A 57,671-nucleotide genomic window follows, 5' to 3' on the forward strand; every position below is an offset into this window, starting at 1 on the left:
CGGCTTTGAGCAATTGCCCTGAGCTCCGAAACCCAGTTTATCTATTGCCTTGCCCGTCAGAACTACCAACTTACTCAAAACTTAAAATTCGCTCTTGCTATTGTAAAGATTTCCCTTTATAATCATCATCAGCGGTAAAGAAACGTAAATTATACTCACAATCCACTCATTTTATGCTACAGCAGAGCTATGAGGTGGGAAGTTGTGACTAGAACAACGTCCGTTGTAATTATATCCATTTGGAGATTTCCGTAAATGACAATCGCAGTCGGACGCGCCCAGACCGAAAGAGGCATATTTGATGTACTCGACGACTGGCTCAAACGCGATCGCTTCGTCTTCGTAGGCTGGTCTGGCATCCTGCTATTCCCCTGCGCCTACCTAGCCATCGGTGGCTGGTTAACAGGCACCACCTTCGTCACATCCTGGTACACCCACGGTTTGGCAAGCTCCTACCTCGAAGGAGCCAACTTCCTTACCGTAGCAGTCTCCACCCCAGCCAACAGCCTCGGACACTCCCTGCTGTTCCTGTGGGGCCCCGAAGCACAGTGGGACTTCACCCGCTGGTTCCAACTCGGTGGGCTGTGGACATTCGTCGCCCTCCACGGCGCCTTCGCACTGATCGGCTTTTGCCTGCGTCAGATTGAAATCGCCCGTTTGGTCGGCATCCGTCCCTACAACGCCCTAGCATTCACCGGCCCCATCGCCGTGTTTGTTTCGGTGTTCCTGCTTTACCCATTGGGTCAATCAGGCTGGTTCTTCGCCCCCAGTTTCGGCGTCGCAGCAATTTTCCGCTTTTTGTTATTCCTGCAAGGCTTCCACAACTGGACGCTCAACCCCTTCCACATGATGGGCGTTGCAGGCATCTTGGGCGGTGCGCTGTTGTGCGCTATCCACGGTGCAACCGTAGAAAACACCTTGTTTGAAGACGGCGAAGGCTCAAACACCTTCCGCGCCTTCAACCCAACTCAGTCAGAAGAAACCTACTCGATGGTTACAGCTAACCGCTTTTGGTCGCAAATCTTCGGAATTGCCTTCTCCAACAAGCGCTGGTTGCACTTCTTCATGCTGTTCGTACCTGTCACAGGCTTGTGGATGAGTTCCATTGGCATTGTCGGTTTAGCATTAAACCTGCGCGCCTATGACTTCGTATCACAAGAATTACGCGCTGCTGAAGATCCTGAGTTTGAAACGTTCTACACTAAGAACATTCTGCTTAACGAAGGCATTCGTGCTTGGATGGCTCCGACAGACCAACCTCACGAAAACTTCATCTTCCCTGAAGAAGTTCTGCCTCGCGGTAACGCTCTGTAATCTGGGCGAAATATCAAAAATTCCAACATTTTAAAAGGGTAAGATAAAGCAGTTTAGGCTTTACCCTTAATGCTTAAAAAGCTCCTGCCTGGTGGCGGGAGCTTTTTGTTTCCAGGATTCGATCGAATTAGCGCCCTAAAAAAAGTTGATTTTGTACAAAAACAAACTCTGCCTGCAGCTAGAACAACTCGTGTCTCTATATCTGGTGAACTCTCCATCTGGCTAGAAATCGATCGGCCTTTCCCCGCAGCCTCAGTTGCCATGCACCTGATAGCCGCACAGCGCGGATTCTGAAGAACATATCCGCAAATGGCTGAAACAGCGATCGCCCGCTTGCTGTAGAGATCGATCAAAGAGCTTGCAGCAGCAGTAATTTCCGCCGATCTTGCAAAATTCTCAATTTGCCTCCCCCACTTCTAATTTCTTGTGTTATTCTGATAATTGTGACTACTGGAATGATACTCAGAACGCAAGTTCTTTCGGTAACGCTGGCAATGGCTAGCGCACAAATCATCACCTTAAATCTTGTATTTAGGTGATGTGCGTTCCAATATTAAGCCATTTAGCTAAACCTGGAGGTGATGCCCATGATAGAAAGTAGTAAACGCATGGGTCATCAGATTGGAAACTACCGGCTGTGCGCCGGGGCCGCTCACTAGCAGTCAGCCGTCGTCTCCAACGGGAAACGACTTCCACGGGGAACCAGGCTGAGCTAGGGATTCTCCCGGCAGTCAGGTTCTAATCTGAAGACCCGCTAGACCGCTCTCACCTCAAATAGTGTTAAATCTTGAGTAGGAAAACTTGAGACTAAACGCTATTGGTGAGAGCGGATAGTTTTTGGTCCGGGTTTCTACAGGTGGGCAGTTAATCTGCCATTGCTAATCCCAAAGAAAAAAATTATGGCTGAGCTACTTAACAATACTGAAATTCAAGAGCGCGCCAGTCAATTGTCAGGCTGGACGGTTGAAGGCAAACAACTGCGCTCTACCCGTGTATTTAAAGATTTTATAGAAGCGATCGCCTTTGTAAATAAGTTGGTCGCCCCCTCAGAAGCCGCAGCACATCACCCCGATATAGAAATTTCCTATAATAAAGTTACACTTAACTTGACAACTCACGATGCCGGAGGCTTAACTGAGAAAGACTTTGCGCTAGCCCAAGAGATTTCTACGCTAGATTAAAAGAGTGTCCGTTGGCGCAACAACAGGCCCCGCTCGCGGAAAGCTGGCCAATAAAAAATCGACTGGGGGTGAGAATCGGGTGCTAAAAAGTCGAGAGGCCAAACGTTCAATGTATAAAAGGCTATTCCCCATCATCCGACCATGATCGTATTTGAAAAGCCAGAGTTCAAGAACGAGTCTGCTGCGGCAGAAAAAACCCATCTGATAGAAAAGCTTTTAGATATTGGCGCGGCTCTGTCGAGCGCCCAAGATTTGGGCGACTTGTTAAACTTAATTTTATCCAAAAGTAGAGAAATCACCTACAGCGATGCTGGCAGTGTTTACTTAGTAGATCACAGCGACGAAACACCTAAGCTGCTGTTCAAGGTAGCGCAAAACGGTTCTAAACCAAGCCTGTCGTTTAAGGAGTTTGCTCTGCCACTGACAGACAAAAGCTTGGCGGGATACGTGGCAATTACAGGTCAAAGTTTGAACCTGTCTGATGCCTACGACTTACCCCCCGGCGTACCCTACCGGCTAGATACCAGTTTTGACAGGGATATTAATTACCGCACTTGCTCGGTAATGGTACTGCCGATGCAAAACCGACAGGGGGAGACAATAGGTGTACTGCAACTGATCAACCGCAAAACAAAGGCAGATACGGTGCTGACAGCAGACAATGCCTGGGAAGCGACGCAGCAGTATTCGGAGTGGGAAGAAAGGATAGTTCGATCGCTCGCTTCTCAAGCAGCCATCTCGATCGAGCGCAATCAACTTCAAGACAGCATAGAACATTTGTTCGAGGGCTTCGTCAAAGCCTCGGTGCAAGTCATAGAAGCCAGAGACCCCTGTACCTACGGCCATTCAGAACGAGTAGCAGCCCTGACAGTACGCCTTTCAGAAGAAGTAAACACCGTCAGCAGCGGAGGACTGCGCTCTATTTACTTTAACAACCGCCAAATTCAAGAACTTCGCTACGCCGCCCTGCTGCACGATTTTGGCAAAATTGGAGTGCCCGAAGCAGTTTTGACCAAACAGAAAAAGCTCTACCCCGCACAGCTAGAAATCATTCGCCACCGCTTTGGCTTAGCTCAACGGACGATGGAAATGGAATGCGTCCAGTCTAAATATAAATACTTGCTGGAGCATTCAGCCTACCGAAAACACCCAAGCCAGGAGCCAGAGTGCGCTCAATGCCAGGAAATCGAACAGCTAGACACTAAGCTAGCAGAGGCGAAAACCCGATTAGCAGAATACTGGGAAGTGCTGCTAGAGGCAAACGAGCCTCACATTTTGGCAGCAGAACCCCTAGCTCAACTGCGAGAGATTGCTCGACAAACTTACAGAGATATAGATGGGGCAAGGAAACCCCTGCTGAACCCAGACGAGATATTGCAATTGATGGTGTCAAGGGGCAACCTGACGCCGGAAGAACGATCGTCAATAGAATTTCACGTAACTCACACTTACGAGTTTCTGAAACAAATTCCTTGGACAAAGGATTTAAAAAATATTCCAGACATTGCCTACGGACATCACGAAAAACTCGATGGCACAGGCTATCCGCGAGGTTTAAACAAGTCAGAAATTCCAATTCAAGCGCAATTGATGACGATCGCCGATATTTACGATGCCCTGACAGCAGGCGATCGCCCCTACAAGCGAGCTCTGCGAACAGAGGCAGCGATGAAAATTTTGCGGCAAGAAGCAGCTCACAATAAAATCAACGCCGATTTGTTGGAACTATTCGATCACCGCCAAGTCTTTAGCGTTCTAGGACACAGCTTGGATGTTAAAGTCGAATCAGCCTAGACGAGTCGGGCGTGCTGTGCTAAAAAGTAAAGAGGCGATCGGGCGCTATCTAGTGTCAGCAGTCAAATCAATCCACAGCCCAAGCCTGGTATGGTTTTGACGCCGTTGAGTACAGGTAAAAAAACAGGCTCTGTGCAGCCGTCAGTCACATCTATATACTCGGTCAGCCCGAAAGAATCAAAAGAAAAAGTGAATTTTAGGTCTCTTTTTAGAGTATGCTAGTTGAGCAACGACTGACCACATAGAAGACTAAAAAAGTTTCTCTGTAATCGGTGTGAGGATGAGAGTGAATATGTCGAAATTTTTGTGGAGTTACTTACTAATCAGCCCAGCAGTCTTAGGAGCTACCCTAGTAGTTTCTTCGAGCGCGATGGCAGCAGACGCTCAGCAGGCTGCTGATGCGCTCAATCCCGCTGCCGCCAAAGCTGAAACCGCTGAAACCTCCGAAGCGAAACTAAATGCTTTAGCTGCTGTTTCCGAAACAACTGCAGCCTCCGAGCCAGTAGAAGAAATTTCCCAAGTCGCTGGCAGCGAAACCCAGGCAGCGATGGCAGATGTGGCCACGCCTGCAACTGAAAGTGCGCTCGTCGGATCCAACACAGCCCCTGCTGAGGAAGATCCCCAAGCGGCATCACAACCTACAAGTGAATCTTTAGCCGCAGTTGAGCCAGCAGTCGCTCAACCAGTAGAAAATTCGGCCCCGGCAGCCCAACTAGAAATTCCAGCCCCAGCAGCTACCGCTCTCCCAGAGCAAATCGGTGCAGTTCAATTAGAAACTCCAGCCCCGGCAGTGGCAGAGTCGGCAGAACCAAGTTTGCCAAAACCGGCTGAATCTTTAGCCCAAACTGCAGCACCACAAGAGCAAAACCCAGCCGCCACATTAGAACAGCTCAACCAGTACACCACCGAAGGTGCTGCCGGCAGCGAAACTGAAGGTCAAGTTACCTCAGTATCTCAACTTTCCGACGTGCGGCCCACAGACTGGGCTTTCCAAGCACTCCAATCCCTAGTCGAGCGCTACGGCTGTATTGCCGGTTATCCCGACGGCACATTCCGCGGCAACCGGGCAATGACCCGCTACGAATTCGCAGCCGGTTTAAATGCTTGCTTAGACAAGGTGAGCGAGCTCATTAGAGCAGGCAGTGGCAACTTCGCTACGAGAGATGACTTGGCAGCCCTCCAACGGCTCCAAGAAGAATTTGCAGCGGAACTGGCAACCCTGCGCGGCCGCGTCGATGCTTTGGAAGCTCGGACAGCCGAACTCGAAGCCAACCAATTCTCAACTACTACCAAGCTGACCGGGGAAGCAATTTTTGCCCTCACCGACGACTTTAGGGACTTTAGTGCCTTGACTGGCGGTGTTAACGTTCTGGGCTCAAAGCGCAGAAGAGGCAGCAACAACAACGAAGCTGTCTTCCAACAGCGGGTACGTCTGAATTTAAACACTAGCTTCACCGGCAGAGACTTGCTGCTGACGAGGCTTCAGGTAGGCAACGGTCAACCCTTGAACTTAGGGTTGACCAGCGAAGGCACTCAAACTTGGAATGTCGTCGGCAGAACCGACAACGTTGTTGCCCTCGACACCTTGCTATACAAGTTCCCCGTCGGTCAGCGACTGAACGTTAGCCTGATAGCCAACGCTGGCGTTTGGGACGACATTATGCCGACTGTCAACCCTTACTTTGAAGACTTTGACGGCGGTAACGGGTCATTGAGCGCCTTTGGACAGCGGAACCCGATTTATCGCTTGGGCGGTGGCTCAGGTATCGGCTTTGACTACGCCTTCGGCGGCAGGGGCTTGCTGGGTGGCGTGTTCGGCCCGACTTCTCTGTCCTTCGGTTATTTGGCGTCAAATGCAGCCAATCCTAGCAAGGGTGCAGGCTTGACGAATGGCGACTACGCGGCGATGGGTCAGTTGACTTTTACCCCCGGACGCAACTTGCAAGTTGCTTTCAACTACAACCACGGTTACTTTGGCAGGGGTAACTTTGGGTTTGACAACGGTTCCGGGGCCAGCGTCCCCGGCGGTTTCACCGGTACCAACGAGGCTAATTCTCTCGGCTTTTTGAGTGACGGCTTTACCTACGAGGATGGCACCTCCTTCCGCGCTCGCAAAGTGGTCAGCAACTCCTACGGTGCTCAGGCTTCGTTGCGGCTGAGCCCGAGGTTTATCATTGGCGGCTGGGCTGGTTTAACCCATGCTCGCATTCTCGGCATCGGCGATGCGAAAATTTGGAATTACGCTGTCACCTTGGCTTTGCCAGATTTCGGGAAAGAAGGCAACTTGCTAGGGTTCGTGGTAGGTCGCGAGCCTTACTTGGATAAACTTAAGGTTCCGAGCGATTTGCGGGGCTTCACAAATGACCAGTCGTGGCACTTTGAAGGGTTCTACAAATTCAAGCTCTCGGACAACATTTCTGTTACTCCGGGCGTGATTTGGGTGACGAATCCCGATCAAAATCGCCGTAATGATGACACCATCATTGGTACCCTGAGAACTACTTTCACGTTCTAAGAGCGGGTTAGAGGAGGCAGGGGGGTCATATCCTCTCTGTCTGCTAATAACTCTAAACTTTGAAATTAGCCCTGCCAAAGGCAGGGCTTTTCTGTGTGGCGGACAAATGCAGCTCATCTTATTTAAAATCCCTTTTCCCCACCTTCCTCTTCCACCAGCACCCCAAGCCAAAAGCTAAACCAACACCTGCGATCGTAGTAGGTTCCGGCACAGTTTCCGACTCAGACTCGTACTCATAGGCGAGAGTAAGTGTTGAATCAGCCGCGACTGTACCCGCATAAGTTCCAGTTGCAGGCGTTCCTAAAACTTTAACAGTACCCATTGCCGCAATGCTAGCAGCAATTAAATCCCCCGCACACCCACTAAACATATTTAGAGACTGCGGCGAACTGTAACTCCTTGAAACTCGTACCATCGCACTCCCACCTCTAGCCCCTGCAGCCCCCGATTCAATACTCATTTCCGGCGGATTTGCAAACAAACTCAGAACCAAATTGGGGTCAGCTTTTAAACTCGGTAAATTCACAGCAATCTGAGCACTCGTTACCGCCGTACCAGTAAAATTGCTAGCAGGAACAATACTGATATCGCTGTTAACCGTTGACTGAACTGTAACATAAGCCTTTAACAGCGTCCCCAACAGCGAATTAAACTTAGGAAACACCCCATTCAGCGTACTATTAACTGGCTGCTGCTTCAAATTTACCGTATAAGTTTGCGTGAGAACAGCAGCTTGTACAGGAATTGCCAACTCATTGAAAGCCAAGCTAAGAACCCCATAAACAACCGCTATTCCTAACTTTTGATATCCATTCATTGCGACACACTCCTAAATAATCACTCTTCTTTCCAATCGGGAAAAGTGTCTGCCGCTTTCCGCTTTTTTTAAAGGCCAGACTGCAGGTAAAACTTAGAAAAATCGATAAACCTCGGCATATTTTCCACCACCAAATGAACAACAGCAGAGAACAGATAACCTAAAACCCAGACCGTATAAGCTATGCTAAAAGGAGCATAAGCAGCCAAAGTCCAGCAGTCTGAAGGTTCTTCCCAAATGTGTTCTCGCCGCAGCCAACGAGCGTAAAATTGAAAAGACCTCGATCGCAAATTGTTAAGCCCAGTCAAAGCAACCAGCAAATAATAGCCATCAAACTTATTCAAAGGGTTGAGATTAAAAACTACAGTCACCAGCGTTGCTACCATCAGCAAATAGCTAGCAAAATGCCATCCAGAGTTAGACTTAGAAAAAACCCAAACCCAAACCGAAAAAGCCCAGATAGCCACCTGCACCAACACGCCTGCTGCTACTACAAAAACGCGCTGCTTCCGCCTCACTAAACTGTACTGATCTGTAGTATCTGTATAGCATCCCGGTATCAAGCACAAAAACAACAGCCCCATTTCTGGGACAACACCGCCGTAGTGCTTCAAAGTAAAAGCGTGACCTAATTCGTGCAGACCAACTACTACCATAATCAGTAGCACAAATGTTACCAGAGTTGTAATTTCCCCAGTTGCCCAAACCTGTTGATTGGAAGCAGAAACCTCGTCAGCCAAAGCCAGCCATATAGCCAGAGAAGCACCGATCAAAACACACAGAAAAAAGCTCAATTGCCACGTCCAAATCCAGCGGAGTTTACCTGTGTGTTTGGTTAGCCAAGCATCGGGATTGAACAGGGGAATTTGGAAAGACAATAATTGCTGAATGTTGAATTTGTTTGGGGGTGGTTTTTGAGGTTGGGTTCCCTCTAACATTCCCGTTTCTGCTAGCATCCGCAGCAAGTATTGCAAATCCTCCAAAGTAATGTCATATTCCGATGCGATATCGCTGATTGGCTTCAAGCCCAACTTTTCCATTACCTCTTTGTCAGAATTGTCAACTTGCAAGCAAGTAACGCCTTCTGAATTGCGGAGTATCCAATAGCCGTCTGGGTGCGGTATCCACTGTACCGTTGATTTGAGTTTTGGGCCATAAAGAATCGTTGGAGAATCTTCACTCGGATTTTGAGATATAGATTTCTCCTCTTCCTTAGTTAAGTCGGGGCACAATTTTTCTTGACCTTCGATGCGTGCAAATTTTTCACGACTTTGCATGATGTTGGGAGTTATAAATTGTAGGCTGCACAGAAAAACATTGGCAATGTCAGCAATTTGTATCTTGCTATACAGAAAGGTTGCAATTTCAGTCCTGGACGCATGGGGGTCGAGAAACCGGGTTTTTTACCGAATCTGCCGTCTACAATGCGTCTTTTCGTAAAAAACCCGGTTTCTCAACACTCGCGCAATTCCTGTATTAATTAATACAATAAATTCCCTAATGTTTACAAGTTGCGATCGCTGCATGATTTACATGGTAGTGTTTAATTAGCTAATTTGCAAATCTACGTAGTTAATTAATATACTCAATTAACTGCCTGGGTTTTCCAGGTCACTACTAAACGGGGGCTTAAGTGTATGGGTTGGCATTCAAAAGGCTTTCAAGTCCGCAAGAATAAAGGGGTTGAGAATTCTCCCCCAAAAACTCGCCGCCCGCGAAAGACATTCATCCTGGAACGAATTATCACCCCCAGCGCCCTAGTTCCCGGTGGTGTGGATGACCCTGACGCGCAGCACCAACTCCTCAACTCTCTATCGCTGCTCAGTTTTGACTTTTCCGACTGGGCCCAAAAATTTAATCACGCGACCAATTTACATTTATTTGCAGATAGCGGTGCGGGTACTTGCCCAACTTCCCCCACCCCCGATGGCGACTTGCCGCCGATTATTGACTTTGACCCATTGGGCTTGTACTCTCCACCAACACCGACACCAGGGCCTAACATTCAAGGGGCTTTTAATACGCTGCCACCCCCAATTATATTGCCCATAGATCCGCCTGGAAGCAATAATAAAGTACCTACTGATTTAGGTGGCGCTTACACATTTACAGCCAAAACAGCATCAGGTAATAACAATGCAGGTTCAGCGAACCAATACACCTTTAGCATTACTAATTCCGAACTCAATTCCACAGATTCAGACACCGTACTTGTGGGAGTTTCAGTAGCCTCAAAAGATAATCAAGGGTCACCTGAACTACCAGAAGTAGATAAACTCACACCAATTCTCACATCAACCGATACAAATAGTACCTATTCCCTATTTTCCATCAATCGTTCTGGCTTAAACCTGCTTAATATCAACAGCGCATCGAGTGGCGCGTACACTCTAAAACTGAACGTAGCAGGCGATATCAACAGCGACGGCCGAGTTGATACAACAGACAGACAACTCCTAAATAACGCTCTAGGCAGCACAGCAACAGACCCCAATTATACAATTAACCTAGACCTCAACCGCGATGGAATCATCAACTCAGTAGACCAAACTCTCCTCAACAACAACTTCGGCTTCATCACCAACAAACCACCAGTCACCTCCCCATTCTCAACCAACACCCATGCAGAATTGGAAACAATTATACCCTTAATTCGGTAAAGCAACAGACCCCGAAAACGACCCCATCTCCTACAACACGCTCAACCCAATTAACGGTACTGTAAAATTCGATCCCATTACCAAAACAGCCACCTTCAAACCCACACCCGGATTCTCAGGCATCGCCAGCTTTGACTTCATAGCCAGCGACAGCTATAACAGTGGAATACCAGCAAAAGTAACAGTCAACGTCAGCGGATCCCCCCTACTTTCCTTAGACTTCGCCAATCGCAACCCTCAACTATATCCAGGAGACAACACAGAATTAGTTGTGCTCGGAGACTTCGCCGACCAAAAAGGCGTAGTGCTGCCAGATTCTTACTTAACATACACATCATTAAATCCCGGAGTAGCACCCATTGACCCCTTCGGAAAAGTCACAGGATTAGCCAACGGAACCTCAATTTTTACAGCCTCTCACAACAACATTCAAGCCGTGACTGCGGCACGAGTAGGCGAAATGCCAATTCCTGCCAACGATGACGAGTGGAATGCGCTACTAGCAGAGATTTACGGTTTGGATGTTTACCCGCAAGCGGTGACTTTAACAACAGGAGTAAAGCGCTCATTACTGGTAGGAATTTCCGGCCTTACTGACTCTCCAGACCTAAAATTTGGCTCTGTCGGCACTCGCTACTTCGTCAGCAACCCCAATGTATTGCAGGTGAATTCAGACGGCGTAATTACTGCTGTAGGTGAAGGAATTGCCAGCGTCACCGTCATTGACGGAGCAGCAGAAAAGGTGGTTCCAGTGCGGGTAAAAACGCCTTTGATGGACCCGGCGGTTTTGGGAGTTGATGGCGGAGTCGTGCAAGGCAGCGACGGCTCAGTAGTAATGGTAGCTCCTAGTGCCTTAACTCATGATACAACGGTTAACCTGACACCACTTAGCAGCGAGGGCTTGCCACTGCCATTCCCCGACAGCATGGAGTTTGCTGGGGGGTTCAATTTGGACTTGGGGAACACCCCCTTGAATATACCCGTCCAGTTGGCAATTCCCGCCCCAGTTGGCGTACCAGTCGGCACCGAAGTTTTATTTATGCGGAAGGGGTCGCTGCCAGGTGAAGCTGATAGCTGGAACCAAACTTGGCTGATACAGGAATCAGGGGTAGTGGGTGCAGACGGAATGATCCGCACCACTTCGCCACCTTTTCCAGGCGTGACACAAAGCGGTACTTATACTATTGGGTTATTGCCCGCAGGAATGCCATCAGTTAGTTCAATTGTGAACGCGAGTACAGAGGAAAATGCTGGACTCATCAACCTTTCGACTAACCTCTACTTTGAGAATAGCTATTTAGGAGCGCAAACGGGTGGAATTGGTGCAGTCTCTGCCACAGAGAATCAATTCGAGGCGACAACCTCACTATTAGCTTACTTGGCGCAATCTTCAAACAAGCCGCTGGAAATGATCGGAATTCCCAAAGTTGGGGAACCCGTTATTACAACAGCTCAGGTAGAACTGAATACAGAAGGAGTTCCTACAGTCTCGGCAGTTCTCTCTGGACCTGACACTGGGTTAGCAGTTCCCCTTGAACCGCCGTCGCTGGAGTCAGCCGAACTAGAGTTCTCGAACAGCGAACCTGTGGTGTTCTTGACAGGTAGCAATTTCCTAAATGGTCTCAACGGCAATCTGGGCGATAGTTTCGGGGATTTGAAGGTTGACTTCTCAGTGGGAGGTAAGAGTTACTCTGGCACTGTCATGCCAGAACTCAGCAGCTCACTCGGAGACAACCGCTATAAGGTGGCGGTCAAAGCTCCTATCAGCGTACCTCTGGGCGAGTCGGAAATTACACTGTCGCGGCCGCAGAATGAGCGTTTTGGCCCTGGGCAGCTTGATTCTGATGTGGTCAAGCGTTCGAGTTTTGAAGACCTCCAGTTAGAACCTGTATTTTCTGATTTGGTGTTGGTGGCACAGCGGTCTAGTGACAAAATTAGGGTAATTGACGCTCTCAGTTCAGTTTCGACTCCGCCGAGCCCGCAACAGCAGCCTCCCAAGGATTTGTCGGTGGGAATGCCAAGCGTGACAGACCGTCCCGGACAGCTAGCTGTCACCAGTAATGCGACTCGCGCCTATGTACCTTTGGAGAGGTCGGGGCGGGTGGCAATGGTTGATTTGCTGGCGCGGCGGGAGGTGGATGCTGATGCTTCTACGACGGCTGTCGATGATATTAATTTGCCAAATGGTGCATCCCCTGGGGCGATATCTATTGACCCTTGGGATAATTATGCCTACATCGCGGACTCGGGGCGGGGCAGCATCTATGTTCTGGATGTCAATCCAGACTCGGCAAGCTATAACCAGGTTGTCCAGACTCTCTCAGTTAATGCGAAGTCAGGACTGCGCCAGATTGCGATTAGCAGTGACGGGCGCAAGCTGTTTGCTACTGCGGCAGATGGTTATATTTACGCTGTGAATATCGACCCAGAAGACAAACCTAGCGAACCGAATTCTAACCCTCGTAAGTGGCGCGAACAGATTGGAAAAGTATTGACTCCTACAGGGGCTTGGGGGTTGGCTGCAACTCCTGACCCGCTCAAAATGGTTTTTACCAATGGTAACCCGAACACAGACGGAAGCGGTTTTGGGGTGCTGACGGTGAGTGATGACCCGATCAATTTGGCTCCTACAACTCGCTACACGAATTTAACGCTTTCGGCACAAACCAATGAGGGCAATGTCTTTGAGGTGAATGAGGGAGTGGCTGTAACGGTGACGAAGGACGGGCGGTATGCGTTTGTGGCGGGTCGTAACTTCAGGGGAAATACGGGAAGTTATCCGCTGGCGGGGGGGAATATTGGCATTATTAAAGATCCCCTGGGGCCTAATCCCAAATTAGTTGCCGCGACTCAACCGGTGCCGGGGAGTTTAACTAATAATGTGGCTCTTTCTAGTGATGGGAAGTATCTAATTGGTTCTTATCCTACTCTGGGTGGTGGTGGAAATGCTTACGTCTTTGATGTGGAGGAAATTATTAAGACTGTTGAAAATCCTGCTTATGCTTTGACAACGCAGGGTGTTGAGAAGTTTAATCCGAATATAATACCAAAAGGTGCTATTCCGGCTGTGATTGCGATCGGTGGTAATCCTTTGGGTGTGGCTGCTACTAAAATTGATATTGCCCCTGCGGCCATTCGCTACAATAACGATAAAGGTTACAGCGCGGCTGGTATTAAGTTGATTCAACAGGTAGTAGGTGCAGGTCAGACGGGAATTTTTGGAGCAGACACTGTGAAAAAGATCGTTGACTGGCAATCCACTCACGGTCTTAAGCGCGATGGTAAGGTAGACTCCAAAACCCTCTGGTCAATTATTACTGAACTACGCATGAGAAATCAGCTCTTGGATGCGTTGCTACTCACGGCGCTATTCACTGCGAAAGTAAAAACCCATCAATATCTCACAGATAGTGGAAAAACGATAACAATTGGATATGGATCTTCTGGATCTTCGCGTCGCATGTCTAGTGGTTTTAACGAAAAAACTTTTCTTGAAAGCGTTAAGATGTCTGACAAGGTGAAAAAACTTTCTGATATCACCACCGAATATGATTGCCACGGCTTTACATTTTTAGCAGGGGCAGAATGGATTAATAATGGTGAAGTAGAAAAAATCCTCAAAGACAATGGGTATTCCGTCGCGCAGAATCCATCTGTGGGTGATGTGGTAATTTATCGGGACAACCAAGGGCTAATTCAACACTCAGGAATTGTGGCAGCCGTTTCTGGGAATACAGTAACAAGGGTTATTAGTAAATGGTCAGTCTATGGGCTTTACGAGCATAACTTAAAGGATGTACCAGCCTCCTATGGGCAAAAAACTACGGTTTACAAAAGCAATCGAACTTCTGGTAATTTCCCCAAAGGTCTGGGTGCAGGGCGTCCCGGAAATCATCTCTTGCGCCTACGCTAATAGTATCTTGCTAGAATACCTCTTCTGAGTGAGAGGGAAAATACGTCTGACGCTCAAATAAAACTACTGATGAAAATTCATGAGCAGATGAAAAGATTACAGCAACTTCTCGATAGCTATCCTTTTCAATTTGCACTCACTTTTTGTGTATCTTTGACTCTTTTTTTGATAGGATGCAGTGTACTGAGTCCTCTTCAACAACAGACACAAGCACAGCGACAAGCACTACAAACAACGACTTATCTTACCTTTGCTGATGGGTGTGTAAATAAGACTAATTTGAGTTCGTCTACTAGGCATACTATTGAACTGTTGTTGCGGAAAGTTGAGACAACAGACTGCGCCCAAGCTAACAAGAAGCTTTCTAGTCGCACTGAACTTAGCATTGAGGGCGAGGGAATAACTGACATCAGTCCTCTTTCATCTTTAACGAACTTAAAAAATCTAAGTCTCAGTGTTAATGAGATTTCTGATATTAGCCCGCTCAGCTCACTGACCAATCTAACTATTCTTAATTTAGACCGGAACAACAAAATTTCTGATATCGCTCCGTTAAAACATCTGACTAATTTAAAAGAGTTAGCCCTTTTTGGCAATAAAATTTCAGACCTTGCACCCTTGAAGGATTTAACAAAGCTAACTGTATTGGCTCTCACCTCTAATCAAATTAAATCTCTCAATAATTTGAATAATTTGAATAATTTGACTAAACTGAGCCTAACCGATAATCAAATCTCGAACGTCAATCCCTTAAAATCTTTAACAAATCTAAAAGACCTCTCGCTAGGGATAAATAAAATTTCTGATGTTAGTCCCCTGAAATCTCTAACTAATCTAAATACCTTGTTTATTAATAGAAATCAAATCTCAGACATTAGTCCCCTGCAATTTCTGACTAACCTAACTACACTGTATATCTCCGAGAATCAAATATCAGACATTAGTTCGTTGAGATTTATGACCAAGTTAACTGAAGTCGATCTGGGTCATAATAAAATCTTTGATATTAGTATGTTATATGGGATTAATTTAACGTATCTCCAACTCACTAACAATCAAATTGAAGAGGTGAGTTCGTTAAAGTTTCTGACGACCTTAACGGTACTTTCCCTCGCTGATAATCAGATTTCCGACATTAGTCCGCTGAAATCTCTGACTAAACTGACTGAACTCTACCTTAGCGAAAATCAAATCTCTGACGTGAGCGCATTGAAATCTTTAACCAGCTTAACAATGCTCGACCTCGCTAACAATCGAATTTCGGACATTAGTATGTTGAAGCCTTTAACTAACGTCCGGCAACTATACCTTGAAGGAAATCCGCTGAGGAATAAAAAGTGCCCATTGCAGTTTTATAGGTGTGAATATTAATAAATCAAACGATTGTAACAACGATTTCACTTTTATTAAAAACTTAAATCACAGGAGCGAGAGCAAATGAAAAGAGTACAGAAACTTCTATGTATGTATTATTTTAAAGTCACATTCACCTTTTGTGTAGCTTTAATTATTATTGTAAGTGGATGCAATTCAATTATACATTTTAAACAGATACAATCACAGCTACAAACACAGCCCAAAGTACAAGCAAGCAGTTACCGCACTTTTGCTGATTGGTGTGTAAATAAAACCAATCTCACTCTCTCTACTAGGCATACTATTGAACTGTTGTTGCGGGATGTTGAGACAACCGACTGCGCCCAAGCTAACAAGAAGCTTTCTAGTCGCACTGAACTTAGCATCGAGGGTTCTCAACTGGTTGACCTCAGTCCATTTTCATCCTTTAAAATTTTGAGGAAGTTAACCCTTAGTGTTAATAATATTTCTGACATCAGTCCGCTAAGTTCTCTGACTAATCTTACTGTACTTAAGTTAGATAGGAATCATACAATTTCTGATATCACTCCGTTAAAACATCTAACTAATTTAACAGAGTTAGCCCTTTTTGGCAATCAAATTTCAGACATTGCACCCTTGAAGGATTTAACGAAGCTAACTGTATTGGAGCTCAGATATAATCAAATTAAATCTCTCAATAATTTGAATAATTTGAATAATTTGACTAAACTGAGCCTAACCGGTAATCAAGTCTCGAATGTTAATCCCTTAAAATCTTTAACACATCTAACATACCTCTCGCTAGATGCCAACAAAATCTTTGATATTAATCCTTTAAAATTTCTCAATAAATTAAGAAAATTATACTTGCAGAAAAATCAAATATCAGACATTAGTCCCCTGAAATCTCTAACTAATCTAAATACCTTGTTTATTAATACAAATCAAATATCAGACATTAGTCCCCTGCAATTTCTGACTAACCTAACTACACTGTATATCTTTGAAAATCAAATATCAGACATTAGTTCGTTGAGATTTATGACTAAGTTAAAAAAAGTCGATTTGGCTCATAATAAAATCTTTGATCTTAGTAGGTTATCTGGGATTAATTTAACGTCTCTAGAACTCACGAACAATCATATTTCCGATGTTAGATCGTTGAAATTTATGAAGAGTTTAACGGTACTTTCCCTCGCTGACAATCAGATTTCCGACATTAGTCCCCTGAAATCTCTGACTAAACTGACTGAACTCTACCTTAGCGAAAATCAAATCTCTGACGTGAGCGTATTAAAATCTTTAACCAGCTTAAGAAGGCTCGACCTTGCTAACAATCTAATTTCTGACATTAGTATGTTGAAAACTTTAATTTACATCTTGGAAGTCTACCTTGAAGGCAATCCGCTGACTAATAGAAATTGCCCCTGGGGATACGATTTTAGATGTCGATACGAATAATTAGAGGGCGGACTCCTTGGGATAATTATGCCTACATCGCAGACTCAGGGCGGAGGAGCATCAAAGCTCTGGATGTTAATCCTGACATAGCAACCGCGCCTAGCGCCGCCAAACGCCCAGCGCAACAAATTACAAGAATTTATGAAAGTCAGTAAACTCCAGTGGAGAACCGGGGTATAATCAAAGGTGAGGAGTGAGAATTTGGAACTCAAAATTGAGAATAATTCTAAAATCTGACTTCGGAGTTGATAATTCTGGAACTTTCAAGTGCAATTATGGTGGAACTATCGTGTAAAAGCGAATACGCAATCTTAGCTTTGCTGGAGCTTGCCGATTGCTACGAAGAAGGCGAGCCTCTGCAAATTCGCCAGATAGCGGCTCAGCAAAATATTCCCGATCGATATTTGGAACAGTTGCTGGCTACCATGAGACGCTGCGGGCTGATTCGCAGCCAGCGAGGAGCTAAGGGAGGTTATATCTTGGCCAGAGAACCCTGGAAAATTACACTCCTCGAAATTATCAACTGCCTCGAAGGCTCAGAGTTCGATCGCTCTGAAAAAGACTCGCCTGCTCAAACTGTAGAAAGTGCGGTGATTTGGGAAGTTTGGCAAGAAGCTCGATCGATTGCCAACTCAGTGTTGCAAAAATACACGCTACAGGATCTGTGCGAAAAGCGCAATGGCAGACGGCAGCTCGATATCATGTATTACATCTAGTTAAAATATTGCCAACTAGGAATTAAGATTTACTTTCAACCACAAACTGACAAAGATTATGCGTATTGCTGGCGACATTACAGAATTGGTAGGGCGGACGCCCCTGGTGCAACTCAACCGCATTCCCCAAGCCGAAGGCTGCGTGGCTCGGATTGTGGTCAAACTCGAAGGCATGAATCCGGCAGCATCGGTGAAAGACCGCATCGGTGTCAATATGGTCAATCAAGCAGAGGCCGAAGGTCTGATTAGTCCTGGCAAAACGGTTTTAGTAGAACCGACTTCTGGGAATACCGGAATTGCTCTGGCAATGGTGGCTGCGGCTAAGGGCTACCAGTTGATTTTGACCATGCCGGATACGATGAGCACGGAACGCCGATCGATGCTGCGAGCTTACGGGGCCCAACTAGAACTGACTCCCGGAATTGAGGGCATGAGCGGCTGCATCCGCCGCGCTCAAGAGATTGTGGACAAAACTCCCAATGCGTATATGTTGCAGCAGTTTCGGAATCCCGCGAACCCGCAGGTTCACCGTTCGACAACGGCTGAGGAAATTTGGGAAGATACAGACGGCGAGGTGGATTTCCTGATTTCGGGAGTCGGCACGGGCGGTACGATTACGGGTGTCGCAGAGGTGATTAAGTCGCGGAAACCCGAATTTAAGGCGATCGCCGTTGAGCCGGCTAATAGTCAGATACTGTCGGGCGGAAAGCCAGGGCCTCACAAAATTCAAGGTATCGGCGCTGGTTTTGTGCCGCCGGTGCTGAATGTGGATTCGATCGACGAAATTATAGTTGTTACCGATGACGATGCGATCGCCTATGGCCGTCGCTTGGCCAGAGAAGAAGGACTTTTGTCCGGTATTTCCAGCGGCGCGGCACTATGTGCGGCGGTGAAAGTCGGCCAGCGTCCCGAAAATGCAGGGAAATTGATTGTAATGATTCAGCCTAGCTTCGGCGAACGCTATCTCAGCACTCCCTTGTTCCAAGATCCAGAACTCAATCTGGCGATGGCCCTCAACTAGGTCAGCCTCCGACCCAAGCTGCAGAAACTGACAGCAGGGCGTACAGTGTACGCCCTGCTTGGCTTGGCTTTTTAGCTTAAAGAATTGCGATAGATTGTAGCTGCCTCGATCGCGAGCGATGCTGAATTTGTCAAGGGGCTTTTTTTTGAACGAACCGCTTTCGGCGCGTTAGCTTCGTGGCCGGTAAGCGCTCTTGTCGGGAAGGAAAGAGCTAACAATTGCTGGGAGGAGGGCTATAGCGGTTCTCAAGCGTGGTGAGGTATGGGGGCTTTGTCCTATGCCCTATGCCCTATGCCCTATGCCCTATGCCCGCGAGAGCACCTCATGTTACCGAGAAAGGCTATATATGAGCCCCCAATGTCGATCGGCTTGCCACTTCAAAAGCATCAATCTTTTTCTAAAATAGATTGATGATAAGTTTAAAACTGACGTTTTCAACTTACACTTTTTGGCATTTATATCAGATAAATACCTAATAAATTAGCAAATAATGATATTTTTGTCAAGCTTTTTTTCACAAATTATCCAGATTTCAAGGAAATAACAGCGTGTCTTCCGTTATCAATCACTACAAAACCCTAAAGATTAGCCCAACCGCAACACAAGCCGAGATTAAACAAGCATACCGCCGTTTAGTCAAATTATTTCATCCAGACAGCCGCAGCGACACAGCGGGTCACGAAGAGATTGTCCGCCTCAATGCAGCCTATGAAATATTAGGAGACGCCCAGCACAGACAATCTTACGATCGCCAACTTTCCGAGCAAACCGAACAGCAATCACCAGTCGCACCAAACGTCAGCCGCCAGCAACAACAAACAGCACGGGACGCTGACGAACTAATGGAACAGTGGCTGATTAAAGTATACAAACCAGTCAATAGAATGCTCAACAGCATCTTGAAGCCACTTAAAAAAGAAATAGACGAATTGTCAGCAGATCCGTTTGATGACGAACTGATAGAAAAGTTTCAACTTTATATCGAAACCAGCCGCGAGTATCTCAAAAAAGCTCATAACTTTTTTACATCCATGCCCAATCCATCTAATGTAGCCGGAGTTGCGGCCCATCTCTACTACAGCATCAATCAAGTCGGAGACGGAATAGAAGAATTGCAGCTATTTACCCTCAATTATGACGATCGCCACTTGCACACCGGTCAAGAACTGTTTAGAATTGCCGCTAGACTGCGGCGGGAAGCACAGGATGAATTAAAAATTAAAAGTTAAAAAAGCAGATTGTTCCGGGAGCCTCTCAATGAAAGCAGGCAAGCTAGAAATTGGAGTTAGGAGCCAGGAGCCAGGAGCCAGGAGGAAAGAGCAAGAAGGAAGAAGGAAGGAGCCAGAATAAGTGTTTTTACAAATATGAGATGCTCCCATTGTTCCCTCTTCCCTCTTCCCTCTTCCCTCTTCCTTATTCCTTCTTCCCTCTTCCTTCTTCCTCCTTCCCTCTTCCCTCTTCCCTCTTCCCTCTTCCTTCTTCCTTCTTCCTTCTTCCTTCTTCCTTCTTCCTTCTTCCTTCTTCCCTCTTCCTTCTTTCAAATTCCAAAAAGAACTTGAATTCGCTTGCGAATTTTAATAAAAGGAGTTTGTCCCAGAGAGTCGCCATCTAACAATCCTAAATCTCTCAAAGCTTGCTGGCGTTCCGACAATTTTTGAGCAATCTGATCTGCTAAATTCGGCTGTTCTATTAAAAGTTTTTGCAAGTCGTGGCGTTCCACCACAAACAAAATTGCATCTTCGCTAGTTTTAACCGTCGCGGTTCTCGGAGTTCCCAACAGCAAAGATATTTCCCCAAAAAACTCGCCCTCGTGAAGCGTAGCAATATACTGATCGGCTTTTTGAGAAAGAACTTCTACAGTACCCGAAAGAATAATATAAAAAGAATCGCCAGGGTCATTTTCTTTACATACAACCTGTCCCGCTGGAAACAGTTGTCGGTAGCCGTATTCAATTAACTGTCGCAGTTCTAAATCCGTACACTGTTCAAAATAAGTTACTCGCCGCAACAAATCTCGCAGCGTCCAATTATTAGGGGATTTAGACCCTGAATTTTTATGATCGGAAACCGTGGAATTAGATTTGATTTCTGTAGAATGTGTGGCATTCTGCGGAAAAAGTTTGCCGTTGGAATTATCGTCTTTGTTATTGTGAAAAAGTTGAGTTAACTCTTGCGGGTTTCGCAGCCATAAATCCCTCTGTGGAAAGGGAATTTCGATATTTCGGTGGCGAAATTCGTAATCTATTAAAAAATAAACTGCACTTTTAATAGCATCGCTTTCCTGTGGCTGGTCAATCCAAACTAAAAGTTCAAAATTTAAAGCGTGATCTCCAAAACCGCAAAACCATACTTTAGGAGAAGGATGGGATAAGACATTCGATTCCATCCGCGCCGCAATTAATAGCGCTTCCGTAACTATTACTGGGTCAGAGCCGTAAGCAACGCCGACGGGGATGTGGATGCGGCATCTGGGGTCTTTGTAACTCCAGTTAATAATGTTAGTTTCGACAAACTTAATGTTGGGTATGATTACAAAGAGACCGTCAATTGTTTTTATAATCGTAGAGCGGATCGAAATGGTTTCTACCGTTCCTAATAACTTGTCTATTTCAATAAAGTCTCCGACTCTAATTTGGTGCTCGAATAGCAGGGTGAGACCGCTGATAAAGTTGCTGGCGAGATTTTGCAAGCCGAAGCCGAAACCAATGCCGACAACGCCAGCTAAGACGGTGAGAGAAGTGAGGTTGATGCCGGCACTTTGCAGGACGAATATACAGCCAAGCGTTGCTAAAATATAGCTAATGATGGTGGAAATTGCTTCTCGACTGCCACGATCCAATCCCATCCGAACTAGCAGGCTGCGCTTGATTCCTTCACTGATAATCTTAGCTAGAATGAAGGCAAATATAGCTAAAACTATCAGTTGGACGATCGCACTGATGGACAGATGAGCGTCCCCGATATAAAAGAGGGGGGTTGTCATCGCACCCGACCAATCTTCAAAAAAGCGATCGGCTCGTGAAGTAATCCAATTCATTAATATTTGGTAAGGGGTAATGGGTGATTAGTTTTGAGCGCAACTGAACCGCCAACTGCTAACTATTGCAGAGCTTAGGCGAAAAACTCGAACTGTGGAGTGCCCTGTGTTGCAAAAAAGGTCGATTCCTTACCGCAACGGGCCCGCTTCGCGAACGGGATAAATCCGCACGCGCGTACTTTCTCAAAGGCTCGTAACTGATGGGTTAGCAATTGATGGCGAGAAACTGTTTTGTAGCGGTATTTTCTGCCGGATATCTGTGTTGTGGCGTAAAATGGGCCCGGCGGCTTGATCGATCGGCGACCTGTTGCCAATATTTGGAAAATTGGTAGAAATTCATTTACAGCACCCTCAAATAATCGAAAAATTCCAGCAAAAATTAGTTTATCCTTAAGAAGCGAGTCCTTTACAGAACTTAACAAGCTTACCCTACTTGACTTTTATGCAGTGCATCATCAATCGTCGGGCACAGTTTTCGGCGAGTCACCGGTACTGGCTGCCGGAGTTAAGCGAAGCCGAGAACTTTGAGCGGTTTGGCCCAACTGCCCGCGCACCGGGACACGGACACAATTACGTCCTTTACGTTTCCATGATAGGAGAACTCGACGAGAACGGCATGGTGCTCAACCTGTCTGATGTCAAGCACGTCATCAAACGGGAAGTTATCAAGGATCTCGATTTTTCCTTTCTCAACGAAACGTGGCCGGAATTTGAGCAGACTCTGCCAACTACCGAAAACATAGCACGGCAAATTTGGCTGCGCCTAGCCCCTCATTTACCTGTGAGCAAAATTCAATTGTTTGAACATCCCGAACTTTGGGCTGAATATTTAGGAAACGGAATGGAAGCTTATTTAACTTTGTCTACTCATTTTAGCGCGGCCCATCGGTTGGCTCGTCCCGATTTGAGCTTTGAAGAAAACTCGGAAATTTACGGCAAATGTGCTCGTCCCAACGGTCACGGTCACAACTATCATTTAGAGGTGACTGTTAAAGGGGAAATTGATGCGCGGACTGGCATGATTGCTGATTTGGGAGCTTTACAAAAAGCCGTTGACGATTATGTTGTTGAACCCTTCGATCACACTTTTTTAAATAAGGATATTGCTTATTTTGAGAACGTTGTGCCGACTGCGGAGAATATTGCTGTTCGGATCGGGCAATTATTGCGATCGCCCGTTCGGGAATTGGGGGCAGAGTTGCACAAGATTAAGCTGATTGAAAGTCCGAATAATAGCTGTGAAATTTTCGGTGCTGATTTAGAGGAAGTGGCGACCGAACGTCAGCAGCCGGAAGCGGTTTTAGCTGGGGTTTAGTGCTGAATATCTGCTGGTAGATTCACGAGTCTTCTCTGTATATCCCAGAGTCCGGCAGTCCGAGAGTCCGACAGGGGTTTTCCACCCCTGTCTCATAGCTACAGTCGTCTGAAAGAAAAGTACAATTAATCATATTTTCCTCCAGAAGTTGGCTCATTTTTAGCTAATTCCAGAGCATTATACTTTTTTTGGAACTTTAGAGCGATCGCCTGGAGAATCTTCAAAGATTGCGCCTTGTTTAATGAGGTATTGCTTCATCGATTCAGAAATGCCTAAGTTCGAGCTGAATCGGGCTTCCTCAACCTTAGTCTTACTCAGGTCGGCACGTCTCAGGTCGGCATCAATCAGGTCGGCACCACTGAGGTTGGCACCACTGAGGTTGGCACCACTGAGGTTGGCACCACTGAGGTCGGGACTTCTGAGGTCGGCACCACTGAGGTTGGCACCACTGAGGTCGGCACCACTGAGGTCGGCAACTCTGAGGTCGGCACCACTGAGGTCGGCATCACTGAGGTCGGCACCACTGAGGTCGGCACCACTGAGGTCGGTACCACTGAGGTCGGCACCTCTCAGGGTGGCACTTCTCAGGTCAGCACCGCTGAGGTCAGCACCACTCAGTTTGGCAAAATTCAGGTTGGCACGACTCAGGTCGGCATCACTTAAGTCAACCCCACTAAAGTTTCGATCTCTAATTCCCTGAGTAACAATCTCTCGTACTAGATGCCACTTATTATTGAGTTCGTTACTTTCGTCATCCTCTGAGCTTTCACTCAAAATTTGAACATCTGCAACAGGAAAACCGCTTACTTCCTTTAATTCTCCTGATTTGATGAGAGATACAAGCCGATCGATATCCTCTTGAGCACCCTCTACAGTTAATCGGATGCTGCCCTCTTTAATATCAGTAATTTTTATAGTGTCTCCTGCATATTTTCGTAAAATAAATTCAACCCAACTTGAATTTCCAAAGGAATTTATATCACCTATCAATTTAATTTCAGCTTTAATTGTATGATTTTTTTTATCTATTACAGTCACTTGAAGGTCAAAGGTTGGTGTTAGCATGGTCTCCCCTCCTTCATTAATATCAGGGTTTATGCAATCAGTTATTACTGGTATTTGAGATGGATCTTCTTCTGATAGTTCCGCTATTTCCCTCCAATCTAATTTCAGTTTTTGACATATCCTTTGAAAGGAATCAAGCTGAAGGGGCTGGCACTGAAAAAACTTGGTAACTGTACTGCGGCCTAAAAGCTGAGATTTGGCAAAGCTACTTTTTGACTCAAATCCTAGCCTGATCAGAGCGTTTATTGCTATCTTTACACCTTCTGAAGATGCGGTGATAGTTATCTTCTTCTTTTTTCTGATGCTTAGGTCAGTCATAATGTGGAGAGTCTTTTGACACGATCGCTGACAAAAGCGAAACTAGAGCATAGGACAATCATAGAGCAATCACAAGAGAGCGACAAGTAAATCATTGTGTAGTCAGGGTTTCAAGCATTTTGCTTCACACTAGAAGTATAAAGTTTAGGCTCAACGAAACCCATGAATAACCAGCCAATCACCCACTCTGACTCCACAATAGAAATGATTATTGCCAAAGAACGATTGCGCCAAGCCCACCATAGTTTTAACTTGGCCCTTGTAACGACCGCAGCCTGTGTCCTCATCAGTTTTGCGGGAGTTGGGCTTGTACTTCTGGGCAAAGCCTCAGAGGGCACTATCACGGCAACAGGAGGTCTGGCATCGACTGCTTATTGTCTCAAGCTGTCCAAAGAGGCCAATGACAGACTTGATAAGGTTGCGGAGGATCTCAACGACGATCGATAGCGGGTCGATGGCAGATAATTAAAGCAATACGACTGAGGCAACAATCATCAGGATCGATCGGGGCAACCACGGCGGGATTGCCCCTACAAAACGCGCTTATTCAGAGAAAAATACCCTCGATCGCACTTTTTTAAATAAGGAGATTTCCTGTTTTGAGAAGGTTGTGCCGACTGCGGAGAATATTGCAGTTCGGATCGGGCAATTGTTGCGATCGCCCGTTCGGGAATTGGGCGCAGAGTTGCACAAGATTAAGCTGATTGAAAGTCCGAATAATAGCTGTGAAATTTTCGGCGCTGATTTAGAGGAAGTGATGGCTGAACGTCAGCAGCCAGAAGCAATTGTAGCTAGGGTTTAAAGCTAAAAATTGGGTCTGTTGGGGCGGGTTCACCCGGATATTGGGCTAATTGTGCAGATTGGTAAACCCGCCCCGATGATTTCGAGGGTTATTCAACCGGATTAGGCGCGAGAATATATTTTTGCACAAAAGTTCCACAGCCAGAATTATTGGCACTTTTCCTGAAAAGTCAGGCTGCGCGCGTATTTTGGAGATAGTAAGTCAGCATTCCTCATGTCAGCTATTCTAACTGCTGAGAGTATGAGGTCGATCGCCCGATCGCTGACAACCAAGCACCAATTTCTCCTAAATGAGTTGACGTTTATGCGCGTCTCTAATCTAGCTCTCCTGACTCTGGCTGCCCTCGCATCCCACAATTTAACTGCTAATACTAGCGCCAATCCTGCTGCACCTCCTATTTCTCCTGAGACACCGCAAGCTAGCAACTTTGTTGATGCCGTAAATAATACTGAATCGCGTCCGGCTGAGTCAATTAGCGAGCCTGAGACGATCGCCCACGAACAATTTTCCCCAAATATTACCGTATCCCGTCGGGCTGAGTCAATTAGCGAGCCTGAGACGATCGCCCACGAACAATTTTCCCCGCGAATTGCTGTAAAATCGCCGACAGGTTTACTGGTAGCGGCCGCTCAACCCGATGTATCTGCTAGTGCCAAAACCAAGGCGAATACTCCTGCTGCATCCGGCGATGAACTAACAAAATCTTTACAAGAAACCTGGCTGGCTAAATTAATCGAAACCGGGGCTGAAAGCAATCCTCAAGTTCGCGAGGTTTTAGCTTTTATCTCCCCGTCTAGTGGCAGTGCGGAATCTGGATATGGTTTTAATAGTACCATAACTCTGCTCAATATTTTGCTAATTCTTGGTACTGTATTTCCACCTGTGACAATTGCATTTTTTTGGATGATGCGACGGCTGATAATCAAACAGTTGGTGGCTGATGCCAATAAACGATTGCAGGGCATTGGTGTATTGGAATCCGAACTCAGAAATTCTAGCCAACTGACTCAAAAGTTAAAGGATGAATTAGAAGCGCAAATGGGTGCAGCTAAACAATCCCTTGATTTTTTAACTAGAGAAACTGAAGTTTCCAAATCTTCTGTCGAGCAAATTGAGACTCTCAAATCTCAATTTATCATGCACCTGCAAGTTTTGCGGAAAGAAGTTGACGAGAAAAAATATCAAATTGTTCAAGAGATTTCCCAAGTTCCCGCAGTTGTTGCCAAAGAAGCTCTCAAAATCGCACCTCAACCGGCCTTAAACAATTCCCAAAAATCGCAAACTGCACCTGCTAACGACGAAAAATTGATTGCTGACGATTATATCAAGCAAGCCGAAGGGCTTTATTTTCAAGGCAATTATGATGAAGCATTAGTCTGTTTGGAAAAAGCTGTTTTAGCGAATAAATTTTTGAATGAGGCTTGGTATTGGCGCGGAAATGTGTTAGTAAAATTGCAGCGTATGGAAGAAGCACTCGCCTGTTACGACCAAGCAATATTAATTAAACCGGATAACTACGAAGCATGGTATAATAAAGCGAGTTTGCTGGGCAAATTGCAGAAGTACGAAGAGGCGATCGCCTGTTACGAGCGAGCAAGTTCGAGCGAATCCCGAAAATACGGGTGTTGGCACAGTATAGCGGCTTTGTTGGGTCAATTGCAGCATTACGAAGAAGCGATCGCCAGTTACGATCGCGCCCTGGCTATCAAAGCAACCGACAGCGAACTTTGGCACAACCGAGGCGCGATGCTGGGCAAAATACAGCAGTACGCAGCAGCAGTTGATTCTTACGATCGCGCTATTGAGCTCAATCCCAACAGATACGAAACTTGGTACAATCGAGGCAATATGCTGTGGAGACTGCTCCGCTACAGTGATGCTATTGATTCTTACGATCGGGCGATCGGCATCCGGCCAGAGAAATACGAAGTTTGGTACAATAGAGCCGCTGTGCTCGGAAAATTGCAGCGATATCAAGAATCGATCGAATCCTACGACAAAGCAATAGCCCTTAAACCGCAGGATTTTGAAGTGTGGCACAACCGAGGCGTAGCTTTTGAGAAACTATCGCAGCACGAAGCAGCAATTGCCTCTTACGAATCAGCAATTACTCTTAATTCGGAGTGTTACGAAGCTTGGTTTGCCAAAGGGGAATCTTTAGCAAAATTGCAGCGCAATGAAGAAGCGATCGCAGCTTATGAGAAAGCGATTGCTATTAAGCCCGACTCCTACGATGCTTGGCACCACTTGGGTACAGCTTTGTCAGAATTAAAGCGGTATGAGGAAGCAATGGCAGCTTACGATCGAGCTATTGCCATCAAACCAGACAATGCGGAAGCTTGGCGCGATCGAGGCGCACTTGTATCAGAATTAAAGCAGGATACAGAAGGATTTATTGCCGGGGAAAAAGATACTCAGAAACAGCCACAATCCGATGAATCTTCGGACAGTTAGTTATATCAAATCCGTTAGCATCGGAATAGTAAATTCGAGTTCACGGTTCACTGTTGACTGTTGACGGTTGACTGTTGACGCCGTGAAGAGTCAACCGTCAACAGTCAACATCATGTATGAGTGTTACCGGAAATGATATTAGCTGTAGCCTACACCGCTACGTGGACACCCGAATTTTCTTGTTGGTAATTGTGCGCTGTGATGGGCAATCGCACAAACCCCGCGATGGCGCATCATATCAAATCTGTTAGCATCGGAATAGTAAATTCCAGTTCACTGTTCACCGTCAACAGTGAACAGTGAACAGTGAACAGTCAACCGTCAACCGTGAACCGTCAACCGTCAACAGTGAACAGTGAACAGTGAACAGTGAACAGTGAACAGTGAACCGTCAACATCATTCCGGTGTTACCGGAAATGATATCACAGCGCACAATGATAGATGAAGATACCCGACATTATATCAAGCTGACAGCGACAAGACAGGAGACTCCTGCTGAAGCGGAATCTCAATAGTAAACTCTGTTCCCCCGCCTGGTGCAGAAATACACCCCAAGCTTCCCCGGTGTTTTTCCACTACAATTTGCCAGCTAATCGACAACCCAATCCCTGTGCCCTTACCGGGGGGTTTTGTCGTAAAAAACGGGTTAAATACGTGGCGACGAACCTCTTCCGAGATCCCTGGCCCATTGTCCACAATTCGGACAGCTACGCAATTGCTGCTTGTTACTTCTGTGCTAATCCGAATCACGCTAGGATTCGCTTTAATTTCTTCTAGCGATCTCTGCGTGTTCCACTCGTCAATAGCATCGATCGCATTGGCAAGTATATTCATAAATACCTGATTCATTTCTCCCCCATAACAGTCCACTTCGGGCAGGTTTGGGCAATAGTCCCGCACCACTTCAATCGAGGGGCGGTCTGAGTTAAATTTTAGCCGGCTCTGTAAAATCATCAGCGTGCTGTCCATGCCTTCGTGAAGGTTGACCGATCTCATTTCATATCCTTCTTGCCGTGCGAAGAGGCGCAAAGATAAAACGATTTCGCGGATGCGATCGGCTCCTAAGTACATCGATTTGAACAATTTAGGCAAGTCGTCTTTGAGATAATCTAGCTCGCTGGCTGCGATTTCTGCTTGTATATCTGGAGCCGGATGAGGATAGTGCTTTTCGTAGAGGTCAAGGATAGTGACCAAAGCTTTTGAATATTCCAGAGCATAGGAAAGATTTCCATAAATAAAATTAATTGGATTATTGATTTCATGAGCTACGCCAGCCACGAGTTGGCCTAGCCCGGACATTTTTTCGCTCTGAATGAGCTGGCTTTGCACGTGCTTGAGTTCGTGCAGGGAATTTTCTAGCTGTAGGGCTTTGTGCCGCTCTCGCGCTTCCGATGCTTGCAAAGCTGCTTCTGCAAGCTTGCGTTCAGCAGCCTCCTGCTTGAGGCGTTCATTCGTTTGGGAAAGTTCAGCGGTGCGCTGTTCTACTCGCGTCTCTAGCTCTTGTGCCAAAACTTGTAGGTCGGCTTGCGCTCGCTCGCGCTCGACAATTTGCGCCTGAAGCTTTTTAGTTAGATTTCGCAGATTCAGGTGCGTGATAGCGCGAGCTAAAACTTCTTCGTGTTGAAGGGGCTTAGTGATATAATCAACTCCCCCCACATTAAAGCCTTGGACTTTGCTTTCTGTATCGTCCAGTGCGGTCATAAAAATGACTGGGATATCTTTAGTTAAGTCATTCGCTTTCAGATTTTGACAGGTTTTAAATCCGTCCATTTCTGGCATCAGAACATCCAACAAAATTAAATCAGGCTGGGAATATTGCACTTTTTTGAGAGCGCTAGACCCACTGCGAGCTACCCAAACAGTGAAGCCAGATGCGGTCAAAAAATCCAATACTGAACCCAGATTAGTGGGCGTATCATCCACAATTAAAATGGTGCCTCTGTCTAAAGATTCGCTAGTCATTTTTATTCCTCATCTAAACTGTTGAACAAATTCTACTAATTTGTCTTCTTCAAAGTTTTGGGTTAATTCAAGCAACTGATTGGCAAAAGGTGCATAACGCATATCTATTGCCTTCAGCTTGCTGGCTCGCTGCTCAATACTGAGGAGTTCACCTTTCATGGCTAAATCGAACAGGACTGCAACTTCTTCCGAAGGGGGAGCAATCAGTGGTTGGTCTTGGATTTGGGAAGGGAGTTCGGTGAAGATACCTTCTGAACTGAAAGTTGTTCGCTCTTCATAAATCCATTCTAAACCTAAATGGTTGCCCAAGCATTCTAATAACTTTTCTGCCCTAATTGGTTTGAGGAGAAAAGCGTTGCAACCAGCCTGCAAAATACTGTCGGGATCGCCGGATAAAATGCTAGCAGAAGTTCCGATCGCGATTACATCCATCAATGGAGGGATTTTTCTGATCCGCCTCACCGCTTCAAAGCCGTCCATGACTGGCATTACTAAGTCAATTATAATACAGTCAGGTTGAAAGAACAGCGCTTTATTCACGCAGTCTAGACCGTCCGTTGCCTCCATTAATTCAAACCCAATGGGAGCTAAAAGATTAACGAGGACAGAGCGATTTTGCCAGCGATCGTCAACGACTAAAATTTTCCGCCGATCGCCTGAGTAACCCCTGATAATTTTTTCTGGTTCTTTTTGATACCCTCCCCAGCTTTCGGTAATAGGCAACTCTAACTCAAACCAGAAAATACTGCCTTTACCTAAAGAGCTTTGTACTTTCAGTTCGCCGCCCATCATCTCCACTAATTGGCGACTAATTGGCAGCCCTAATCCTGTTCCCTCTATCTGGCGATCTGAACCGCTGGCTTGCTCGAAGGGCAAAAATATTTTTGAGAGTTCGTCCGGCCCGATGCCAATGCCTGTATCTTCTACTTGGAAAATAAATTTCGCTGTTGGGGATTGGGGATTGGGGATTGGTGATGACAAAGATTGCTGAGTCTTCACTCTGTCTACTTTAAAACTAACGCCTCCTTTTTCGGTGAACTTTATGGCATTACCGAGTAAGTTGATGAGAATTTGCCGCAATCTTTTTTCATCGGCTTGGACGCAAGTGGGAAGTCGAGTTAGCGGTTCGTAAATCAAAGAGATTCCCTTCTGTTGGGCGCGAATCTGGCAGATTTCAGTAATGCCTTGGAGAAAGTCTGACAGGTGAAACTCGGTGAGGTAGAGTTCCATTTTTCCGGCTTCGATTTTGGACAGGTCTAGAACGTCATTGATTAGAGTTAGGAGGTGTTCGCCACACTGATGAATGATGTTAATACCAGAAATTTGCTGACTGGTTAAATCTATGTCTCGTTTGAGGATTTGGGTATAACCTAAAATGCCGTTGAGCGGTGTGCGAAGTTCGTGGCTCATGTTGGCCAGAAATTGGCTCTTGGCGAGGTTTGCGGCTTCTGCCGCTTCCTCGGCTCGCTGTCGCTCTTGAATTTCTACTTCTAGGCGCGTATTTTTGGCTTTTAATTCCTCGGTTCGCTCTTCTACTTTGACTTCTAAAGTGTGATAGAGGTTGGCATTTTCTAAGGCGATCGCAGCTTGTCCCGATAGCATCCGCAACACTTCTACCCGCTTCGGCGTGAAAGCGCCAGCAATCACGTTGTTTTCTAGGTACAGGATGGCACTTAACTTACCTTGAGATAGGATAGGCGCACACAAAATTGATTTTGGTTTGTGTTGGGTAATGTAGGGGTCGGCGTTAAAGATTTCCTCGCGGCCCGAATCATTTAAAACGACATCTTTATGAGTTCTGGTGACGTAATTAAGTACCGAGATAGGCACTTGCCCAGAAGTTGATACTGGTAAAGATTCTAGCACTCGGACTTGATCTTGAGTCCCCGCCGCTTCTATAACAAGTTGACCCTCTTTTGAGAGAATAAGCGATCCAGTTTCAGCGCCTGCGTTTTCTATCAAAATTTTCATTAACTTGGTGAGCAAGTTAGGTAGAACAATTTCGCTAGAAATGGCACTAGATGCTTTCATTACAGTTGCCAAGTCTAGCAACTCGGTTTGACCGCCTGTAATGGTCAAAGGAGGAATTGTCATCGTAGGGTTGAAAGGGGTTTCGGTGACGACAGAGGCTCGCGCTATTAATTGCGGGTATTTTTCTTCTAGATGTTTAACTTTAGCTAAAGCTCCCCAGCGCATATAGGCATAATAAGCATCGGTCATGTAAGTTCTGGCAATCTTTTCTTTACCCCATGAAAAATAAAATTTAGCAGCGAGTTCGTGAGCTAGTGCTTCTTCGTTGATGTACTCGTTTTCTTTAGCAAGAGCGATCGCTTTGTCGTACATCTCCATTGCTTCTACTTTTTCGCCTAAAACCCGATGCTTTTCTGCCTCGACCAAATAGAATTTATGCAGATGATTCATTGGGGCATAATCCGCCCATTTTTGCATTTTTTCTTGATTACTTTGTACGCGATCGCAAATTTTATGTTGCCCAGGCGTGGGGCTAGGGGCATACACCGCTAACCGTACTAAAGAATCGTAAAAATGGAATAGAGGAAGATGAGGTGTTGCGACTACTGCGTCCAAATACTTCTCTTCTATCTCAGAATTTTCAATCGCTTCAGAGTAATTTTCAAATAAATAACAAAGTATAATTTTATTTAAATATATGTAGGCCACTGCCGCTTTGTCATTTGCTTCCTGGTGCAGGGGCAATCTTATCTGCTCATCGCAGGCTTCACCCTGGAGACGGCAGGTATTTTCACTTTTTTCGAGCAGATTTAAGGTAGCCTGCCAATAAATTTCGTGATAATAAAGCGCTGTTTTCTGCTTGATTTTCTGAATAGCATTTCTGTTGATTGCCATTTCTCTTTCAAGGGAAGTCAGCTCTTGGCCGGTATAGTAAGAGAAATAAGAGTACACCAATAGACCAAAAGCACCAAATTCTAAATCTCCCATTTCCAATCCGCTAGAGTAAGCTGATAGCAAAGGCTCTAATGTTTGTCTCAGATGCTCTTTCCAAGGTCGGATAAATATATTTACTATGACGACTGTTTTGGCTTTGATTTCTTGAGCATTTAACTTTGACAGCAGACTTAAAGCTAATTGACCAAACTGATAACCCGAATCAATATCTCCCACAACTCCGCAAAGCAGAAGACCATAATTGGCATAAGCAATGGGAGAAACAGAAGCATTACCATATTGGACGGATAAATCTACTTGTTTGCACACAGTCAACGGCAACAGTGTAGGAGCAGCAATATATGCAGGAGCAAAGATACTTGATAAAAGTTTGATGGCTGCTAGTTTATAGCGATCGCTCATTCGAGGCAGGTCAATTAAATCCTCAATTCGCGTTCCACTCAAAATTGCCGCAGTTTCGCCTAGTGCCTGTCCAATATCGGACGGTTTCGGCTCAGAGGGAAACTCGACCCCTAATAGCTTTAAAACTTGTAGCGCTGTATTAACCGCTTCTAGCAGCCTGTTCTGCCCTATATAAGCCTGCATCTGGACTTCGTATACTTTCACTTTGTCCAGCAGCGTTTTGGCGCAGTTTTGTACTATCTCAACGAATCTCTGCATTCCGTCAAAATCACCACTCAAATATGCTGATTCTGCTGCTTCCTCATGCAGCCTTAATGTCAGTTCATACCGATTCTCCCAGCTATCTACCGCTAGCAGAGATAAACCCACTTGCAAATATTTGACGGCGGAATCGTGGGCTGTAGCAGCTTTGGCTTTCTGACCTGCAATCAGATTCAATTCGGCTAGTTCATATTTTTGGGATTCAGTGGTAAGTAAGTCAGTACCATAATTGAGTTGGTTAACTAAAGCGAAAATATTTTCTTTTCGGTCTTCTGGCGTTGTACTTTGCAGCAGCAGTTGACCGATTTTTAAGTGAGTTTCTTTTTTCTGCTCATCTGGAATCAAAGAATAGGCAGCTTGCTGCACTCGGTCATGTAAAAACTTGTAGTCTACCTTCACATCAGTTAAGGTAAAACCGCCCGATTCTTCCTGAGTAAATACGAGGGGAATTTTGTATTCGTTGCTCAAAGGTAAAATCAAGCCAGCTTGAAGTGCTTCCCACAATTGCGCCGCCGTGACTAAGGATGATTCCTGATTGACAATCGTCAAAACTTCTAAGTTAAAAGTGTTGCCAATGCAAGCAGCAAATTTTAATACTTTTTGTGTATATTCGGGCAATTTGCGGATGTTTCTAGCAATCAGCTCGACAACATTGTAATCGGTGATGCCGATCGCTTGAATTTGCTCAATATTCCATTGCCAACCCCCCTTTGTCCCCCCTTGGTAAGGGGGAATTAGGGGGGTGAAGTTATAAGTCAACAAATCTTCTTGATAGAGAGTTTTGAGGAGTTGACTTAAGAAGAAAGGATTGCCCTGCGTTTTATTAAAAAGTAGAGAGGCGAAATTTCGCGTCTTTACAGACAGGGGTTCCGAACCGCCAGATTCATTTAAAGTATCCGCAATTAATTCTTCGACATGAACCAGGTGTAATGGTTGAAGGACAATATTATTCACCGTCGCACCAGTTTGGCGAATCTTGTCAATCGTTTGCATCGTCGGATGAGTTGGATAAACTTCGTTATCTCGATATGCCCCAATCACCAATAAATACTCGCTATCAGAATCAGTTATTAGCAATTCAATTAATTTCAACGATGCCGAATCCGCCCACTGCAAGTCATCGAGGAAGATAACTAAGGGATGGTCAATAGTCGTAAATACGCCAATGAATTGTTTAAAGACGCGACTGAAACGGTTTTGAGCTTCAGTTGCCCCTAGCTCAGCTACAGGTGGCTGTTTGCCAATAATTAATTCGATTTGAGGGATAACATCAATGATGACTTGTCCGTTATCGCCTAAAGCGGATAACAGTTTTTCTTGCCAAGTTTGGATTTCTACTTCGCCTTCGGTTAGCAGTTGCTGAGTTAAGGATTGGAATGCTTGAATCAGAGAAGTATAAGGAATATTGCGCTTGAACTGGTCAAATTTACCTGCAATAAAATAACCTCGTTGCCGCACAATGGGTTTGTGAACTTCATTGACCAAAACTGTTTTGCCTATCCCGGAATAACCGGAAACCAGCATTAATTCGGTGGAACCACTGGCAACGCGATCGAAAGTTTCGAGAATTATTTCAATTTCTTGGTCGCGACCGTAGAGCTTTTGCGGTATATTTAATTGCCCTGCTTTATCCGCACTTCCAACAACAAAGTTGGAAATATATCCGCTAGCCTGTAGCTTTACCAAGCAAGTTTCTAAGTCAAATTTTAGTCCCTCAGTGCTTTGGTAGCGGTCTTCAGCATTTTTAGCTAATAACTTCATCGCAATCGCTGAAATTTGTGGTGGGATTTCAGGATTTAGCTGGTGAGGGGGAATGGGAGTTTTGGCAATATGGCTGTGTACCAATTCCAGCGGGTCTGTGGAATTAAATGGCAACTCGCCTGTGAGCATTTCATAGAAGGTAACGCCTAGTGAATAAAAATCAGTGCGGTAGTCAATTGAGCGATTCATCCGGCCAGTTTGTTCTGGCGACATATAGGCGAGTGTGCCTTCGAGCAAATCTGGATGGCTGAGCGTCGAATTTTCTCGCTCCAGGCGCGAAGCGATGCTGAAATCAATAATTTGAACTTTTTCAGTGGCTGGGTTGATGATAATATTTTGTGGCTTTACATCTTTATGAATAATGTTATGTTTATGGATTTCGGCTAAGGCAGAGACAAGCTGGAGACCCAAAGAAAGAAATTGAATGATTGTGAGTTTTTTCCGCTTCATCCAATCGTTGAGAGACTCGGAGCCTGAATCTTCTAATATTAGTGCTAAACCGTTTTTATAGCTTTCTAAACTAATGGCTTTGACGATCGGTTCTACGTTCAAGCTCTGCAGAATTTGATATTCGTGCCGCAAGCGGGTGATGTCAGAAAGAGTGGGATACTCAGCCTTTAGCGTTTTGACGATCGCGCTGGACAAGTCCGAATCCTTGCGAGCGCGATCGACTGAAGTTCTTATCCCGCTGTGGAGGGTTTCAACGAATTGATAGCCAGCTAAGTTGAGAGTCATTGTTATTCTAGCGATCGCAAGGGAATTGAGCGTGAGGTTCAGGCCGGTTTTAAAACTTAATTATTGTTAGAGCTGATTGTAACATAGCAATTTACTCAACAAAAGTTAGCCCAGTTTTTGCCGGGACTTTTCTACAAAGCGTAGACGAGCCAAGGGCAGCGAGTCAGAAGGGCTTTTCTACAGCCAAAAGTTCACTATCTTAGAAAGGCTATGCTTGCTTTTAGCGAACTATGCTGATCTATCTAGGATGCCCTAAAAATCTTAAAACATATTAAAAGTTAATAAAGTGTAATTTATTTATTGGCTTTTACTCTCCTTGGCTCCCTCGGATTGCGTTCAAGCGGATATCATTGAATTATATTTTTGTATCAATCAGTAAAGAAAATTTAACATTGTTAAATGTCATAAAAAATAAATTAACAAAGCTTCAAATGAGTTTCAGGAATTAACCAACTTTCTAAAAAACTGCTACAGTTAGTAGATGTCATTTTTGTGAGTTATTACCCAAATATAAAGAGCGAAAATGTCAGGAGTTGTCAAGATTCAAAGGGGGGAAACAGAATCTGAACTGAAAGCTCTTCTCGCTCAGAGTTAACAATGCTCACCGACAAGAACAACAGCAATCTCTGCATTGACCCAAAACCCAAACGGTACCAACAGTAGTGAGCGTTGATTTTATCTTGGGTTAGGCTGACTTTTTGATGATTAAATTTTAGTGATTTACCGGGGGCTTGTAATTCGCCCAATTTCGCTTTTTCCTTCTTCCTTCTACTATAATAAGTTGAATTCCTCAAATCAGCGCAAGTTTTATGACTATTGCCAAACCATTTGAATTGGAAGTCACCCATCTCCCAGACCACACTGAATTACCAGAGTCGGACGGTACTTTTGTGAAAAACTTTCAAGAACTTCCTCAAAGCATTATCCTGACTGATTCACTCCGACCAATATTGCAACGAATTCATCCTGACGGACGCTATCGTATCGGTCAAGATTGTGGGATTTATTGGCGTTTAACTGACCCTCTCGAACGCGGTGCCGAAGCACCCGATTGGTTTTATGTGCCGAATGTTCCTCCACTATTAAATGGTGAGGTGCGACGTTCTTATGTATTGTGGAAAGAATACGTTGCACCGCTGATTGTTTTGGAATTTGTGTCGGGTAATGGTTCAGAAGAGCGAGATAGAACGCCGCCACCAGAACCCGGTCAAGCAGAAGAACAAAAGGTGGGAAAATTTTGGGTTTACGAACAGGCGATTCGCGTGCCTTACTACGGCATTTATGAAGTGAAAAAAGCGGCTGTAGAAATGTATCATTTAGAAGACAATCGCTATCAGCGCATGAGTGTAAATGAGCGCGGTCGCTATCCGATTCCTCAGCTTGGAGTTGAGTTGGGCATTTGGCAAGGTGAATATGATGAGATGAATTTACCTTGGTTGCGTTGGTGGGATAGTGAAGGGAATTTGCTGTTAATTGGAGAGGAACGTGCCCAAGAAGAACGCCTGCGGGCAGAACGAGAAAGCCTTCGCGCGCAACAAGAAAGCCTTCGCGCGGAGGAAGAAAAAGAACGCGCTGATCGCCTAGCAGCAAAATTGCGCGAAATGGGGATTAATCCTGATGAGGTGTGATTGTTTTTAGGTTGTTAAATGGGGTGCGATTCCCTTCGGGATAGCTTCGCTCGCTTGTACTTTTTAAACAGCAGAAATATCAGAAACCCCAAAAGGGAGCTCGCACTTTCGATCTCCTCACCCCATTGTTTATATTAAGATTTCCTTAATTGCTTTGATCTGGTACAGAAATCGGTGATACAATCAACAGCTTAGCTAGGGGTGCCCGAATATCCGGGCTGAGAAAACACCCTTAGAACCTGAGTCTGGGTAATACCAGCGGAGGGAAGCTGTTTATCAAGGAAATTAAATATGCGTACCGAATGGATCGCTAAGCGTCAGGGCCAGAGCAATGTATCTCAAATGCACTACGCCCGTCAAGGTGTAATTACTGAGGAAATGCACTTTGTTGCTAAGCGAGAGAATCTCCCGCCAGAACTTATCCGCGCGGAAGTAGCGCGGGGACGGATGATTATTCCCGCTAATATCAATCACCCGAATTTGGAACCGATGGCGATCGGCATTGCGTCTAAATGCAAAGTCAATGCTAATATCGGTGCATCTCCCAACTCTTCCAATATGGAAGAAGAAGTTGACAAGCTTAAATTAGCAGTGAAATACGGCGCTGATACCGTGATGGACTTGTCCACCGGTGGCGGCAATTTGGATGAAATTCGCACTACGATTATCAAAGCTTCACCAGTGCCGATCGGTACTGTACCAATTTACCAAGCTTTAGAAAGCGTTCATGGTAATATGGAAAGTCTAACGCCGAATGACTTTCTTCACATCATTGAGAAACACGCTCAACAAGGTGTTGATTACCAAACAATTCACGCCGGAATTTTGCTCGAGCATTTGCCGTTGGTGAAAAATCGGTTGACTGGGATTGTCTCTCGTGGCGGCGGCATTTTGGCGCGGTGGATGCTGCATCACCACAAACAAAATCCTCTCTACACTCACTTTAACGACATCATTGAAATCTTCAAAAAATACGATGTTTCGTTTAGTTTGGGAGATTCTCTGCGCCCCGGTTGCACTCACGATGCGTCGGATGATGCTCAATTAGCTGAACTCAAAACTTTGGGACAATTAACTCGCAAAGCTTGGGAACATGATGTGCAGGTAATGGTGGAAGGCCCCGGCCACGTGCCGATGGATCAAATTGAGTTTAATGTCAAAAAACAAATGGAGGAGTGTTCGGAAGCACCCTTCTATGTTTTGGGGCCGTTGGTGACAGATATTGCGCCTGGATACGACCACATTACCTCAGCAATTGGGGCGGCGATGGCAGGTTGGTACGGTACTGCAATGCTGTGTTACGTGACGCCGAAGGAACACTTAGGATTGCCGAATGCTGAGGATGTCCGAAACGGGCTGATTGCTTACAAAATCGCGGCTCACGCTGCAGATATTGCGCGGGGCCGTCCGGGTGCGCGCGATCGCGATGACGAACTCTCGAAAGCGCGTTACAATTTCGATTGGAACCGTCAATTTGAGCTGTCATTAGATCCAGAACGGGCAAAGGAATATCACGACGAAACTTTGCCGGCGGATATCTACAAAACTGCTGAATTCTGTTCAATGTGCGGGCCTAAGTTCTGTCCGATGCAGACTAAGGTTGATGCCGATGCTTTGACGGAATTAGAGAAGTTTTTGGCTAAGGAACCTGTAGCCCAAAGCTAATTGGATTAATTCGTAGGGTGGGCATTGCTCACCTTACTTAATCCTAAAGCTGTTTCGTTTCTTGTGGGGCGGCCATCCTGCCCGCTCAAAAGTAGGGTGCTGATGGCGCACCTTACTTAAGGTTAGATTAAAAGCAGTTTCCGAAAAGGAGAATTGCGATGTTCCCTTGCAGGTACTTTTTTGTTACCCAGGAATCCAGAATTTTATCGAGATTGGGAAGAGCAAAAAAAGTAGCTATTTGCTCTTTAGTTAATAGTTTGCCATCTTAGTCATGCCCAAATTCTTTATTTCGCCTTGTCGATATAAAACTCTTCATCAACTCAATTTCGTCTAAACTGCACTAGCCTCGCAAACCCAGTTTGCAAGAATGAAGAGAATTGCTACCGCGATAGTCAATTAGCGGCCTACCCTGTACTGGTAAACTAACTGAGCGTCGGGATTGATTTCGCTGCTTAAGAGGCATTCCGTTTCCCGATTCAAGGAACTAGCGGCGGCTTCAAACGCTAATCTCATGCCGCCTCTTCCTGAGAATAAGTCAATAAAACGGATTTTTTTCATGGCTATTAAGCCGGTGGTGAAAACTCATATTTTGTGCTATTTTTTAATGGAGGCAGAGCCTCTAGATATTCATTACCAGGCAGAGCCTGGTAACGAGAAATATGGAGGCAGAGCCTCTAGATATTCATTACCAGGTAGAGCCTGGTAACGAGAAATTTTCAATTCGTAGGGTGCGTTAACGCCGTGTAACGCACCGCCAGCCTCATGCACCATTTGAGCTAGGTAAAAGATTTACCTGGATATGTTAGCTCGCGCTGTCTGTTGACACGTTGAAAGAATGCGGCGATCGTTTGCGCTAATTGTGCGAATAGAATGCAGATTTGTTAGCTGAGTATTGACTTCAACTGTTTGAATTTGTCCGCCTGACATGGTTTTCCCGTACAGTGTATTTCCCTCAATTTTACCAGTGAAGCACGCAAAGTCCGATCGCGGCGCGTAGATTGCACCAACGACGCGATCGTTCTGGCGTTGAAACACGATATAGTTTTGAAGAACTTGGTTGGGCTGTGGCGAATCTCCGTACAGGTAAATACCATCTGGCAAAGCAGCAACATTAGTCTTAGATGGATTTTGTTGTGCTTGAAGCGGTTGTTGCTGAATCCCAACACCAATTAGTGTCAGAGGACAAATAAAGGCTGTTGCCAGTCGTTTCCATTTCTCTTTAACAGATGCAGGTAAAATCATTACTGCTTCTCCTTGCGCGTCATCTAACATATTAAAACAGTCTTCTCTAGTTAATATCTCGCTCAGGTTATAATTTCCCTCTGCTAAAATCAGCCGATTGGTAGAGATTCTGAACCTGAAAGCTTGCGCTTGCTTAGCACCGAAAACTTTATTTTCCCTTGTCCTGCAAGTGCCTGAGCTGATTTTGATAAAATTAGAGCAGGCATAGTTTCTAATGCCACCCCATAAAATACCGATCTAAGGTTGATGCCGATGCTTTGACGGAATTGAGAAGTTTTTGGCTAAGGAACCTGTAGCGCAAAGCTAGTTGATCGGGTGGGCGGAAATACTCGGATCACCCTTCCCAATTAACCAGGAGCTAACTTTTTGTTTGGTAGAGTACAAAACATTCTGAATAACTTCTAGAGCAACAGCTTTAACTACATTAATACTTACACTATTACCCAGTTGATGATAAGCTTTATCATCATTAGGATGCAAAATAAAACTATCGGAAAAACCTTGTAACCGCGCCGCCTCGCGGGGAGTAATCCTGCGGACTCGGTTATGAGAGTAAACTCCTAATCTATTAGCATCACTGGCAACAATTGTTACAGAAATTTTATGCAGATCGAGAAATTTATAGACTTCAAAGGAAAAGTTACCGGATACAGGTTTGTATTGATTGTTGTTCCGTTGCAGGTACTTTTTTGTTACCAAGGAATCCAGCATTTCATCGAGATTGGGATGAGAAAAAAAAGTAGCTATTTGCTCTTTAGTTAATAGCTTGCCATCTTGGTCAGCTCCAAATTCTTTATTGCGCCTTTTCAATATAAAAAGATTCATTAATTCAATTTCGTCTAAACTGCACTCGCCTCGCAAACCCAGTTCCCAAGAATGAATCGAATTGCCACCGCGATAGTCAATTAGCCGCCTACCGTGCAAGCGACTGAAATCATTGTTAACTATTTGTTTCAAGGCATTAACAAATTCTGGCGAACAATCATATTTTGGATCTGGATTGTCTTCCAAAATATCTGCAACTGTAACAGGTTGACTTAACGGGGAAAATAACGATAGCTGTTGATGACTAGAGGAATGCGAATCTTTTGGGCCTAAGTCAGAAATTAAGCCAAATTGGGGCGAAGCATTTAAAATTCCTACTAGGTAAACTCGGACACGGTTCTGAGGTAAGCTAAAGTTAGAGCTGTTAAGCAAGAAATAATCGAAGCTGTAACCTCGGCTTTTGATTTCGCCCTTAATAGTTTCGAGGGTTCTGCCGCCGTCGTGGCTGACAAGCCCCCGCACGTTCTCGAAAATAAATGCTTGAGGTTTAAAGGTATCAATTAACCTTGCAATCTCAAAAAATAGGGTGCCTCTGGTATCTCCAAAGCCCTCTTTTTTGCCAGCATAGGAGAAAGACTGACAAGGAAATCCCGCTAGTAAAATTTCATGTTCAGGCAGTTTGTCAATTAATCGGATGTCGCCTAAAGGTGTGTCGGCAAAGTTTTTCTGGTAAACTAATTGAGCGTCGGAATTGATTTCGCTGCTTAATACGCATTCTGTTTCCAGATTCAAGGAACGAGCGGCGGATTCAAAGGCTAATCTCATGCCGCCTATTCCTGAGAATAAGTCAATAAAACGGATGGTTTTCATAGCCTTATTCTCGCTGGTTAAGATTGATATCTTGCACTATTGTTAACATGAGGCAGAGCGAAAATATCTGCGTTACCAAGTTCTACCTGGTAACGAAGGGAATCGCACAAACTGCTATTTCTTGCTACTAATCCATTCCTTAAGATCGTTAATCGTAAAAACTGTTTCAAAGTCCAATCCAACAGATTGATAAAACTGGGCACCACCTTGCTCCCTGTCAATCAGCGACAACACGCGATCGACTTTATAACCCGCACCGCGCAACCGTTCCACCGCCTGCATCGCCGACTTACCCGTCGTCACCACATCCTCCAAAACCGCCACATTCGTCCCCTCTGGCAACAGCGGCCCCTCAATGTACGCCATTGTCCCGTGTCCCTTCGTCTCCTTTCTGACAATTAGCGCCGGAATCGATCGACCTTCCAGAGCCGAAACCACACTCACAGCAGTTACAATCGGGTCAGCACCCAAAGTCAAACCGCCCACAGCTTGCACCTCCGACGACAACATCGACAACAGCAAACGTCCCGTTGCCAAAGCACCTTCAGCGTGCAGCGTCACCGGTTTGCAGTTAATGTAATAAGAACTTTTCTGCCCCGAAGACAGCACAAAATCGCCTTCGCGATAGGCAAACTCGCACAACAAATCTAGAAGTCGATCGCGCAACACCTTTAAATCCGCAGCATCCATAACTCACACCCTATAAAAAACACAAATAATCCGCCGATAATCAGTTTATCAAAAAATTGGGTTGAAAATCCCGTCTTTCGCTTGACCGAAGGCATCCAGGATAAAAGCCCCCGGATTCATTCCAACGCGCCAACTCAGGACCGGTGAAATAAAAAACCTGTCTCCGATGAAACTTGCCCCCGAATTTATCCGTGGGGTCAATGCTTCAATTCTAAAATCTAAAATCTAAAATCTAAAATCGCTTGACGGCTTTTTGATAGAATACACATGGTTGTAATTCCCAAGGTGGGCGGTTGTGAAGCGGCTTTTAGTCGGCACCCTCGAACCTGAAAGCTTTTTAAAAGCAAAAAGAAGGGTAGCGAAAACCTTGTAAAACAGAGCTGGGGAATCAACGCATTCTCACCCACCAGAAAATCAATAATTTGTTTCAATCAAGTAGGGTGGGGCACACCCGAACTCTAGGTTCGTACCCTAGTACGCTTTTGGAGATAGACCCTCTGGGGTGGTTGTGAGTTAAGCTGGTCAATTGGTGCAATTGCACGGTTGAAAAGTTTGAGTATTGCCGAAAGGACGCAACATTTTAAGGTCAGTCGCTGAATTAAGAATCCCTGTCCTTTAGGTCAGGGAGTGTCAAAGTGGAATCGGAATTAATTAAGGAGGCCCAAATATATGAGTCAAAAGTTAAAAAGCCTGAGCGGCGCGTTGATTCTCGCTGTCGCCTCTGCTGCAATGGCATCCGTCAAACCAGCTCAAGCACAAACAGAGCGATTTCATCCAATTGCCGACGACTTCAACCGACAATTTTTTCAAGCTTCAGGAGACTTTTACCACAACGTCAGCTTGCAAGGTTACTTGGGCGACTATTTAGGCATCGGTTCCCCCAGCGGCGTCGTTGCCTTTCCCGAAAAAGAAATTGAGCGGGATGCTAGTCGCGTCAACGGCTTCTACCGACGAGTAATGCAGCGGCAAGTTTCCAGCGATCCGATTCTGCGCGTCCCAGATGCCGTCAATCCCTTCGATGCCTCAATCATGGCACTGCCTCCAGCTTGCCAGCTAGCACCTCAACCGAGCGGCTGTTTCCCCACTCCCGCCGGACTCCAAGATCAGTTTACACTTCCAACACAGCAGGAAGGTTCACCGACTGATCAAGGGCCCGTTAGAGGACTTTATCAAGTATCGCCCCCTGGCAAAAATTAATCGATCGACAGTTGCGAGTTTTGAGCCGAGGCGGGTTTACTCTCATCTCGGATTTGTATTAGAGAGAAAGTCTGAACCCGCCCCAAAAATTCATGTTTTGGCAATCCTTTCGGTAAACGCGCCACTGGCTTTCTTTTAACTATCGCGGTTATTTTACAGGACTAAATATTATCCAATATTTATCGAACAATGCTGCCGTCAGGCATGATTGTTCCTTTCAAAATAGCTTCCCCCAAAATCGCTCCCGCCAAGTTCGCTCCCCTAAGATTTGCCCCGGTCAAATTCGCCCCTCTCAAATCAGCTTTGCCAAGGTTTGCCCACCGGAAATCTGCCGCGCTCAACTGTGCAAAACTGAGATTTGCCCGGAAAAGATATGCTCCAGTGAAGTGAGATTCTCCGAGGTTAGCTTTAGAGAAATTAGCTGCATAGCAATGTGCTTCAATCAATTCGGCTTGAGTCAGATTAGCTTGACTGAGATTAGCACAGTTGAGGTTCGCGCCCATCGCATTAACTCGAAACATCACCGCACCGATTAAATTCGCATCTGCGAAATCGGTTTGTTGGAGATTTGCACCGCTAATATCCGCCCCAATTAAATTAGCACCGCTCAAATCAGATCCTCTGAAGTCAGCCGCTTGGAGGTTGGTTCCCGTTAAATTAGCTTTAATTAAATTAGTTTCGAGCAGTTGCGCTCCAGCAAGATTTGCTAAACTGATGTTGGATTCGGCGAGGTTGGCCGCAATTAATTTAGCCTTAAACAAATCGGTCTTAAAAAGGTTAGACCGCCAAAGATACGCACCTCTGAGATTTGCTTCGGCGAGGTTAGCTTCGCTGAGATCCGGTTCTATATTTGGGTTGAGAGTTCTCCATTCAATCCAAGTAACTGCACCTTTTTTTAACAGCGCTAAATGCTGTGTATTTGCCATAATTGCATCTCCTTTAACGGCTATTCCTTGCGACCAAAAATTGTTGGATTTTCTCGACCCGTCACGTTTTCCACCGCCGCAATTGCTGCCTGGGAACCTGCTATAATATCTCGTTCTGCGCCGCCGAGGTACAGCCGTCCGAAACTGCCTACAGCCTGAACCTCTAAGATGTTAATAGATGCGCCTTTTTCTGCTTCATTGGCCGCCAGCGCTGCATAGGCCGCCGGTTCTACTTCTAATACGTAAAGCGTTTGTCCCGCCAGCAGCAACTGTCCGCGGCGGGTGCGGTTGATTAATTGTGTTTGGTGGGGGTCAATGTTGCGAATAATTTGACTGGAAATCACTCGCGGTTTGATACCTTCTTCTCTGCGGACTCCCATGAATTCTAGAATTGCTTTGCCTGCGGCCCGCGTTTCCCCCTGCTGGCCCGAGTGTACTTCCAGAAGGCCGTACAAGCGTTCGACTATCTGCACTCCTGGGCGCACGGAGGCAGATTTGAGGGCGACATCGGTAATTCGGTTAATTTCGATACCGGGGGAGATTTCTATCCACAGCGACGCATCCCCCGGCAGCGGCAAGAATCCGGCGGCGATGGTGCCGATGTATGCTGCGTGCTGCGGCTGCAAGTTGTCTAGAAATACGTAGCTGCGTAGCTCTATACCCAAAAGTTTTTATCTCCGTCGATCGAGTTCCAACACTTATCTGTGCAATATCTGAGTTTACCTTTTTTTGTAAACAACACCTTGTCTATTGTCGGGACTGCCGGAGTGCCTCATAACCGAGTGAGGTGCCAGACCCGCGATTTCTAGTGCCGGAGTGCCTCCGCGAGCAATCTTATATTTTGTGCGCCCGCTAAAAATTTGATATCAATCTCTAGTTATACGTAGAACCTAACAATGTTTACTGCTAGAGGTGGATTTAAATTTAAAAGCCAATCGATATAGTTGTGATAGTTAAAGATTTTAGCCAACAGAGAGCATTTGAATTATGAAACGTTCTGATTTATCCAAAGCAATCGGTGCAGGTATTATAGCTGCTGGTTTAGCCATAGCACCAGCTCATCTGCCTGCTTCAGCTCAGACAGATACAACTGGCGGTACTAACAACACTACAACCACCACCACTCCTCGCTCCGATGTCTACAATGCTGAAAGCGATCGCGATTTTGATTGGGGATGGTTGGGCTTACTCGGCTTATCTGGCTTGTTAGGTTTAATACCCAAAAAACGTGAAGAAAATGTCCGCTATACCACTACAACAGCCGATCGCGACCCAGCAGTCCGCACTGACTACCGCTAAGAATCGAGTCTTAGTGCTGTGGGCATCCTGCAGGGACAGGATGTTTTACCCTGTCCGACGATAGCCAATAATAATCAAAAAACCTCCATCTGTGGGGTTTTTTTATTGGAGATGATGCGCGATCGAACGACCATAAAATTGGTTAAATCTGAGATATGGCACTATTGTCAATAAGCTTTTTATGAACAGGCTTTCCGGCCTGTTCCACAAGAAAATTCACTTTTTGTGGAACAGGCATCTTGCCTGTTCCTGACAATGGTGCCACATCTCAGATTTAACCGAATTGAGATTATTAAATTCTTCCTTTCTTCTTCCTTTTTTCCTTCAAGTTCTTAGCGCCTTCGCGGTTCATTAAATAAAGACTTTTCAGACACAAAAAGAGCTTAAATAATGTTTTTGCCCGATCGATCGAGTACCTCCCCAATCGCCTGCACCAACTTGTCGGGGTCTAAAGGCTTACAAATGTGTCGCTGGAACCCCGCAGCCAGGGCCTGCTGATAGTCAATTTCTCCAGCATAAGCCGTGAGGGCGATCGCCGGAACCAGTCCCCCTTTGTCAGGCGCCAGAGCCCGAACCTGTCGCATCAACATATAACCGTCGGTATCGGGCATTCCAATATCGCTCAACAGCAAATCCGGCACAGACTGGGTTAAAAACGCCAAGGCATCGGCGGCGTTAGCAACTGCTGTCACACTTGCCCCACAATCCTCAAGCAGAAAAACCACTAAATCTCGCGCATCGGCATCATCATCCACCGCTAACACCTTGATACCGCTCAAATTGAAGGATTGGCCCGGCGACGCAGTTCCCACAGGACTTGTCGGAGATTGCACGGGCATCAGAGGTATCCTGACAGTCAAGGTTGCACCTTGTCCTTCGCCGGCACTGTCGGATTTCACCGTGCCGCCGTGGAGTTCGACGAGATGGCGGACGATCGCCAATCCTAAACCCAATCCGCCAAACTTGCGGGTAGAAGTGCTGTCAGCTTGCCGGAAGTAGTCGAATACATAGGGCAGAAAATCAGGTTCGATACCTTTTCCCGTATCAGTTACAGTAATTTGGGCCAAGGTGTCCACCCGATCGAGAACGACTTCGATTTTGCCTCCCGGCGGGGTGAACTTGACGGCATTTGACAGCAAATTCCAGACTACCTGCTGAAGTCTGCCCGCATCGCCCAACACCGGGCCGAGATTCGGTGCAAATTGAGTGCTGATTGGAATCGACTTGACTTCCGCCGCCAGACGCACCGTTTCAATAGCAGCGCCGATGACCCCGGCTAAATCCACAGGTGCAATATTCAAGCTGACCTTGCCTTGTAGAATCCCCGACACGTCGAGCAAATCTTCGATAAGCTGGGTTTGCAGTTTGGCGTTGCGCTCGATCGTCTCTAAGGCATAACGCTGCTTTTCCGGTGTCAAAATGTTCGATTGAAGCAGCTTCGCCCAGCCCATAATCGGGTTTAAGGGAGTCCGCAATTCGTGGGACAAAACCGCCAAAAATTCGTCTTTGACGCGGTTAGCCTGTTCTGCCTCTTCCCGCGCTGCCTTTTCCCGCGCTAGAAGGCCTTCCCGTTCCGCTTCTGCAACTTTTCGATCGGTAATATCGGTGTTGGTGCCACACCAGCGCATCACCTTGCCTCGATCGTCGCGAATCGGCACGGCGCGGGAGAGAAACCAGCGGTACGATCCGTCTTTGCCGCGCAACGGGAAAGTATCTTCCCAGAGTTCGCCTGTTTCAAGGCTGCGCCTAAATTTTTCGACAACGCGATCGAGGTGTTGTGGGTGGTGTACCTTTTGCCAGCCCCAGCCTCGCATTTCTTCTAGGGTGGTGCCGGTGTAGTCAAACCAGCGCTGGTTATACCAGAAAATCCCCCCTGCAGCATCTGTCATCCAGGCCAACTGAGCGATGTTGTCAGCTAGAGCGCGGAACCGAGCCTCGCTTTCGTGCAGCTCATGCAGGGCTCGCGCGTGCAGGATCACCGTCCAGAGGCGAGCCACCACTTCTTGCATCAGCCAAACTTCATCAGGCCGCCAGTGCCGAACCACCCTTGATGTCACCAGCAAAAGAGCCACCCAGCGCCCTTCCTGAAGGCAGGGAACATCGACCAAAGCGCGAATTGACACGGCACCGTAGTTATCGAATAAATGCGCTGTATGGGGGTAAGTAGCGATATCTGAGATGACAAGGGTTTGACCTGCCATAGAGAGAGCTTTCAGTTCTGGCGTCTTAAAGTCTGAGATTTGATAGGTGCCGACGGTGCTGGCGAGGTCGGACTGGTGCCAGTCTTGCTGGACAATTGCCCGATCGGCTTCTACATCGATTTCGTGCCACACGCAGCGATCGACCTTTAAATATTCTCCCAGACTTTTCATGGCTTCCCACAACATTTCTGCGGGGTTGAAGCGCTGCCGCAAGCGGGCTTCGAGATCAGAGAGAAACTGCTCGTTGAGTTGGGCTTGTTTGCGATCGTGAATATCAGTATTCGTGCCGATCCACTCGACAATCTGGCCCGCTGCGTCGCGAATTGGCACGGCGCGGGACAAATGCCAGCGTTCCATTTGGTCTGCTGCCCGCCGGAGGCGCAGCTCAACTTGATAAACTTCTCCGCTGATTAGACATTCTTGCCAGCGGGCCCAAGATTCTGCCAAATCCGAGGGCGGGACTAGGGATTCCCAATTGCTTTGAACGGCTTCCTCGTAAGACATTCCCAGATATTCCAACCATTGTTGTTGATTGGTAAAGCGAATTTCCCCGGCGGAACTTACGTTCCAAATCAGGTGGGGCAGCGACTCAGCCAGGAAGCGAAAGCGGCGGTCGCTTTCTGCTAAGCTTTCTTCTGCTCGTTTGCGATCGTCAATATCAATCCCTATCCCGGCCCATTGCACCACCTTTCCCCCCCTGTCTTTGACGGGAACAAGTCGCGCTAGATGCCAGCGATAATTACCATCAAACCTGCGTACCCGACACTCGAATTCGTAGGCTTCCCCTGCTGCAATCGCAGGAGTGCGCGTGGCGACAACTGCTGGCAGATCATCAGGATGAAATAATTGCAGCACCGGTGCAGCCAGCGGCAATTGTGCTGGGCTCATGCCCGTATAGGTTTTCCAGTGTTGGTTGGCAAACTCTAACCTGCCGTCGGCGGTGTTGATCCACATTAATTCCGGAACCCCATCGGCGAGGGTGCGGTAGAGATTTTCGCTGTGTCGCAGTGCTTCTTCTATTTGCCGGCGCTCGGTTTTGTCCTGCATAATTTTCAGGAAACCTTGCACCTCGCCGGCTGCGTCGCGCAGGGGTCTCACCAGCCCGCTGCCCCAAAAGCGACTGCCGTCTTTGCGGACGTGCCAGCGCTCGTTTTCTGCCTTTCCCTGAGTCAGGGCGATGTGCATTTCTGCTTCCGGCTTTTTGGCTGCAGAGTCTTCTGGGGTGAAGATGATTCGTCCGTGCTGCCCGACGATTTCAGCTTCGGAATAGCCCAGCACTCTCTCGGCCCCTGCGTTCCAACTGGTAACGTGTCCGCCGATGTCGAGGGTGATAATGGCGTAGTCTTTGGCGCTGTCGAGAATCAACTGCAGGTGGGTTTCACGATCGCGCAGTGCTGCTTCTGTTTTTTTGCGCTTGGTAATGTCGCTGGTGAAGCCGACAACTTTGGTCACTTCACCTTGCTGGTTGCGGATCAAACAGCCGCGTTCCCAAACATCGATCCAGCGCCCGTCTTCGTGCCGGACTCGGTACTCGATTTCATAGCGATCGGGAATATTCAAGATTGATTGCCCCCCGGCTTGGATGCGTGCCAAATCGACGGGATGGATGCGTTCTCTCCACCACTCTGCTGTTGCGGGTGCATCCTCTGGGCAGACACCGACGATCGAGCACAGTCCCTCGGAACGGTAAACTGAGTTTGCTACCAAATCCCACTCAAACACCATGCCGTCGATCGCTCTTGTAGCTAACTGAAAGCGGTTGTTGCTTTCTTCCAAAGCGAGTTCGGCCTTTTTGCGATCGGTAGCATCAAATAATACTCCGATAAACCGCACTGCTTCGCCTGCCGCGTCGTAGAGATAGCGCCCGAACGCTCTCAACCAGCGGATTTCTCGTGTGTCGGCCCGGATGATCCGGTATTCGGGGGAGTAGAGCGTTCTCGTTTGCCGAGCTGTTTTGGCTGCTTGCATGACTTGCTTTAAGTCGTCTGGATGCACGCACTTTTCCCACACATCCGCGCTTGCTTCGCCGCCCGGTGTCTGTTCGCAGCCCAAAATGCTGAAATGGGTCGCCGACCAAATTACTCGATGTGTTCGCACGTCAAAATCCCAGGTTGCCATGCCTGAGCCTTCGATGGCGACGCTCAAACGTTCTTCGCTTTGTTTCAAGGCAATTTCAGTTTGTTTGCGATCGCTGATATCTGTCAGGGAACCCACGGCCCGCACGGGATTGCCTGACTCGTCCCAAATTGCTCGCCCTCTGGCTAAAACCCATTTGTAGCGCCCGTCCCCACAACGGATGCGGTACTCGCAGCAGTAATGTGAGGTTTCTCGATGCAAGTGCTGCTGCCAATTGCTTTGCATTATCTCCACATCATCGGGATGAATGTAGCTCAAAAATTGGCTGAAGTTTTTGACTTCTTCGGGCCCACGTTCCAAAATCTCTAAAAAGCGATCGCTCACTACAGAGCAATTTGTTTGCAGGTTGTGATCCCAAATGCCGTCGTTGTTGCCGGCACAGGCTAGCTGCCAGCGTTCTTCGCTTTCTCGCAAAGCTTCTTTGGTTCGATCGGCGCGATCGATTTGTAGGGCGGCAACGGCAAAGTCTGCTAGGGCGATCGCAATCCGCAAGTCTTCGGCATCGAATTGGCGATCGGAATCGTGAGATACAATCCATATTGCCCCCAGCGTTTGATTTTCTGCTTGCAGCGGCACAACTAACGCTTCGGCGATCGGCTTTTCTAGCTGCTGTAAGTCGGTGAAGTATTTTTCTGGAGCGAAGTAAAGCTGGGGAGTTTGGCGATCGAGACCGACTCCCGACAAACGCAATGTGCGGGGTGTGTTTCTGTGTTCTGCGGCTTCCCACGCGCCCGCCAAGGCTTCCCACCGAAAGATTTGTTCTGAACTGGCATTTTCTTCTAACAAGCAGACTCCGACGCTTCCTGCGTCGCACAAATCTTGAGCGATCGCAACCAGTGTTTTGAGCAGCGTGCGGGGGGAGGTTGCCAGTTGTCGGGCCAGCGTTTGCAGCGCTCGGTTTTCTGCTTTGCAATCGTGGGATCGAGGGATGCGGCGCGACAGTTCATCGGCGATCGGAATGTCGGTTAAATTAGTTTGTGGGGTTTGCCAAGCTTCCATCAATTAGTCATCTCTACGTCTTTCGGTCTGAGCTGGCGAGCGTATATTATCAGCGCCCTCTTAAAGCATCTGCTATATTATAGGCTCTACCCACATACAGAATATGCGCTCTATCTGGGAAATTACTTTTTAGTTTTCAGGCTAGGGCGTGTTTTCTCTCCCCAGAATTGCCTTAAATTGTAGGTTGGGTTGAGGAACGAAACCCAACATTTTTCGTAGATTTGTTGGGTGGCGCTACGCTTAACCCAACCTACAGAATAGGCAAGAAAACACGCTCTAGTTGACTGCCTTGGTTGCCTATGCTCTTGCCGCCACCTTATGCACAATTTTATTCCAGAATCGCGCTTTTTTCCATATCTGACTTGGACAGAAATTGAGTCTATGCCGGATAAGGAAAATATAGTTATCATTCAGCCGCTAGGTGCGATCGAACAGCACGGCCCCCATTTGCCTTTAATTGTAGATGCGGCAATTAGCGCGGCGGTGATAGGCAAAGCGCTGGCCAAGTTAGACGCAAATATTCCCGCGTATGCTTTGCCGCCTTTGTACTATGGCAAGTCGAACGAACACTGCCATTTTCCCGGTACAATTATGCTCAGTGCTCAGACACTTTTAACAGTATTAGGTGAAATTGCTGACAGTATTTATCAGGCAGGATTTCGGAAATTAGTGTTAATGAATGGTCACGGCGGACAGCCGCAGGTAGTGGAAATTGCGGCGCGGGATATTCATCAAAAATATCAGGATTTTTCGGTTTTTCCGCTGTTTGTTTGGCGGGTTCCGAATGTGGCTGCTGAATTATTAACTGCGAAGGAGTTGGAGTTGGGAATTCACGCGGGTGATGCAGAAACGAGTTTGATGTTGTCAATTTTGCCGGAACAGGTGAAAATGGAACTGGCTGTTTGCGAGTACCCGCAGGGTTTACCAACAGACAGTTTGCTGAGTATGGAAGGGAATTTGCCTTTTGCTTGGCTGACGCGAGAGTTGACACAAAGCGGTGTGTTGGGCGATGCGACGGCGGCGACGAAAGAAAAGGGAGCTCGTATTCTCGAATCTCTCTCTGACGGTTGGGCACAAGTTATCAAAGATGTTTACAAATTTCGCCAGCCGCGTAGTAATTAAAAATTAAGAATTAAAAATCAAAAATTGTTCTAATTTGTGTCAAAATGAGTCTAAGAAATTTTTTGAGTTGGAAAACTAACGATGAGTGTAAATTCTAAATTGCAGCGCGCTTTTGAGCAAGGTCGCGCCCTGAAAATTATCAGCGGTTTAAATAATTTTGATGCTGCCAACGTTGCGGCTGTCGTCAAAGCAGCGGATCTCGGCGGTGCTTCCTTTGTCGATATTGCTGCAGATCGAGATTTGGTATTGATGGCAAAACAGTTGACAAATTTGCCAATTTGTGTATCGGCAGTGGAACCGGAAAAGTTTGTGGCTGCGGTAGAAGCCGGCGCTGATGTGATTGAAATTGGTAACTTTGATGCTTTCTACGCAGAAGGCCGTCGCTTTGAAGCTGAGGAAGTTTTGCAGTTGACTCGCGAAACTCGATCGCTATTTCCGAACATCACTCTTTCTGTGACAGTTCCCCACATTTTGGCACTCGACAAACAAGTGCAATTAGCAATTGAATTAGTCAAAGCTGGGGCTAATATCATCCAAACCGAAGGTGGCACCAGCGCTCAACCAATTCACGCCGGCACATTGGGATTAATTGAAAAAGCAGCGCCTACTTTGGCTGCAGCCTTTGAAATTTCCCGCGCCGTATCCGTCCCCGTACTCTGCGCTTCCGGTATCTCCAGCGTCACCGCACCCCTCGCTATTGGAGCCGGTGCTGCAGGTGTTGGTGTCGGTTCTGCTGTGAGCCAACTTAATAGCGAAGTGGCGATGATTGCGGCTGTTCGCAGTTTGGTTGAAGCTTTGGCTTTGGTTTCGCGATCGCACTTGTCGGCTTCCATTTAATTAAGAAGGAAGTTCGGCAACGGATTCTGTAACGGATGTAACGGATGTCAGGGAGAAGGAAGAAGGATGTTCGGCAACGGATTCTGTAACCGATGTCAGGAAGAAGGAAGAAGGAATATTTTTTCCATCCCCACTCTCCCCTTCTCCCACTCTTCCCCTCTTCCCCTCTTCCCCTCCTCCCCTCCTCCACTCTTCCACTTTTCCACTCTTCCTTAATAATTGATAAACCACACGGCATAATCATCTAATAACTGATTGTTGCGGGAGGTTACATCAACTGATTCTAACTCAGATAAAGGCAACATAAACTTTTGGCGATCGCTGACGCGCTGCACTTCCACAAATATGCCTTCTTCCTGAAGCACCAAATCCTCCAACCGATTAATTGTGAATCTATCAGTATAAGAAGGTTGAGTTTTTTTGAGCCGTGCATATTCTTTTTTGCTGCCCCCACCCATTGTATATTCTTCTTCCCATTCAAACTCTTCTATGCCGGTAACGTGGCAGGGTAGTTGAATATTTTGCTTGATGTAATCTAGATATTTGACGGAATTTTTTAGGCTGAAATCAATATTTTTTGACCCCAAAATCTTGCTGATTTTAGTTTCAAATTGCGTATTATTAAATGGCATATTTTTATCGATATGCGCTAACATTTCTGGATCGAACCCCGCTCTCAATTCGGATAATTCCTCCAGCAGGCTCTGAAAGTCGTTGACCGGTTTCGGTCTTCTGCCTGCTACAATGGTTTCATCAAGCTGAACTGGAGGAAGTTCGGATGGTAAAGGAAGGGATTGGCTTTGATCGGGGCGATCGTCCACTTTAGGCTTGTTAACTTTAGACTTGTTAACTTTAGACTTGTTAACTTTAGACTGGTTAAGTTTAGGCTTGTTAAATTTAGGCATCGCTCGGTCTCGCTGGCTCGGTTTATCAATAAAGTATATCTTGGCAGAAGTACATTCGTGTATGATAGGAGGAATCTGTAATGCAACTACTGAAATCACCTGATGAATCGCCAGTCTATCAAGGACAATTCGGCGAATTTACAATTACTCAAAACGATCGCACGGGAGTGTTGATTTACCGCGCTGGATTGGGGGTGGCGGCGCTGTGTTTTGCGATCGGCGCTACTCTGGTGCTACAACAGGGCGACAACCCGATGGCAATCCAGGCTGTAACGCCTGTTTTTGCTTGTTTCTGGATAGCTTTAGGCGTCAGCTTGGCAACTATTCACATTTACATGATTGCGCTGCACCGAACACTACAGGCGTTTTGGGCGATCGGCGGCGCGGCAGCATTGTTTGTCGCCCTACAAAGCAGCCAACCTCTAGCTTTAGCAGTGTACGAACATCCCGCGACTTTGTGGGGAATTGGCTTTACTTTTGCGGCCTTAAATGGCATTTATTTTAAGGAAGCATTCTGCTTTAATCGCCTCGAAACTAAGTTTTTGACTCCGGGAGTTCCTCTCTTAATTTTAGGACATATTTTCGGTTTTTTGTCAGCCGAAAATGAACAATTTTTGCTGGCTATTTGGGCGGCTTTGTTTATCATCTTTGCTGTACGCAAGTTTTTTCAACCAATGCCGCAGGATATCGGGGATAAAAGCGTTTTTGAGTATCTGAAACACCAATAATTTGGGAATGAGGCATTGGGAATGGGGCATTGGGCATTGGGAAATTCTATCACTTTCCCACTATTTACCTCTTCCCCAGTCTCGCCGCATCTGCCTCCATACCCGAAAACATCTAGATCGAGTTAAAATGAGAATTCGTCTAATCCGCCGCCGAGAAATGTGGGCAGTTACCAGGGAAGGTTGGGTAATTGCTCTGATGGGGTTAATAATTGCAATGATCTTAATTCTCACAAAGATCCATCCATTTTTGGCGGTAAATGCGCCGATTAAAGCAGATATATTGGTTGTCGAAGGCTGGTTGCCCGATTATGCGATCGAAAGTGCGATCGCCGAATTCAAAAAAGGTGAATACAGCCAATTAATTACCACAGGAATTCCTTTAAATAAAGGTTACTATCTCGCTGAATATAAAAATTATGCCGAACTGACTGCCGCGACTTGTATTGCGCTAGGATTTGATAAAAATAAATTAGTAGCAGTACCAGCCGCGAATGTTTTGAAACACCGCACTGCAGCTTCTGCGATCGCACTTCGGGATTGGCTGGCTGCTTCTGCTATAAAAGTTGACTCAATTAATCTTTATTCTTTTGGCCCTCATGCCCGCAGAAGTTGGATTGTTTTCAAAGAAGTGCTGAATCCTGAGATTAAAGTCGGGATTATAGCGGCGGAACCGCAAGATTATAATTCCCAAGAATGGTGGAAATCGAGCGAAGGTTTTCGGACTGTGATCGGAGAAATTATTGCTTATATTTACGCCCGTTTTGTTGATTGGAAAACCTAGCCAGTAATTGTCAAATTTTCTCTTAATTCCCTTCGCGTTCTTCGCGCCTTCGCGGTTCGGAAAAAAATATTTATATAACAGTTTGAAATCCGTGTAAATACAGGACACGGCAGTGCTATTTCTGTACCAGGCTATCTGTGAAAATACAGGCCACGGCAGTGCCGTTTCCCCACCCAAGAAATAGACGACACGGCAGTGCCGTTTCCCTACTATATTTAACCGAAGATGATAAAATTATTCTCAGATAAGTTGAGGGTAACTCGTTGCTAGAAGAACGCGCTTACTGGTTAGCATGGTCGCAAATTAACGGCATCGGGCCGATTTCGTTGCAAAGATTGCACCAAAATTTCAATAGTTTGGCAGAAGCTTGGACGGCACAATCAGTAGATTTAATGCGAATCCAAGGGTTCAGCAAGCAGATAATTGAAACTATTTTGCAAGAACGAACTCAACTTAATCCTGAAGAATTTATCGAAAAACATCTTATAAAAAATCCCTGTTTTTGGACGCCTGCAGATCCAGATTATCCCCGCTTATTATTGGAAATTCCCAATCCGCCACCAGTGTTGTATTATCGCGGTTTAGTTGATGTAAAAGAGAATCAAGGAATTACGCCGACAGTGGCAATAGTTGGTACTCGCAGCCCTTCGGAATACGGCAGAAGGTGGACTCGCAAATTTAGTACGGCTTTGGCTAGAAGCGGTTTTACTGTGGTTTCGGGATTGGCTGCGGGCATTGATACAGAGGCTCATATAGGCTGTTTGGAGGCGGGAGGAAGGACTTTCGCAGTGGTGGGGACGGGAGTAGATATTGTATATCCTAAACAAAATGAGAGGTTGTGCGATCGCATTTTGCAGCAGGGATTGGTAATTAGTGAATATCCGGCGGGGACTCAACCGAATAAAACTAATTTTCCCCGCCGAAATCGCATAATTGCTGGCTTAAGCCGCGCTACAATCGTGATAGAAGCTCCGCATAAATCGGGTGCTTTAATTACTGCTTATCAAGCTAATGATTTTTGCCGGGATGTGTATGTTTTGACGGCAAGATTGGATGATGAGCGTTCGTTTGGGTGTTTGGAGTTGCTGAGTAAAGGTGCTCATCCGATTCTGCCTGGTCGCGATCGACTGTTAAGCGAAGACAGGTTGTTGGAAATGCTCGGAGCTATGCCAAAATTGGATAGAGCCGAGCAGTTGTCGCTATTTCCTCCAAATCCGACGGTTGAGAAGCAAGGGCCGCCGTTGGAGCCGGAATTGGCTAAGGTGTTAGGTGCGATCGTATCTGGGCCGATTTCTTTTGATGTAATTGTGGAAGCAGCGGGATTAGAAGCGGGAACAGTTTCTAGTATACTTTTGCAGTTGGAATTGTTGGGATTAGTTTCGCAGTTACCGGGAATGCGATATCAGCGGTGCTGATGTGAAAGAAAACTGGGCGGTTGAAACGGCGTCTACACAGACAAAATCCGCCTGCGCGGATTGAAGGCAACGGAGGACACGGCATTGCCGTTTCCCTACCCCAAAATAATCAATTTTCGTCGCTCGGATGTAAGCATCACGCGATCGATTGTAGGGACACGGCACTGCCGTATCCTGATTTCGGGTAACGGGTAAAATCAACCGGATTGGATGATGAAATTGCCCGATTGGGCGATCGGATATAACGATCGAGAACACGGCAATGGAGGACACGGCAACAGCGCAACTGGTGTCAACTTAAGGTAAAACCGATAGTCCGACAGGGAATGAATTCCCTGTCTCAAAGCTAAAGTCCTCGCTATGAGGACTGAAGAACTCATTAGTCCTCATAGCGAGGACTTTAGCTATTAGACAGGGGTTTCAACCCCTGGCTGGCGGACTGACGGATGAGCGAGAAGACTAACGGACTAAAAGCTTAAGTTGACACTAATGGGCAA

Annotated in this window: 41 protein-coding genes, 1 pseudogene and 1 riboswitch; of the genes and pseudogenes, 26 read left to right on the forward strand and 16 right to left on the reverse strand. The window is 46.3% G+C overall.

The features are described 5' to 3' along the window. Nucleotides 1–255: 255 nt before the first annotated feature. The 5 genes from psbD (at nt 256) to QUB35_RS02445 (ending at nt 6,804) form a co-directional block, all read left to right on the forward strand. A complete protein-coding gene (psbD, locus tag QUB35_RS02425) occupies nt 256–1,314 on the forward strand; it encodes a photosystem II D2 protein (photosystem q(a) protein) (protein WP_333055206.1) in 1,059 nt (352 codons plus the stop codon). Between the two features lie 69 nt (nt 1,315–1,383). Next, nucleotides 1,384–1,608 (forward strand): hypothetical protein, encoded by a 225-nt coding sequence (locus QUB35_RS02430; RefSeq protein ID WP_333139026.1) that lies wholly within the window; start codon nt 1,384–1,386, stop codon nt 1,606–1,608. A 605-nt stretch (nt 1,609–2,213) separates the two neighbouring features. Continuing rightward, a complete protein-coding gene (locus QUB35_RS02435) occupies nt 2,214–2,495 on the forward strand; it encodes a 4a-hydroxytetrahydrobiopterin dehydratase (RefSeq protein WP_333139028.1) in 282 nt (93 codons plus the stop codon). A 141-nt stretch (nt 2,496–2,636) separates the two neighbouring features. Beyond that, nucleotides 2,637–4,289, forward strand: a complete 1,653-nt coding sequence (locus QUB35_RS02440; protein WP_333139030.1) for an HD domain-containing phosphohydrolase — start codon at nt 2,637–2,639, stop codon at nt 4,287–4,289. A gap of 292 nt (nt 4,290–4,581) precedes the next feature. Then, nucleotides 4,582–6,804 carry an iron uptake porin gene (locus tag QUB35_RS02445; RefSeq protein ID WP_333139032.1) on the forward strand — a complete coding sequence of 741 codons (2,223 nt, stop codon included), beginning with the start codon at nt 4,582–4,584 and terminating at the stop codon, nt 6,802–6,804. 118 nt (nt 6,805–6,922) lie between these two features. Here the strand turns inward: QUB35_RS02445 and QUB35_RS02450 are convergent, their stop codons facing one another. Both QUB35_RS02450 and QUB35_RS02455 read right to left on the reverse strand, forming a co-directional pair. Beyond that, nucleotides 6,923–7,621 carry a PEP-CTERM sorting domain-containing protein gene (locus tag QUB35_RS02450; RefSeq protein WP_333139034.1) on the reverse strand — a complete coding sequence of 233 codons (699 nt, stop codon included), beginning with the start codon at nt 7,619–7,621 and terminating at the stop codon, nt 6,923–6,925. A 68-nt stretch (nt 7,622–7,689) separates the two neighbouring features. Then, on the reverse strand, nt 7,690–8,898 hold the full coding sequence (locus QUB35_RS02455; protein ID WP_333139036.1) for a M50 family metallopeptidase: 1,209 nt from the start codon (nt 8,896–8,898) through the stop codon (nt 7,690–7,692). Nucleotides 8,899–9,258: 360 nt separating this feature from the next. Here QUB35_RS02455 and QUB35_RS02460 point away from each other — a divergent pair, with 360 nt between their 5' ends. The 8 genes and pseudogenes from QUB35_RS02460 to QUB35_RS02490 all read left to right on the forward strand — a co-directional run bounded on the left by QUB35_RS02460 (nt 9,259) and on the right by QUB35_RS02490 (nt 19,959). Further along, entirely contained in the window at nt 9,259–10,281 is a 1,023-nt protein-coding gene (locus tag QUB35_RS02460) for a dockerin type I domain-containing protein (protein WP_333139038.1), read from the forward strand. A gap of 49 nt (nt 10,282–10,330) precedes the next feature. Continuing rightward, a pseudogene (locus tag QUB35_RS39060) lies at nt 10,331–10,411 on the forward strand (hypothetical protein); the annotation flags it as partial. A gap of 141 nt (nt 10,412–10,552) precedes the next feature. Then, nucleotides 10,553–14,194 (forward strand): peptidoglycan-binding protein, encoded by a 3,642-nt coding sequence (locus tag QUB35_RS02465; protein WP_333139040.1) that lies wholly within the window; start codon nt 10,553–10,555, stop codon nt 14,192–14,194. A 69-nt stretch (nt 14,195–14,263) separates the two neighbouring features. After that, nucleotides 14,264–15,565: a leucine-rich repeat domain-containing protein gene (locus QUB35_RS02470; protein ID WP_333139042.1), complete on the forward strand. Its 1,302-nt coding sequence runs from the start codon at nt 14,264–14,266 to the stop codon at nt 15,563–15,565. Between the two features lie 66 nt (nt 15,566–15,631). Continuing rightward, nucleotides 15,632–16,993: a leucine-rich repeat domain-containing protein gene (locus tag QUB35_RS02475; protein ID WP_333139044.1), complete on the forward strand. Its 1,362-nt coding sequence runs from the start codon at nt 15,632–15,634 to the stop codon at nt 16,991–16,993. 275 nt (nt 16,994–17,268) lie between these two features. Continuing rightward, nucleotides 17,269–17,709, forward strand: coding sequence for an Rrf2 family transcriptional regulator (locus QUB35_RS02480; protein ID WP_242716025.1), 441 nt, complete (start codon nt 17,269–17,271; stop codon nt 17,707–17,709). 58 nt (nt 17,710–17,767) lie between these two features. Beyond that, complete coding sequence (gene cysK, locus QUB35_RS02485; RefSeq protein WP_333102231.1) at nt 17,768–18,730, forward strand: cysteine synthase A; 963 nt, start codon at nt 17,768–17,770, stop codon at nt 18,728–18,730. 548 nt (nt 18,731–19,278) lie between these two features. Continuing rightward, on the forward strand, nt 19,279–19,959 hold the full coding sequence (locus QUB35_RS02490) for a J domain-containing protein (RefSeq protein WP_333139047.1): 681 nt from the start codon (nt 19,279–19,281) through the stop codon (nt 19,957–19,959). On the opposite strand, the gene QUB35_RS02495 is transcribed toward QUB35_RS02490, so the two are convergent. Together QUB35_RS02495 and QUB35_RS02500 are read right to left on the reverse strand one after the other, a co-directional pair. After that, nucleotides 19,942–20,271, reverse strand: coding sequence for a hypothetical protein (locus QUB35_RS02495; RefSeq protein ID WP_333139049.1), 330 nt, complete (start codon nt 20,269–20,271; stop codon nt 19,942–19,944). The two genes, QUB35_RS02490 and QUB35_RS02495, sit on opposite strands and share 18 nt — an antisense overlap. Beyond that, the gene (locus QUB35_RS02500; protein WP_333139051.1) at nt 20,268–21,767 is read right to left on the reverse strand and encodes a cyclic nucleotide-binding domain-containing protein; all 1,500 of its coding nucleotides are present in this window, start codon (nt 21,765–21,767) and stop codon (nt 20,268–20,270) included. Before QUB35_RS02500 ends, QUB35_RS02495 begins: the two co-directional genes overlap by 4 nt. Before the next feature lie 442 nt (nt 21,768–22,209). On the opposite strand from QUB35_RS02500, the gene QUB35_RS02505 reads away from it, so the two are divergent. Beyond that, nucleotides 22,210–23,082, forward strand: coding sequence for a 6-carboxytetrahydropterin synthase (locus tag QUB35_RS02505; protein ID WP_333139053.1), 873 nt, complete (start codon nt 22,210–22,212; stop codon nt 23,080–23,082). 177 nt (nt 23,083–23,259) lie between these two features. On the opposite strand, the gene QUB35_RS02510 is transcribed toward QUB35_RS02505, so the two are convergent. Beyond that, complete coding sequence (locus QUB35_RS02510; RefSeq protein WP_333139055.1) at nt 23,260–24,147, reverse strand: pentapeptide repeat-containing protein; 888 nt, start codon at nt 24,145–24,147, stop codon at nt 23,260–23,262. 480 nt (nt 24,148–24,627) lie between these two features. Between QUB35_RS02510 and QUB35_RS02515 the strand changes: the two genes are divergently transcribed. The 3 genes from QUB35_RS02515 (at nt 24,628) to QUB35_RS02525 (ending at nt 27,721) form a co-directional block, all read left to right on the forward strand. Continuing rightward, complete coding sequence (locus tag QUB35_RS02515; protein ID WP_333139058.1) at nt 24,628–24,912, forward strand: TRADD-N-associated membrane domain-containing protein; 285 nt, start codon at nt 24,628–24,630, stop codon at nt 24,910–24,912. Nucleotides 24,913–25,075: 163 nt separating this feature from the next. Beyond that, a complete protein-coding gene (locus QUB35_RS02520; protein ID WP_333139060.1) occupies nt 25,076–25,267 on the forward strand; it encodes a 6-carboxytetrahydropterin synthase in 192 nt (63 codons plus the stop codon). 213 nt (nt 25,268–25,480) lie between these two features. Then, nucleotides 25,481–27,721, forward strand: a complete 2,241-nt coding sequence (locus tag QUB35_RS02525; RefSeq protein ID WP_333139062.1) for a tetratricopeptide repeat protein — start codon at nt 25,481–25,483, stop codon at nt 27,719–27,721. A gap of 463 nt (nt 27,722–28,184) precedes the next feature. On the opposite strand, the gene QUB35_RS02530 is transcribed toward QUB35_RS02525, so the two are convergent. Beyond that, the gene (locus QUB35_RS02530) at nt 28,185–29,684 is read right to left on the reverse strand and encodes a response regulator (RefSeq protein ID WP_333139064.1); all 1,500 of its coding nucleotides are present in this window, start codon (nt 29,682–29,684) and stop codon (nt 28,185–28,187) included. Between the two features lie 9 nt (nt 29,685–29,693). Next, nucleotides 29,694–35,768, reverse strand: coding sequence for an AAA family ATPase (locus QUB35_RS02535; protein WP_333139066.1), 6,075 nt, complete (start codon nt 35,766–35,768; stop codon nt 29,694–29,696). 809 nt (nt 35,769–36,577) lie between these two features. Here QUB35_RS02535 and QUB35_RS02540 point away from each other — a divergent pair. Both QUB35_RS02540 and thiC read left to right on the forward strand, forming a co-directional pair. Continuing rightward, on the forward strand, nt 36,578–37,396 hold the full coding sequence (locus QUB35_RS02540) for a Uma2 family endonuclease (protein ID WP_333139068.1): 819 nt from the start codon (nt 36,578–36,580) through the stop codon (nt 37,394–37,396). A gap of 187 nt (nt 37,397–37,583) precedes the next feature. Beyond that, nucleotides 37,584–37,680: riboswitch (TPP riboswitch) on the forward strand. A gap of 7 nt (nt 37,681–37,687) precedes the next feature. Next, nucleotides 37,688–39,061: a phosphomethylpyrimidine synthase ThiC gene (gene thiC / locus QUB35_RS02545; RefSeq protein ID WP_333139070.1), complete on the forward strand. Its 1,374-nt coding sequence runs from the start codon at nt 37,688–37,690 to the stop codon at nt 39,059–39,061. Between the two features lie 396 nt (nt 39,062–39,457). Here the strand turns inward: thiC and QUB35_RS02550 are convergent, their stop codons facing one another. The 4 genes from QUB35_RS02550 to pyrE all read right to left on the reverse strand — a co-directional run bounded on the left by QUB35_RS02550 (nt 39,458) and on the right by pyrE (nt 42,628). Further along, nucleotides 39,458–39,619, reverse strand: coding sequence for a DNA cytosine methyltransferase (locus QUB35_RS02550; protein ID WP_333139071.1), 162 nt, complete (start codon nt 39,617–39,619; stop codon nt 39,458–39,460). A gap of 231 nt (nt 39,620–39,850) precedes the next feature. Beyond that, a complete protein-coding gene (locus tag QUB35_RS02555) occupies nt 39,851–40,333 on the reverse strand; it encodes a hypothetical protein (RefSeq protein ID WP_333139073.1) in 483 nt (160 codons plus the stop codon). Nucleotides 40,334–40,606: 273 nt separating this feature from the next. Then, nucleotides 40,607–41,938 carry a DNA (cytosine-5-)-methyltransferase gene (dcm, locus tag QUB35_RS02560; RefSeq protein ID WP_333139075.1) on the reverse strand — a complete coding sequence of 444 codons (1,332 nt, stop codon included), beginning with the start codon at nt 41,936–41,938 and terminating at the stop codon, nt 40,607–40,609. Between the two features lie 114 nt (nt 41,939–42,052). Further along, nucleotides 42,053–42,628: an orotate phosphoribosyltransferase gene (gene pyrE, locus QUB35_RS02565; RefSeq protein WP_333139077.1), complete on the reverse strand. Its 576-nt coding sequence runs from the start codon at nt 42,626–42,628 to the stop codon at nt 42,053–42,055. Between the two features lie 669 nt (nt 42,629–43,297). Between pyrE and QUB35_RS02570 the strand changes: the two genes are divergently transcribed. Beyond that, nucleotides 43,298–43,825, forward strand: a complete 528-nt coding sequence (locus tag QUB35_RS02570; protein ID WP_333139079.1) for a hypothetical protein — start codon at nt 43,298–43,300, stop codon at nt 43,823–43,825. 179 nt (nt 43,826–44,004) lie between these two features. Here QUB35_RS02570 and QUB35_RS02575 read toward each other — a convergent pair whose 3' ends face one another. Together QUB35_RS02575 and QUB35_RS02580 are read right to left on the reverse strand one after the other, a co-directional pair. Next, entirely contained in the window at nt 44,005–44,751 is a 747-nt protein-coding gene (locus QUB35_RS02575) for a pentapeptide repeat-containing protein (RefSeq protein WP_333139081.1), read from the reverse strand. Between the two features lie 20 nt (nt 44,752–44,771). Then, nucleotides 44,772–45,416 carry a hypothetical protein gene (locus tag QUB35_RS02580; RefSeq protein ID WP_333042577.1) on the reverse strand — a complete coding sequence of 215 codons (645 nt, stop codon included), beginning with the start codon at nt 45,414–45,416 and terminating at the stop codon, nt 44,772–44,774. A gap of 322 nt (nt 45,417–45,738) precedes the next feature. Between QUB35_RS02580 and QUB35_RS02585 the strand changes: the two genes are divergently transcribed. After that, entirely contained in the window at nt 45,739–46,050 is a 312-nt protein-coding gene (locus tag QUB35_RS02585) for a WGxxGxxG family protein (RefSeq protein ID WP_333139083.1), read from the forward strand. Between the two features lie 383 nt (nt 46,051–46,433). Here the strand turns inward: QUB35_RS02585 and QUB35_RS02590 are convergent, their stop codons facing one another. Beyond that, nucleotides 46,434–51,386, reverse strand: coding sequence for a PAS domain-containing protein (locus QUB35_RS02590; RefSeq protein WP_333139085.1), 4,953 nt, complete (start codon nt 51,384–51,386; stop codon nt 46,434–46,436). Between the two features lie 318 nt (nt 51,387–51,704). Here QUB35_RS02590 and QUB35_RS02595 point away from each other — a divergent pair, with 318 nt between their 5' ends. Both QUB35_RS02595 and QUB35_RS02600 read left to right on the forward strand, forming a co-directional pair. Next, nucleotides 51,705–52,508 carry a creatininase family protein gene (locus QUB35_RS02595; protein WP_333139087.1) on the forward strand — a complete coding sequence of 268 codons (804 nt, stop codon included), beginning with the start codon at nt 51,705–51,707 and terminating at the stop codon, nt 52,506–52,508. Between the two features lie 81 nt (nt 52,509–52,589). Beyond that, nucleotides 52,590–53,345 carry a DUF561 domain-containing protein gene (locus QUB35_RS02600; protein WP_333139089.1) on the forward strand — a complete coding sequence of 252 codons (756 nt, stop codon included), beginning with the start codon at nt 52,590–52,592 and terminating at the stop codon, nt 53,343–53,345. Here QUB35_RS02600 and QUB35_RS02605 read toward each other — a convergent pair whose 3' ends face one another. Both QUB35_RS02605 and QUB35_RS02610 read right to left on the reverse strand, forming a co-directional pair. Continuing rightward, nucleotides 53,346–53,543, reverse strand: coding sequence for a hypothetical protein (locus QUB35_RS02605; RefSeq protein WP_333139091.1), 198 nt, complete (start codon nt 53,541–53,543; stop codon nt 53,346–53,348). Nucleotides 53,544–53,557: 14 nt separating this feature from the next. Beyond that, the gene (locus QUB35_RS02610) at nt 53,558–54,250 is read right to left on the reverse strand and encodes a calcium-binding protein (RefSeq protein WP_333139093.1); all 693 of its coding nucleotides are present in this window, start codon (nt 54,248–54,250) and stop codon (nt 53,558–53,560) included. 80 nt (nt 54,251–54,330) lie between these two features. Between QUB35_RS02610 and QUB35_RS02615 the strand changes: the two genes are divergently transcribed. From QUB35_RS02615 to dprA, 3 genes are all read left to right on the forward strand, one after another. Beyond that, entirely contained in the window at nt 54,331–54,978 is a 648-nt protein-coding gene (locus QUB35_RS02615) for a DUF2301 domain-containing membrane protein (protein ID WP_333139095.1), read from the forward strand. Between the two features lie 127 nt (nt 54,979–55,105). After that, nucleotides 55,106–55,759 (forward strand): YdcF family protein, encoded by a 654-nt coding sequence (locus QUB35_RS02620; protein ID WP_333139097.1) that lies wholly within the window; start codon nt 55,106–55,108, stop codon nt 55,757–55,759. Between the two features lie 263 nt (nt 55,760–56,022). Further along, nucleotides 56,023–57,174: a DNA-processing protein DprA gene (dprA, locus tag QUB35_RS02625; protein WP_333139099.1), complete on the forward strand. Its 1,152-nt coding sequence runs from the start codon at nt 56,023–56,025 to the stop codon at nt 57,172–57,174. Nucleotides 57,175–57,671: the final 497 nt, after the last annotated feature.

The organism is Microcoleus sp. B13-B6, assembly GCF_036705405.1.
GTDB lineage: Bacteria > Cyanobacteriota > Cyanobacteriia > Cyanobacteriales > Microcoleaceae > Microcoleus.

Bases quoted from the DNA above. Each gene is read 5' to 3' on its own strand.
- dcm (WP_333139075.1), bottom strand. From the start codon at position 41,938: ATGAAAACCATCCGTTTTATTGACTTATTCTCAGGAATAGGCGGCATG.
- pyrE (WP_333139077.1), bottom strand. From the start codon at position 42,628: ATGGATGCTGCGGATTTAAAGGTGTTGCGCGATCGACTTCTAGATTTG.
- QUB35_RS02505 (WP_333139053.1), top strand. From the start codon at position 22,210: ATGCAGTGCATCATCAATCGTCGGGCACAGTTTTCGGCGAGTCACCGG.
- QUB35_RS02590 (WP_333139085.1), bottom strand. From the start codon at position 51,386: ATGGAAGCTTGGCAAACCCCACAAACTAATTTAACCGACATTCCGATC.
- QUB35_RS02515 (WP_333139058.1), top strand. From the start codon at position 24,628: ATGAATAACCAGCCAATCACCCACTCTGACTCCACAATAGAAATGATT.
- QUB35_RS02435 (WP_333139028.1), top strand. From the start codon at position 2,214: ATGGCTGAGCTACTTAACAATACTGAAATTCAAGAGCGCGCCAGTCAA.
- QUB35_RS02460 (WP_333139038.1), top strand. From the start codon at position 9,259: ATGGGTTGGCATTCAAAAGGCTTTCAAGTCCGCAAGAATAAAGGGGTT.
- QUB35_RS02620 (WP_333139097.1), top strand. From the start codon at position 55,106: ATGAGAATTCGTCTAATCCGCCGCCGAGAAATGTGGGCAGTTACCAGG.
- QUB35_RS02555 (WP_333139073.1), bottom strand. From the start codon at position 40,333: ATGTTAGATGACGCGCAAGGAGAAGCAGTAATGATTTTACCTGCATCT.
- QUB35_RS02540 (WP_333139068.1), top strand. From the start codon at position 36,578: ATGACTATTGCCAAACCATTTGAATTGGAAGTCACCCATCTCCCAGAC.
- QUB35_RS02570 (WP_333139079.1), top strand. From the start codon at position 43,298: ATGAGTCAAAAGTTAAAAAGCCTGAGCGGCGCGTTGATTCTCGCTGTC.
- thiC (WP_333139070.1), top strand. From the start codon at position 37,688: ATGCGTACCGAATGGATCGCTAAGCGTCAGGGCCAGAGCAATGTATCT.
- QUB35_RS02525 (WP_333139062.1), top strand. From the start codon at position 25,481: ATGTCAGCTATTCTAACTGCTGAGAGTATGAGGTCGATCGCCCGATCG.
- QUB35_RS02550 (WP_333139071.1), bottom strand. From the start codon at position 39,619: ATGAAAAAAATCCGTTTTATTGACTTATTCTCAGGAAGAGGCGGCATG.
- QUB35_RS02440 (WP_333139030.1), top strand. From the start codon at position 2,637: ATGATCGTATTTGAAAAGCCAGAGTTCAAGAACGAGTCTGCTGCGGCA.
- cysK (WP_333102231.1), top strand. From the start codon at position 17,768: ATGCGTATTGCTGGCGACATTACAGAATTGGTAGGGCGGACGCCCCTG.
- QUB35_RS02430 (WP_333139026.1), top strand. From the start codon at position 1,384: ATGCTTAAAAAGCTCCTGCCTGGTGGCGGGAGCTTTTTGTTTCCAGGA.
- QUB35_RS02585 (WP_333139083.1), top strand. From the start codon at position 45,739: ATGAAACGTTCTGATTTATCCAAAGCAATCGGTGCAGGTATTATAGCT.
- QUB35_RS02450 (WP_333139034.1), bottom strand. From the start codon at position 7,621: ATGAATGGATATCAAAAGTTAGGAATAGCGGTTGTTTATGGGGTTCTT.
- QUB35_RS02475 (WP_333139044.1), top strand. From the start codon at position 15,632: ATGAAAAGAGTACAGAAACTTCTATGTATGTATTATTTTAAAGTCACA.
- QUB35_RS02530 (WP_333139064.1), bottom strand. From the start codon at position 29,684: ATGACTAGCGAATCTTTAGACAGAGGCACCATTTTAATTGTGGATGAT.
- QUB35_RS02575 (WP_333139081.1), bottom strand. From the start codon at position 44,751: ATGGCAAATACACAGCATTTAGCGCTGTTAAAAAAAGGTGCAGTTACT.
- QUB35_RS02610 (WP_333139093.1), bottom strand. From the start codon at position 54,250: ATGCCTAAATTTAACAAGCCTAAACTTAACCAGTCTAAAGTTAACAAG.
- QUB35_RS02615 (WP_333139095.1), top strand. From the start codon at position 54,331: ATGCAACTACTGAAATCACCTGATGAATCGCCAGTCTATCAAGGACAA.
- QUB35_RS02500 (WP_333139051.1), bottom strand. From the start codon at position 21,767: ATGAATTGGATTACTTCACGAGCCGATCGCTTTTTTGAAGATTGGTCG.
- psbD (WP_333055206.1), top strand. From the start codon at position 256: ATGACAATCGCAGTCGGACGCGCCCAGACCGAAAGAGGCATATTTGAT.
- QUB35_RS02510 (WP_333139055.1), bottom strand. From the start codon at position 24,147: ATGCTAACACCAACCTTTGACCTTCAAGTGACTGTAATAGATAAAAAA.
- QUB35_RS02595 (WP_333139087.1), top strand. From the start codon at position 51,705: ATGCACAATTTTATTCCAGAATCGCGCTTTTTTCCATATCTGACTTGG.
- QUB35_RS02470 (WP_333139042.1), top strand. From the start codon at position 14,264: ATGAAAATTCATGAGCAGATGAAAAGATTACAGCAACTTCTCGATAGC.
- QUB35_RS02455 (WP_333139036.1), bottom strand. From the start codon at position 8,898: ATGCAAAGTCGTGAAAAATTTGCACGCATCGAAGGTCAAGAAAAATTG.
- QUB35_RS02445 (WP_333139032.1), top strand. From the start codon at position 4,582: ATGTCGAAATTTTTGTGGAGTTACTTACTAATCAGCCCAGCAGTCTTA.
- QUB35_RS02600 (WP_333139089.1), top strand. From the start codon at position 52,590: ATGAGTGTAAATTCTAAATTGCAGCGCGCTTTTGAGCAAGGTCGCGCC.
- QUB35_RS02535 (WP_333139066.1), bottom strand. From the start codon at position 35,768: ATGACTCTCAACTTAGCTGGCTATCAATTCGTTGAAACCCTCCACAGC.
- QUB35_RS02480 (WP_242716025.1), top strand. From the start codon at position 17,269: ATGGTGGAACTATCGTGTAAAAGCGAATACGCAATCTTAGCTTTGCTG.